Raw genomic sequence first — 56398 nt, 5'->3', positions numbered from 1 at the left:
CCGCGCCGGGACCGATGACGGTGGTCATTCCGAGGAGCAGCGCTACGGCGGTTGGCGTCGAGAAGCGCGCCGTTTTCATGAAAGTCCCCCACACCACCTTCACGATCAGGGGGCGCAACCTGGCACGGGGAGATCGGGCACGCCATGCTGCCCCCACCGTGGGCGTGCGCGGGGCCGTCGGGGCAGGTCAGGGCCTTCGGCGCCGGGACCGGGCCGGGTCCGTCCGCGCCACCCGGCGTCGTACGGCCGAGCACACCACGCCCACGAACGCCAGAGAATCCACCCAGGAGTGCCACACGGGACCCACAGAGTCTTACGAAAGCCCCGTTAGCGTGACTAGCCGCTGGAACCCGTGTGCGAACGCGGCCAGGCCGCGGCCGAGGCTGCAGGCGCAGTCGACTCAGGAAGACCGCAAATGGACTACTGCTCCTCGTGCCGTCGGCATCTCAATGGCGCCCTGGTGTGTCCGGGGTGCGGAGCCTATGCCCCGGACATCGCTCCCCCCATGACCACGCGCGCCTACACCCCGACGACGGGCGCGGCGATGACCGGGACCCAGGCGCGTGAGTTCGCCCTGTCCCCCACGTGGCACGACAGCGATCTTCCCGCCGGGGACACCCACCCCTTCGACGGGTCCGACGACGTGGACACCCCGTCCTTCGACCCGTCCGACGAGGTGGACGGCCCTCCCTCCGCCGCGCCGACGGGACGGGCGGCCCGGCGCCGCCAGCTGGCCCGCTGGAAGAAGAACAAGCGGCGCGCCGCGGTCGCGACCGCCGTCGCGATCGTCGGTGGCGGTCTGACCATCTCCGCGCTGAACCGGCAGGCCCCCGACCGGGCTCAGGCGGCCGCGGCGCCGGACAACCGCAGCATGGGCGTCGCGGGCGAACAGACCGGCGCGGACAGCCTGCCGGAGACGGCCTCGCCCGGCACCGACCGGTCCTCGTCGGCACCGCAGCCCTCGCACACCATGTCCGCCGCCGAGTCCTCCGCCATCGGCACGCCCCGCGGGCAGGGCCCGGTCACCACGCCCCGTACGGAGCGGCCGGACACCCGGCCCGACTCCGCGGCCGCTCCGGTGCCCGCCCAGACCATGGCCGCGCAGCAGCAGACGGCCGCGCCCGCCGCCGGCGGCTCGACGAGCACGGGCAGCTCCGGTACGTCCGCGCAGACGCCGACCGCGTCCCCGTCCGCGACCACCGGCACGTCGGACCCGGGCACCCCGCAGACGAACCCGTCGTCGCAACCGACCTCACCGTCACACCTGTGCCTGCTCGTGGTGTGTCTCGGCTGACCGGGCCGTTCCCCGCGTCCCGAAACCCGGTCCGGGGCGGCACCCGCCCCGGGCCCTCGAGCGTCCGCGCGCACAGCACCAGCGCCCCGGCAGGCAACGTTTGCCCGTGAAGGAGCGGCGTTCGGTGCGTGCTCTGGGGGTACCCCCTGCTCGAAGAGCTTGGGGGAGTGCCGGCCGCAAGTCCTCGTACTGGATGTACTCGGGCTTTCGGCCGGTGCGGCGAGAGCACGCACCTGACGCCGCAGAGCCCGCCCTCCGGGCGGACGGCGGGAGTTTGACGACAGGACCTAGCCCGCCAGGCCGGCCCCGAACTCGGTGTATGTGCGGGACGGCAGGCCCAGCCTGGCCGGAGTGAAGGTGGTCGAGGCCGTGGTCGAGTAGAGGGTGGACGAGGCGCCCGGCAGGAACCAGGCCGCGCCCTCCGGGTCGTTCTCCTGGGCGGCGACGGCCGTGAGGTCGGCGTGGCCGTCGTGGTTCACGTCGGAGGCGAGGAGGGTCTGGCCGAAGCGGTCGCCGGTCTCCAGGGTGTCCGGGACGCCGGGGCTGTCCTGCGTCAGGAACACCGGGCGGGTGGTGGAGAGGCCGGAGGCCGAGCCCCGGAGCAGGGTGATCGCCCCCGCGGAGGCGCGGTAGTCGGAGTCGTCCCCGAAGGTCTCGCCCGGCGCGCCGACCGCGAGGTCCCCGTAGCCGTCCTTGTCGAAGTCGCCGATCGCCAGCGCCTGACCGAAGCGGTCGCCGTACTCCGAGGAGTCCGGGACGCCCGCGGTGTTCTGCGAGAGCGAGACACGGCGGGTGGCGCTCGGGCCGGACGAGGTGCCGTAGATGATGTGGATCTTGCCGCCGGTGGAGGCGGAGGGCTCGTCGGCCGGGTCCTCGGGGTTGCCGAGGACGATGTCCCCGAAGCCGTCCTTGTTCAGGTCGCCGATCGCGGCCGTCGCGGCGGAGCGCAGGGTCGCCGCCTTGCTGATGCCGTCGGGGGCGCCCCGGTAGTAGACGGCGGTGGCGAGCTGGTCGTGGTCGGGCCTCAGGCCGGTGACCACGAGGTCGGCCTTGGTGTCGCCGCTGACCCGGCCCGCGGTGAGAACCGGCTTGTCGACTCCCGGGGAGTACGACGACACCTTGCCGGTCGTGCCCGACTTGGCGAACGGGCCCCGGATCAGCCGGATCCGCCACGCGGGGGTGCGCGCGTCGCTCTGTGCCGAGATCGCCAGGTCGGGCTTGCCGTCGCCGGTGAAGTCGGCGGACGCGATGCCCAGCCCGAAGTAACTCCCGTACAGGGTCTGGGGGTTCTTCACCGTCGTACCGCCGGACAGTCCGTTTCTCGATCCCCACACGATGGTGACCGTGCCCGCGTCCTGGGCGCTGCCGACCTTCTCGTGAGGGGTGCCGACGACGAGGTCGCTGTAGCCGTCGCGGTTGAGGTCGGCGGTGGCGATCTGGTCGCCGAACTGGTCGTTCTTCTCCGCGTCGTCGGGGATGCCCGCGGTGTTCTGGCTGATCAACTGGTGCTTGGCGGGGTTCAGTCCGCTCGCGGTGCCGTAGACCACGGCCACCTGTCCGGCCCAGGACTTCCCGTTCACGGTGGCGGCGGGGGCCGCGACGGCCACGTCACGGTAGCCGTCGCCGTTGAAGTCGCCCTGAAGGCCGGAAGGGGCGGCGGAGGCGGGGGTGGACAGGACCACCGGGGTGAGGCCCGCGACGAGCAGGCAGGCGAGCGCGGTGGTGCCGCGCAGGGAGTGCTTCACGTCCGTGTCTCCAGACAAGTGGCAGGTCGGGGAGTGGGGTCAGTCCTCCGGTGCCGCGCCGAAGTACGGGCGGGCACCCAGACCGAGGAATTGGGGGGTGAGCAGGATCGAGCCCGTCCCGGTGGGGCCGGAAGTCGTGCCCGGGAGGAGGTGGAGGCGGCCGATCTCGTCGGCCGCGGCGACCAGTTCGGCCCGGCCGTCGCGGTTGAAGTCGCGCAGCAGGACCGAGGAGCCGAACCAGGCGTCGCCCTCCTCGGCGGGGTCGCCCGCGACACCCGGTGTGCCGACGTCGTACTGGAGGGAGTTCCTGCCGGTGAGGCCGCCCTTGCCGCCGCGCAGGACGGTGACCGCGCCGTCGTGGAAGATACCGCTGCCGACCGTCTCGCCGGGGATGCCCACCGCGAGGTCCGGGTAGCCGTCGCCGTTGGTGTCCGCGGCCGACACGTCGTAGCCGAAGGTGTCGCCGAACTCGGGCGTGCCGGGGACGTCGGCGGTGGCCTGGGCGAACGAGGTGGCCGCGGTCGCCGGGGCGGCCAGCGCCAACGGGGTCAGGCCGGAGGCGAGAAGCGCGGCGGTCAGCAGAAGGGTGCGCTTGCGCAAGGAGTCTCCAACGGTCGTACGGTCGCGGTGGATCCCGGGACCCGGATCCCGGGACCCGGGCGTCGCGATCAGGAGACCTTCGGAAAAACGCAAGGGTTGCACGTGAGTTGGGTGAATTCTTGAGTTTCCTGTGACCACGCCGACGGTGCCTGCCGACGGTGCGCGGCCGGTCCGGGTCAGTCCGCGTGGGCCGGGATCCGCATCCGTACCCGGAATCCGCCGTCCGCCGTCGGGCCGGACTCGAGGGTGCCGTGCAGGATGTCGGCGCGTTCCTTCAGGCCCACCAGACCCTGGTGCGCGCTCGGGAGGGGGAGGGCCGGACGGGACGGCGCGGTGTTGCTGATCGTCACGCCGACCTCGGGGCCGTCGTGCCACAGCTCGACGGTGGCCTTGGCTCCGGGCGCGTGCTTGCGGACGTTCGTCAGGGCCTCCTGCACCGTGCGGTAGAGGGCCCGCTGCGCGGGCGTGCCCACGGTGGGCGAGAGTTCGCCCTTCAGCTCCGCCTCGATACCGCTGGACGCCACCAGTTTGTGCAGGTCGGCCAGGGTGGGCTGCGGGGTCAGTTCGGTGACGTCGCCGCCGGAGGCGCGCAGCAGCGTGACCATGGTGCGCAGTTCGTCGAGCGTGCCGACGCTCAGCGCGCGGATGGAGCGCGCGGCCTCCCGGGTCTCCGGGTCCTTGGCGGCGACCTGGACGGCTCCGGCCTGCACGGCGATCAGGCTGACCTGGTGGGAGACGACGTCGTGCATCTCGCGGGCCAGCTGGGCGCGTTCGCGGGCGAGGACGGCCTGCGCGTGCAGGACGCGTTCGTGTTCCCTCGCCTCCTCGATCTCCGTCAGGCGCTGCGACAGGTCGCGGTGGGCCTGGACGAGCTGGCCGAGCAGGACGGGGGCGGCGGCGGTCGCCAGGGTGTAGACGAAGTCGACCAGGGTCCAGGTCCGGCCGATCCATGTGCTCGGGCCCGGCGGCCAGGGGATCGCGGTGGCGATCGCCGACAGGATCGCGCACACGGCGAGCAGACGGCGGTCCCGGTAGCGCACGGCCAGGGTGAACAGGGCCGCGAGCGGCGCGACGAGGGTGTCCTGTATCAGGGTGGCGGGCAGGGTGAGCAGGAAGACGATCAGCGGAAAACGCCGGCGGACGGCGAGGGCGGCGCAGGCGACGGCGGCGAGGGCCAGTCCGAACGGCGTGTCGTCCGAGAGGTTGAGCCCCGCGTCGAGCGCGGCGAGGGCGACCAGAGCCACATCCACCACGGGCGCCGGTACGCGTTCCCAGAACTGCTTCCCGGGCCGGGCGATCGCCCCGGTGACCCCCGTGGCCCCGGTCGTCCCCACAGTCCCGGTGGCACCGGCCGTACCGGTCATCTCGATCACCGCCCTTCCCGGTCGGTGTCCAGCAGCCCGGCCCGCTGGGCGAGCAGGGCGGCCTGTACCCGGCCGGCCACGCGCAGTTTGGTGAGGATGGCGCTGACGTGGTCCTTGACCGTGCCGGTGCCCAGGTGCAGACGGGCTCCGATCTCGGCGTTGGACAGGCCCTCCGCCAGCAGGACCAGCACGTTCCGCTCCCGGTCGGTCAGCAGCTCGACCCGGGCCGCCTCCTCGTCGACGGCGGAGGCCTCGGCGCCGGGGTGGGTGTGCAGCAGGGTCCGGGAGGCCTGCGGGGACATCACCACGCCCCCGGCGGCCAGCGTGCGCACCAGCTGGGCCAGCTGGTCGGGCTCGGTGTCCTTGAGCAGGAAGCCGGCCGCGCCGGAGTGCAGGGCCGTCAGGACGTACTCGTCGGCGTCGAAGGTCGTGAGCATGGCCACGACAGGCGGATCCGGCAGTGCGCGCAGCTCCCGCAGCACGGTGAGGCCGTCCACGTCCGGCATACGGATGTCCAGCAGGACGACGTCCGGCCGGTGCTCCCGGACCGCGTCCAGGGCGTCCGCGCCGGTCGCGGTCGTGACCACCTCGATGTCGTCCGCCGCGTTGAGGATGAGGCTGAAGCCGGACCGGACCAGCGCCTCGTCGTCCACCACCGCCACCCGGATCACGTGCGCTCCGCCCTCCGGTTAGTCGCCCCCCTCCAAGGATCCGCCTCCCCACCGTCCCAGGCATCCGCCTCTCACGGCCGGAGCCGGCCACCGCCCGCCGCGGGGACCCGCACGTGCGGTCCAGCCGGTCGGGGGGCCCGTTGCCGCCGGTCGGCGGGGGTCGCGCGGACTCCTGCCGGATACCGCGCTGACCAGTACTTTTCCACTCTGGAACGCATGACGTACGACGCAGTCCTCACCGTGCCCCGGCCCCGAGTGCCCGAGAGCGCCACCGGAGTACGGGGGAACGGAACAGAGCAGAGCGGGCGGCCCTCGACGGGCCGTCTGGTCGGCGTGGACCTGGCCCGCGGTCTGGCTGTCTTCGGCATGTTCGCGGCCCATGTCGGACCCGACCCGGCCAAGGGTGGTGTCACCGGCTTCCTGATGGAGCTGGCGCACGGCAGGTCCTCCGCCCTGTTCGCCCTCCTGGCCGGCTTCGCGGTCGTTCTCATCACCGGGCGCCGTGCGCCCAAGACCGGGCAGGCCGGCCGGCAGGCCGTCGCCAAGGTGATCATCCGCGCGGTCATCCTGCTGGCCGTGGGCAGCGCCCTGACCATGTGGGGCGCCCCGGTCGATGTGATCCTCGCCTTCTACGGGCTGTACTTCCTGCTGGTGCTGCCGCTGTACCGGCTCAGCGCGGGGCCGCTCGCGGCACTGGCCGTCGGTACGGCCCTGGTGTTCCCGCAGCTGGACTACGTGCTGACGCCGCTGGTCAGTACCGGCCCCAGCGCGGCCGGCCGGCCCGACGGCCTGGTCTCCCTGCTGGTGACGGGCAGCTACCCGGCCCTGACCTGGCTCCCGTTCGTCCTGGCCGGTATGGCCGTGGCCCGCCTCGACCTGACGTCGGCGGTCGTCCGTAGCCGGATCGCCCTGACCGGTGCCGGTCTCGCGGTCGTCGGCTACGGCGGCTCGTGGCTGGCGCTGCACCTCGTCCCCGGTGCCCTCGAGGCGATCGGGGCCTCCGGGGCGGGCGACGCGGCGGGGTCGGCCTGGTGGTCCGACGTCGCGGGCTACCCGGCCGGCACCACCCCGGCCTGGCTGCTGGCCGCCTCCCCGCACAGCGAGACGACCCTGTCGATCCTCGCCAACGCGGGCGTGGCGATCGCCGTCCTGGCGCTGTGCCTCTCCGCGGTGGACGCCTTCCCCCGGCTGCGCCGTCTGGCCCGGCCCGTCATCGCGGTCGGCACCATGTCGATGACGGCGTACGTGGCCCACATCATCGCCATCCAGGCCCTGGGCATCGACGAGCTGCCGGGCCCGGCGCTGCACGTGCTGCTCGGCTTCATCGTGGCCGTCGCCGCCTTCGCCACCCTGTGGTCGCGCTCCTTCCAGCGCGGGCCGCTGGAGTGGGTGATGGGCAGGGCGACCGGGATCGCCCGCCACATCCCCTGACACCGGGCGGGGTGACCGTCGAGTCGCCCCGTGACCGTACAGGCACCGTCCGCAACCGCTCGGCACCCGGCATCACGCCGGGTGCCGAGCCGGTTCCGGGCTCCTTCTGTGCCGGGTGCCAGGGACCTGTGCCGAGTGCGACGGACGGCGCCGCCAACCGGGCGGGCTCGCGGGCGGTCCGGCCCGGTCCCGGGACGGGGTGCGATCGGTGCCCACACACTGGTGCCCTCGTGACCAGGCGGGAGACACGGTGGACGACCTCGGCCTTCGAAGAGCCCGGAAAGACGTCGGCACGGGCGCCCCCGGCGCCGCGCCCCAGCCGGGAGTCATCGGCATCGCGCTGGCCGCCGTGCTGACGGCCGCACTCGCCCAGGGTTCCTGGCAGTGGTTCGCGACCTACCTCGGCGTGACGCTCCTCGCGCTGGTCCTCTGCTTCTACCGCCTGCCTTCGTGGGCGCCCGGCCTGCGCTCCGCGTACGCCGTGAACCTGATGACCTACGCGGTGGTCGTGGGCCTGTGCATCGCGATCACGCTGGCGCCGATGATGCAGCGCTGGTCATGGCTGTTCCCCATGCCGGGCACCCGCGCCCAGTGCCGTGAGCTGGGCAGATACGAGCGCCTCCGGGTGGAGGCGACGCTGGCCGGCCTCGCCGGACGCGACCCCGTGGCGCTGGCCCACGCACAGCAGAGCCAGAGTCATACCGTCATGGCCGACTGTCTGGCGTCCACCACGACCCTGTGGCTGCCGGTGTACGGGCTCGGAGCAGCCGTGCTGGTGGCTCTGGGCGCCTGGTCCCTCGGCCGGTCCCGGACGCGCGGCGGAGCCGGGAGCACGGGGAACGAGGCGCCGGGGCGCTCGTCGCGTCCCCTGTCGTAGCCCGCCCGTGCCGTGAGGCGCGGCCGCGCCTCGGTGGCCGGGCCTCAACGCGGTGCCGGTCCGGCGCCCGGCCCCTGGGCCGTCCGAGGAACGGCGTTCATCGGATCGGGTGACTTGCTGCGGTGCCTTCCTCCCGTCCGCGTACGACCCGCATGAACTGGGCGGCGGACCACGACGAGGCCGCCCGTCATCCCCGCCTGTCATCCCTCTTCGCGACCGGCTGTCCTCGCCCGCATGCAGGCGCCTGCGAGGCGCCAGGGACCGAAGGGACACCGGATGCGCCTCCTGCCCGTTCTCGTGCGGAGCACCCTCGCGTCGCTCCTCCTCCTGCTCGGCATCGCCCCGGTCACGGCCCACGCCGTCGAACCCCTGGCCGGGCCGAGCGCTCGCTGCCGGTGCCGTCCGGCCGGTCGTGGGCTGGGGCGACGCCGGGTCGGGGTTCGTCGTCACCGCCACCGCCCTGCTCGTGCTGAGCGTGCTGATGTCGATCGCCCTGCTGGTCCCGATCAATCCGACGTGGCGGTGGGCAGGCGTGGCGGTCGGCAGGTGGACAACCCGCGCGACGGTCAGGCCCGGCGGTTGCGGGCGAGAAGGCCGAAAGTGGTGGCGGGGCCGAAGCGGTCCCCCAGCGACTGGAGCACATCCGACTGCGTCGACCAGTAGCGTTGCAGCTCGACCTGGTGGAACGCGGGTCGCAGCAGCCCCTGGAGGGCCACCTCGTCCACCCCTTGCCGTACCACGTGGTACTCCGCCATGTCGGCCTCGTTCGTCTCGTCGTAGTGACCGCGCAGCCGGCGCGCCTGGGTGGCCAGTCCGCGCCGCAGGTTTCCCTGGCCGAGCCGCCACAGCAGATACGCGCCCCGGTCCAGCCGCATCGAGACGCCCGACCGGCGCGGGTACCACAAGGGGTCCTGGACGCTGAAGAAGGCACCGCCCGCAGCGATACGGCCGACGAGGTGCTCGACGGCACCCAGATAGTCGGGGATGTGGTGCAGCACGGAGATGCACACCACGGCGTCGAGCGGCTCCGCCCGCAGGACCGCCTCTCCCTCCGGGTCGTGCGTGACGGTGACGCGCGGGTTGTTGCGGAAGCGGTGCCGGAGAACCGCCGCGCTGGGGGCGCTCATCTCCGTCACCTCGACCCTCGCCCCGGCCGCCACCAGATGGTCGGTGAAAGTCCCGTGCCCGGCACCGACCTCCAGGACCCGGCACTGCCCGTTCCGGTCGGTGACCTCGCCGACCAGGGCGTGCAGACCCGAGATCACCCGCTCACGGATGCGGTGATGCCGGATGTGCGGGGAGCCCTTGGCGTAGTCGTGCCCCTCGTCGTGGGCGCGTTCCTGAAGCTCCCCGATGGTGGGCCCGCTGAGGATTTCCGTCATGCGGGGACACTATTTCGGCCCCCGCCGCCACGAGCCCGCCCTCCCGCGGCCGGACCGCGTAATTCACGCGTCCGGCCGCAGGCCACCCGGCGGACGCCCTCAGTCCGTCCCGGTGAGCGTGATCGCGGCGGCCGGGCACATGGTCGCCGCCTCCCGTACGGCCGGGTGCTGCCCGGGCGGGGGTTCCGCGTCGCGGAGCTGGACGATCCCGTCCTCCTCCCGCTGATCGAACACGTGCGGCGCCAGCAGCACACACTGACCGGCACCGCAGCACTTCGCCTCGTCAACCGTGATCTTCATGTCCTCCTCACCACCGCACCGGAAGTTCCTGGAGCCTGCCGACGACCAGACCCTCCACCCTGCGCAGTTCGCCGGGCTCTACCGCCAGTTCCAGGTCCGGCAGACGGCGCAGCAGCACGTCGAGCACGGTCTGCAGTTCGGTGCGGGCCAGCGGCTGGCCCAGACAGGAGTGCGCGCCGGCGCCGAACGCGATGTGCGGGTTGGGGCTGCGGCCCAGGTCCAGTTCGTCGGCGCCCTCGAACGCGCTCTCGTCCCGGTTGGCCGCGGCCATGCTGCAGATCACCGTCGTTCCGGAGGGCACCACATCGCCCCCGACCACGGCGTCCTCGGAGAGATAGCGCGGCAGGCCGAAACCGCCGTTGCCGTCGAAGCGGAGCACCTCCTCCACGGCCGTACGCACCAGCGACCGGTCGGCGAGCAGCCGCTCCCAGTGGCGGCGGTCGGCCAGCAGCAGGGCCACCATCTTCGCGATCATCCCGGCCGTGGTCTCGTGCCCGGCGACCAGCAGCGCCTGGGCCGTCGCGACCAGCGCAGCCCCGGACATCGGCCGCCCCTCGGCGTCGGTCGCGTCCATGAGCCGGCTCAGCAGATCGTCGCCGGGGTGTGCGCGCCTGCCCTCGACCAGCTCGCTGAGGTAGGCGGTGAACTCCTCCTGCGCGGTGTCGATCTCGGCCTCGTCGAACCGCGTCAGGCTGAGGCTGACGTCGGACCAGTGCGCGAACGCCTCACGGTCGCTCTCCGGGACGCCGAGCATGTCGCAGATGACCCACACCGGCAGCGGGAAGGCCACATGGGTGACGAGATCGGCCGGCCGGCCGTGCGCCAGCATCTCGTCGACGAGCTCCTCCGTCCGTGCCTCGATCCCGGGCCGCAGCGCGGACATGCGCTTGGCCGTGAACCACTTGCCGACCATCCGGCGCCATCGCTCGTGCCCCTCGGCGGCAAGCGTCCGCGACACCGGGCTGTTGAACAGTCCCCCCGACTCGGTGTCGGTGATCCGGGCCGCTCCGGGCGCACTCAGCTCGCGGGTGAAGCGCGGGTCGGCGAGCACGCTGCGGACGTCCTCGTACCGGGTGAGCAGCGCCGCCTCGTCGCCGCTGGGCAGCGTCACCCGCGCGATCGGGCACGTCTGCCGCAACTCGGACCACTCCGTAGGCACCTGAAGGGCCGTCGGGGCGGCGAAGGGATAGGGCAGCGGCTCGTTCCGCTCGGTATGTCCGTCACTCATGATGGCCTCCTGCTTGCGGGGGGTGGGGTCCTGCTGTCAGGCCATCCCTTCCCAGAAATCAAGTCAATCGACTGACTTACGAACTTGGCCGATGTCGGACCGTCCTCCCCCGGTCAGCGGCATGGGAGCCCCGCGCCGAATGGCCCGTTCCCGACGGGTCGCGCCCGTCGGCGGGCGTCCGGAGGAGCCGGGCGCCGCCGCGCCGGGAGTGCCGGACACGCGGGGATTGTGCGACAGGTTCGTCACCACTCGGTCATCACAGGGGGGAGACCGTGATCAAAAAGGGGAGCGTGCCGTTAGGCTGTGATCCGCTCCGGCCCCCCACCATCACCCGTTCCGCGGAGTCATGGCCGACGGCGGTCGAGCGGTCTCACGGCATTCGTCTCACGGCATGAGGATGTAACAACAGGTGCTGATCGCGGGCCGGTACGAGCTGAACACGACCATCGGACGTGGCGCGATGGGGGAGGTCTGGCGGGCGTACGACCAGATGCTCGGCCGGCCGGTCGCGGTCAAGGTCCTGCTGGCCCAGAACTCCGACCCCACCGCCGACTCCCGCTTCCGGCTGGAGGCCCAGACCGCGGGGCGGCTGCACCACCCCCATGTGGTCGGCGTCCTCGACTTCGGCGAGCACGACGGCCGCCTGTTCCTGGTGATGGAGTTCGTGGACGGCGACAGCCTCTCCCGGGTGCTCGCCGACGACGGTCCGCTGCCCGCGGAGCGCGTCGCCCGCATCGCCGCGCAGGCCGCGGCCGGACTCGCCGTGGCGCACCAACAGGGCATCGTGCACCGGGACATCAAGCCCGGCAATCTGCTGCTCGACGCGGACGGCACCCTCAAGATCGGCGACTTCGGCATCGCCCGCTTCATGGACGACCCCTCGGCCGCGCTCACCGCGACCGGGCAGATCGTCGGCACCAGCCTGTACATCGCGCCGGAGCGCGCCCTCGGCAAGCCCGCGGGACCCCCGAGCGACGTCTACTCGCTGGGCTGTGTGCTCTACCAACTCCTGACCGGCAAGCCGCCGTTCCAGGCCGACACCCCGATCGCGATCCTCCACCAGCATCTCGACAGCGCTCCCGTGCCGCTCCACCAGCTGGGCGTCTCGCTGCCGCCCGCCTTCGAGAGCTATCTGCTGAGCCTGCTCGCCAAGCGTCCCGAGGACCGGCCGACCGCCCAGCAGGCCGCCGACTGGTTCGGCACCGGCGCCTGGCAGGGCCGCCCCGAGCCGCTCCCCGCCGTCGTCCCGCAGCAGCGCCACACCCCGGTGCCCGTCATGGAGCCGCCGGCGCTCCCCCGTACGGACTCCGGCCCGGCGACGACGTACAAGCTCCCCTCCGCCGCTCCGGGCCCGGGCCACCGGGCGGCCCATCGCCAGCGCCCGCAGCCGGGCAGCCAGCGGGAGCGCCCCGCCATCACCGCTCAGCGGGAACGCCCCGCCACGGGAGGCCGCCGCGAGCGTCCGGCCGCGTCGGGGCGCCGCGACCGCCAGTCGTCCGGCGGCCGGCGCGCACAGCCCTCGCTGCGTACGTTCGTCGTGCAGCGGCCGCGCGCCGTGGGCCTGATCGCCGCGGCGGCACTCTTCCTCACGGCGATGTTCGTGAGCATGGCGGTGTTCTCGCCGGACGACAGCTCCGCGGAGACCCCGGACCAGACGCAGTCGAGCCCGGCGTCACCGACCCCCTGACCGTGTTCCGTCGGCTCAACTCCCTTACCTGTTAAACGGGTTGTGTTGACGGAACATTGACCAACCGATGAGAAACGGCGACGGGCCCGGACTGTAGGTTCACCCGCATGCCCCCACAGCCCCCACGCCTGCCCGTACTCCCGTACCGCAAGCCCACCCGAGGCCGTGACTACTGGGTCCTCGACGACGTCCTGCCGAACGTGGACGAGGTACGGGCCCGGTGCCTCGCCAAGGGCGAGGACGACTGGACCAAGGGGTATCCGTACACCCAGGAGAGCTGGCCGGGGCTGCGGACGATGCCCGGACTCGAACCGGCCGAACTCGCCCACGTGGAACGGCTCGTGCGCAAGGAGACCGGCGCGCAGAAGCTGTGGCTGCAGACCGCGCCCGATGGGGGCACCCTCAACCACAACTGCATCCAGGTCGTCGGCAAGGACGAGGGCGAGCCGCGTCCGCACACCGACTCACGGGCGCTGTGCCGCTACGCCGCGGTGCTCTATCTCAGTCCGAACATCCCCAAGGACTGCGGCACGAGCTTCTACCGCCAGCACCTGCCCGGCGGTGTCCTCGGCGGCAACATGGTGCAGGCGCCGCACACCAACCTGGTCGAGGCGCTGGGCACGCGCTATGTCTCACCGGACGCGTTCACCGAGGACGTGCGCGTGCCGCAGCGCTACAACAGGCTGCTCCTCTACAAGGCCAACATCATGCACAGTGCCACCGGTTACTGCGGAAGCGAGCTGGACGACAAGCGCATGACGGCCGTCTTCTTCTGGATGGCCTGAGCGGCCGGAGGGCCGGGGTCAGCCGAGGCCGAGGCTGGAGAGCGCCGTCGTCCAGTCCGTGATGATCGCGTCCTGGGCGTCCGACAGGCTGACCTCCCCCGCGCACACGGCCTTCTTGAGCTTGTTCTCGACGACGTCCTTGTCCCCCGAGGTCTCATCGCCGTAGTGCGGCTCGGGCCACAGGTTCAGCTCGCTCTTGGGCGCGCCGCCGAGTTCGAGCGGCACGAAGTGGTCTTCCTCGTAGTCCGAGGTGCTGGTGTCGGAGTAGCCGTACTCGACGATCTGCTTCTTCTTCAGGGCGTTGGTGTACGAGGTGGACGGCCGTACGGTCGCGGTCCAGCCGGAGACACAGATCGTCGACCCGATGGTGGACTGGGTGACGTCCGGGTTGAGGGCGCCCGGCTGGCAGTACGGGTCGGGGAGGGGGAGGTAGTCCTGGCTGCACGACTGCGCGTGCGCGGTGCCGGCGGTGACCGTGAGGCCCGCCGCGGCGAGGGCCAGGGTGGACAGGGTGGTGACCAGGGGGTGGGGTATTCGGGACATGGGAATCTCCCGGTGTGGTGCCCGGCGGGGTACCGGGCGGTCGTGAGCATGACAGCACCGGATGCTCTATGCGGGTAGACCCCTTTGCGGGACCGGGAGACCCTTGGTTGAACGTTTGTTCACGCCTGACCGGGCGTTGGAGAGTCATGGGCCGGGCTTGGGCGGTGGTTCACCCTCCCGTACGGCTGCGTGCGAGGCGGACGGTCAGCGCGAGGGGAGGAGCGGCAGATCGTCCGTGTACCCGTTCACCGGCCGGGCGATCCGCTCGACGGTACGGACGTCGAGCGCGACGGGCGCGGAACTCGTGCCCAGGGTTCCGCCGGAGTGCCAGGTACCCGTGACGGCCACCCAGGTGTTGGCGGCCAGGGCCGGCATCCCGTACATCCGCACCTTCACGGACTGGGCGTCCGCGGCACAGCACGAGATGATGATCCGGGTCAGGTACCAGTCGCCGCCCTTCTTGTCGGGCGTGACGAAACCGGACATCTGCACGCTGCGCCCCTTGATGGCCTGCCCCCGGTCCTGCTGCACCCGGGTGGTGAAGTCCGTGAGGGTCATCGGCAGCGGTGAGGTCCGGGGCAGCGGATCGAAGTGATCCTGCTCCTTGACCGCCTTGGGCGCCTCCCGGGTGGCGGTGTACGCGCCGAGGGCGGGCGGCGCGAAGAAGAGCAGGCTCAGCGCGGGCAGGAACAGCAGCCAGGCGATCCGGGGGGTGCCGGTGTGGTCGTGACCGTGGCTGTGACCGTGATCGTGGCCTCCGTCGTGGTCGTGGCCGCGCTCGTGGTCGCCGTGAGCGTCCTCCGGATGTCCGGCGGGTTCGCCGTGGCCCGGGCGGGGCCGGATCCGGCCCGACAGGGCGTCCACCACTCCCAGCACCAGCAGCAGCACCCCCGACGCGATCAGCAGCGGCCGCAGCCCCTCCTTCACATACCTGAGGCACAGGTCGGTGAAGAGCGAGGCGTGCAGCAGGCCGAGGCCGCTGAGGACGAGCAGGGTCACCTGGACGGGGCGCTTCACAGCAGGGCCGCTCCGATCAACGAGCTGCAAAGAATCGCGACCACGGTCGTCCCGGTGGAGAAGCGGGCCGCGAAGGCCCGTCCGAACGTGCCCGCCTGAAGGGCGATCAGCTTGAGGTCGACCATCGGCCCGACCACCATGAACGCCAGCCGCGCGACCGGCGAGAACCCGCTCAGCGACGCCGCCACGAACGCGTCGGCCTCGGAGCACACCGCGAGGATGACGGCGAGCCCGGCCAGGAAGAGCACCGACAGCCAGGGGGAGCCGGAGAAGGTGTCGAGCACGGAACGCGGGACGGCCACGTTGAAGGTGGCCGCCGCCATGGCGCCGACCACCAGGAACCCGCCCGCGTGCAGGAAGTCGTGCTGGAAGCCGAGCCGGAACTCCGTCCAACGGCTGTGCCCCGGCTGGTGTCCGGTGTGCCGCGCGGTGGGCCGCAGCCACTCCTCGCGGCCCAGCCAGAGCCAGAGCCAGCCCATCACGGCGGCGGTGGCGAGCGAGGCGAGCAGCCGGGCCAGCACCATGGCGGGGTTGCCGGGGAAGGCCACCGCGGTCGCCGTCAGCACCACGGGGTTGACAGCGGGGGCCGAGAGCAGGAACGCGAAGGCGGCGGCGGGAGTCACCCCACGGCGGATCAGGCTGTTAGCGACCGGCACCGACGCGCACTCACAACCGGGCAGGACGACACCGGCCACACCGGCGACCGGCACCGCGAGCACGGGCCGGCGGGGCAGCACCTTGCTGAACACCCGGGCCGGCACGAACGCGTTGATCGCGCCGGACAGCGCGGTGCCGAGCAGCAGGAAGGGCAGCGCCTGGACGACGACGGCGAGACACACGGTCCGCCATGCCTGCATGGCGGGCACGTTCAGCGAGCGGCTGAGCAGGAGCAGCACGGGGCCGGCGAGGACGGCCGGTCCGAACAGCAGCGGCCAGGGCAGCGGCCGTCGGCCGGGCGCGGGCGCGTCGGCGGTCGCCACGGGGACCGCGCCGGCCGGCTCGGCCTCGGTCTGCGCGGGCAGCGCATCCGCCTTCTGCATGGCAACCCCGAATGTCCGATGTTCAGACTGAACATAGCGGGTGCCGAGCCGGGCACCCCGGCAGCGCCACGCGTCATCTTCCGGCACACGGACCCCAGGGGCGGGGCTCATGACCACGGAACTGCCGTGCGCGCGGCGCGGGTCCGGGCCGGCGCGGGCCCGCCCGGGTGTGACGACCCCCACAGCGTGGTCCGCGGATTTTGCCAGCGGAAAAGGTTCCGGGCCCCGCCACCCGCGTACTTCTGGGCGTCCGAACAACCAGGAGGTGCCATGCGCATTTCGCGGAACGCGGCCGGAACCCTCTTCGTGACGGGCGCCCTGACACTTACGCTCACGGCGCTCGTCTATCCCTCGATGCTGGGAGTGCAGACCGTGTCGAGCGCTCCGTCGCGTGTCATCGCCAACACCTCGTCGGGGCCGCTGACCGAGGCGGACCGCGATTTCGTCGTCAAAGTACGGGCCGCCGGTCTGTGGGAGTTCCCCTCGGGTGAACTGGCCCTGAAGAAGGGCACCACCCCGGCCGTGCGCACCGCCGGCGCGCATCTGGTCAACGGGCACGCCAACCTCGACGAGGCAGACCGGAAGGTCGCCGCGGCGCTGGGCATCACGCTGCCCAACCAGCCGAGCCCGCAGCAGCAGGGGTTCGTGCAGACGCTGACGGCGGACCAGGGCAAGAAGTTCGACGAGGATCTCGCCAACATCCTGCGGGTGACGCACGGCCAGATCTTCCCGGTCATCGCCAACATCCGTGCCACCACCAAGAACACGCTGGTCCGCCAGCTGGCCGACCAGGCGAACGACACGGTCCTCGACCACATCACGGTGATGGAGCAGACGGGCCTGGTGAACTTCGACAACGTCCTGTTCCAGGAGACGACCCCGCCGAAGCTCCCGAAGAGCGACACGACCCCGCCGGCCCCCGCGCCCGGCGAGCCCACGGTGGTCCTCTCCCCGCCCGCCGGCTTCACGCCGCCGCCGTCGACCGCTCCGTCCCCGGTGCCCACGACGGGCTGACCCCCCCCCAGGATCCGCCCGGCCACGGCCGTCGGCGAGCGCGTGCCCCAACAGCACGCCCGCCGACGGCCGTTCGCGTCTCCCGCCTCAGCCGGCGGGGGCCGCGGGGCGAAAGGGTGGGCCCGGCGCTCCTCGGGGGATAGGAGCGCCGGGCCCAGGGAAAATGGTCACAAGGACGCCGGAGGCGTCAGGCGCGGGTGCGCGAGGAGCGGCGTCGGGTGACGACCGCGATGGCCGCGCCGGCCGCGACGAGGACCGCGGCGCCCGCCGTGAGCGGGAGCGCGTTGCTGCCGCCACCCGTCTCCGCGAGGCCGCCGGGCGGGGTGGACGAACCGCCGTTCGGCGTCGGCGCGGGCGGCGTGCTCGACTCCTGGGCGGGCGGGCTGGACGGCGAGGCCGGGGTCGCGGGCGTCGACGCGGGCGGGGTGGTGGCCGGCACGGACGCGGGCGGCGTCGAGGCGGGCGGGGTCGACGCGGGCGGCGTGCTCGGCGGCTGGGCCGTGCAGTCCTTCGTACCGCCGTTCCAGGACGCGATCAGCTTGTCCTTGATGACCGGGCGGTCCGGGCCCTTGGGCAGGTCACCGTGCTCGAAGCCGTCGTTCGCCTTGAAGTCGCCGTCGAACTTCACCTTGCCCCGGTACAGGTCGATCTGCGCGAAGCAGCTCGCGTCCGGGACCGAGATGTCCAGCGAGTCGGTGTCGCCCGGCTTCACCGTCACGGAGTCGAAGTCGTGGAAGACCTGGAGTCCGGAGGTGCCGAAGGTGGCGCCGTGCGCCCGGTAGGCGGCGAGCGAGGCGGTGCAGGTCGTGGCGTCGCCCGCGGCCCGCACCTTGATGTGGACCTTGCCGTCCTCGGTCGGCTTCAGGTTCTGGTCGTCGACCCGCACCGAGTCGGTGAAGGAGGTCCCGTCCAGCGAGAACTGGCACCGGTCGTTCTCGGTCACCGTGCCCGGGCCCTTGCCGGACGTGTAGCCGTGACCGGCCTTGTCCCAGCCGTCACCGCCAGGCGTGTCCGAGGCCCAGGCGGCGCCGCCCGTGACGGCGGTGAGAGTGAGCGCCACAGCGCCCGTCCCGAGCAGGCGGCGTACGGTGACACGGCGCGCAGCGGACATGCGTTCCCCCAACTTCCTGGGCTGTGCCCCGGACCAGGGCAGCGGGCAGCACAAGGCCGCCGGGACCGTGGCCGGGAAAGAGTGGTCGAAGAGAAACACTGGGCTCACTGGTCACATGAGCCACAGTTCGAGCACATAGTCGATCACAACCGATCAACTGTCAACCTCGTTGAAGCCGACACGAGTTCGGGATTCCATCACGTTTCAGCCACATCAGGAATGAGACCCTCCGGCCCTCTGGTCGGAACCCGGCAGTGGGGAGACGCACGCGTGCCCGAGGGTCGCGCGATGGGCCGCCGGGGGGCCGGGGACTGTACTCAGCGCCCTGCACGGCGTCCTACTCGGCGCCCTGCTCCGCCGGCTGCGCGAGACCGGCCGTCCACTTCTCCTCGATGCGGCCGACCTTCCACACCACCAGCGCGACCGCCCAGGTGGCGAAGAACAGGCCCACGATCACGAAGCCGACGGTGTTGAGGTCCACGCCGGCGACCCAGTCCCAGAACGCCCCGTGCAGCCCGAGCTTCTCGGAGAACAGGCCGAGCAGCTCGACCGTGCCGATGATCAGGGCGACGGCGACCGACAGACCCGTGATGGTGAGGTTGTAGTAGACCTTCCTGACCGGCTTGGAGAACGCCCACTCGTACGCGAAGTTCATGAACGATCCGTCGATCGTGTCGAGCAGCGACATTCCGGCCGCGAACAGGACGGGCAGACAGAGGATCGCGTACCAGGGCAGTCCGGACGCCGCGCCCGAACCGGCCAGGACGAGGAGCGCGACCTCCGTCGCGGTGTCGAAGCCGAGCCCGAAGAGCAGGCCCAGCGGATACATCTGCCACGGCTTGCTGATCGACCTCGTCACGCGGCCGAGGAGGCGGTTCATGAAGCCGCGCTTGTCGAGCTGCTCCTCCAGGGCCGCCTCGTCGAACCCGCCCGACCGCATCTGCCGGAAGACCTTCCAGATGCCGGCCAGGATGACGAAGTTGATCGCGGCGATGAGGTAGAGGAAGGTCCCGGAGACCGTCGTGCCGACGATTCCCGTGACGTTGTGCAGTTCCGAGCCGTCGTCGCGGACCGGACCGGCGACCGCCTTCACGCCGAGCGAGAGCAGCAGGGCCAGCACGAAGACGACGCTGGAGTGGCCGAGCGAGAACCAGAAGCCCACCGACAGCGGGCGCTTCCCCTCGCCCATCAGCTTCCGGGTGGTGTTGTCGATCGCTGCGATGTGGTCCGCGTCGAAGGCGTGCCGCATCCCCAGCGTGTACGCGGTCACGCCGATGCCGACGCCGAAGTAGTCGGCGCCGACCTTGTAGTGCTCGGGCGCGACGACGCCGACGAGCGTGCCCCAGCCGATGACGTGCAGCGCCAGGACGAACGCGGCCATCCCGCCGAGCCGGCCCCACTCCTGCCGTGTGATGGGCATCCGCATCCGGGAGGAGGACGGGGGCATGGAGTGGGGCCTTTCTTCGCGGGTGCTGCAGTCCCCTGCTTCTCCGGGTACTGCAATATCTACCTTGCTGCTTGATTCTGCTACTTGCAAGAAAGTCGCAGTAAAGGCTGGGCGCCGCCGACGGAGCCGCACGCGGCCCAGGTGATCCGCAACTCATCCTCCATACGAGTGACTTCCGGGATCCTTCCGAGCGCTTGGGAACTTCTTTACCTTTTCGGTCGGTTCAACGGGCAGCGGGTCGGCGCACGTCACGAGCGGGCGCCGGCCGGCGGGACGGACAACGAAGGCGATCAGTAAGGAGCGACACCGGCATGGTGTTCAAACGGCTGCTCGGGGCGATCGGCGTGGGAGGCCCCTCGGTGGACACGGTCCTGGACGGCGGCGCGGCGCTGCCCGGCGCGTCGCTGTCCGGGCAGGTGCATCTGCGCGGCGGCGGTTCGGTCGTGGAGATCGAGCACATCGGGCTCGAGTTGGTCGCGCGCGTGGAGGCGGAGCACGGGGAGGGCGAGAGCGAGGGAGCGGTCGCCTTCGCCCGGTTCACGGTGGGCGGCGGCTTCCGCCTCGACGAGGAGGAGCAGCGCAGCGTCCCGTTCAGCGTGCCCCTGCCCTTGGAGACGCCGATCACCGAGTTGTACGGGCAGCAGCTGGGCATCGTCCTCGGCGTGCGCACGGAGCTGGCGGTGGCCGGCGCCAAGGACAAGGGCGACCTGGACCAGTTGGCCGTGCGCCCGCTGCCGGTCCAGGAGGCGATTCTGGAGGCCCTCGGACAGCTCGGCTTCGGCTTCCGCTCCGCCGATCTGGAGTACGGCCGCATCGGCGGCACCGGCCAGCAGCTGCCCTTCTACCAGGAGATCGAGCTCACCCCCGCCCCGCGGTACGCGCACGCGGTGAACGAGATCGAGCTGACCTTCCTGGCCTCCCCCGAGAGCGTGGAGATCGTCCTTGAGGCCGACAAGCGCGGCGGCCCCTTCTCCTCGGGCCATGACACACTCACCCGCTTCACGGCCGGCCACCACGAGGTCCACACCCGCGACTGGTACACGGAGGTCGACGGCTGGATCGCACAACTGATCGAACACCGGGCCGCGTACGGGCCGGGGGCGATGTACGGGGCCCCTGCCTCCGCTCCGTACACCGGCCACCACGGCGGGCACTACGGCGACCAGCACGGAGGCCACTACACCGACCATCACGGAAGCCACCACGACGGCCATCGCGGCGGGCACCGGTCCGGACCCGGCGTCGGCACGGCGGTCGCCGCGGGTGCGGCGGGGCTGGCCGTCGGGGTCGTCGGCGGACTGGTCGCGGCCGAAGTGGTGGACGAGATCGGGGACTTCTTCGAGGGAGAGGAGGAGGAGAGCGGGGACGACAGGGCCTAGTACTGCAACCGCACTCATGGAATCAGCGCAGGTCAGTTTAGGCGTCTGGACACTTCGAAGCTGACGGGCCATCAGATATAGAGAGCCGTTGACCTGCCAGTTCGCGATCGGCCCGGCGCGGCGACTATCACCGTGCGCCGTCGGATCGCCACCGCCCAAAAACCGCCGCGCTGCGCCTGACCTGCGGTGACGCGACAGGTGCGGTTGCAGTACTAGGGCATGTTGCGCCCTAACCCATTCGCTCCACGGCCTCCTTGGCCTCCTTCAGGCCGGCCCCGGTGACCTCGCGGTACAGCTTGATCGCCTGTATCGGCTTGCCCTCGCGCACCAGGGCGGTGACCCCGTCCAGGGCGGCGTCGGCCGCGTCCAGACCCATCCGGTCGAGGATCAGGTCGAGTTTCTGCTCGAGCCGGGCGACACGACGGTCGGCGCCCCGGATTCTGCCCTCGGCACCGATGACGGTCGTGAGGAGGAGTACGCCGAGCACGTAGAGACCCACTGTTTCCATGGCCCGCGATCCTAGGAGCGGCCTGCGTCCGGGTCCCGTCGGCCACACCGGGCGGGGCACGTGGTGTCGATCACTCGTCGAGAAAGGCGTCGATCGCGGCGAACGTGGCCTCCGGCCGCTCGATATGAGGCAGATGGCCCGCCTCGGGGACGACCACGAGGCGGCCGTCGCCGAACGCGGCGGCATAGGCCGCCCCGTAGGCGGGCGTGACGATGCGGTCGCTCTCGCCCCACAGCGCTAGGACGGGGATCCGGACGCGTCCCAGGCGGCGCAGCAGCTTCGGGTCGTGCATGGACGGGCCGCCCGCGAAGGTGTGCAGAGCCGCCATGTTGCCCTGGCGGAGGGCGAGTTGCGCGGCGGGGACCTCGGCCGGGTCGACGTAGAAGCGCTCGGAGTCGTGATAGGCGTACTCGGCGACGCCGCGGGCGTCGAGGGCGAAGAAGTCCCTGATCGGTTCGCCCTCGACCGCGACGCCCACGGCATCCACCAGCACCAGTCCGGTGAGGATCCCCGCCTGGTCGCGGACGGCCATCTCGGCGGCGATCCAGCCGCCGAGCGACGAGCCGACGACCAGCACATCGCGGAGCCCCCGGTCGTGCAGGAGGTGGAGATAGGCCAGGGCGAGATCGTCGATGCCGGTGAACCAGTCGGGACGGGGTGTGCCGTTCCATCCGGGATGGGTGGGGGTGATGACATGCGCGGTCCGCGCCAGATGGTCCGCGAGCCCGGTGACGGTGGCCGGGCCTCCGCCACCGTGCAGGACCAGCACGGGACGTCCGGCCCCGGATTCGGCGAGGGTGAGGCTCACTTCGGGCTGCACGGCGTACGAGTGGGATGTGGTCATGCCTGGAGACTAACTAAACATGCTTATATAAGCAACCTTAGTCGCGGTGTTAGCCTGGCCCCATGGCCCCTGAACCGCAGATCCTCGGCAGAGCCGTCAAGCAGGCCCAGTACCGTCAGCACCGGGCCCTCGACAGCCGGCTCGCCGGCATCGGGACGACCCTCGCGCAGTGGGACGCCCTGCGGGCGATCAGCCGTACCCCGGGCGCGACCGCCCGGTCGCTGGCGGCGGCGACGTTCCAGAGCGAGCAGGCCTTCGGCACGCTCGCCGGTCGGCTGACGGCCCAGGGCCTGATCGACCGGCGGCCGGGACACGGCCGGCGTATCGAGCACCACCTCACACCGGCCGGGGAGGAGACCCTGAGGGCGGGACACCGGGTCGCCGACGAGGTCCTGGCCGAGTGCTTCGCGCCGCTGTCCGAGGACGAACGGACGACCCTGCTCGGCCTGCTGAACCGGCTCACGGAGGAGGAGCGGGCGAACGGCTGAGGCGCCGCACGCCTCTGGGCCCTGTCGGACCCAGCGCAACCGGAAAGGCCGCAGCACTATCCGGAGCCGCCCGTTCCCGACTCCGGGGACGGCACGACCCGTGCGCCCGTCCCCTCGGTCACGCGGGCGGTCGGCTCGGGCGGCCGGCCGGTCGCGGAGGTCAACGTCGGCTCGGGCGGCCGGCCGGTCGCGGAGGTCAACGTCGGCTCCGGCGTGCTCCCGCCGTCCTCGACGAGGACCACGTCCCCCACGCGCAACCGGGTGTACAGCCACTTGGCGTCCGAGAGTCCGAGGCCGATCCAGCCGCCCGTCGTGTCGTAGTTGCCGGGCGCCTTGAAGTCGTAGGTCAGAGCGCCGATGAAGGTGCTCGTGCCGTCGTCCGCGCGCAGCTCGACCACCCAGGGGATCTTGACGTCGGCTTCGCCGCCGGCACCGCCCTTGATGCGGAGGTCCTCGGCGGACAGCGTCGTGATGTCCTGCCGGGCGGTGACCGTCATCCGTCCCGTCGGCGTACGCGTGTCGAACGCGCCCGCGGAGACGGGCAGCGCACGGTCGCCGACCAGGAGGACCCGCTTGGCCAGATACACCGTGGCGGAGGGCTCCGCACGGGCGCTCGGGGTACTCGGGGTGCTGGTCGGGGGCGCGGCCGGGGAAGGCCGCTCCTGCCGGTCGGTGCCGGTGAGGCTGAACAGCAGCGAGACACCGAGAGCCGTCACGACGGACACACCCGCGGCGGCGGTGGCCGCACGACGGCGGCGTCGGAGTACGCCCGCCCGGCGGCGGACCTCGGCACCGGAGACCCGGGGCGGCATCTGCCCGGACTCGGCCAGTGCACGCAGGCCGGTGGTGAGGTCATCGGACACGGTCGTCCTCCCTCTCCCCCTCGCCGGTGGCCAGTTCCCGTGCCAGCGCCGCCCGTCCACGGGACAGCCGGGCCTTGACCGTCCCCACCGGAGCACCGGTTTCGGAGGCTACCTGCTCCACACTCAGGTCGCACAGATGGTGCAGAACCAGGGCCATCCGCTGTGCCTCGGGCAGTTTGCGCAGAGCGACCACGAGCAGGGCCCGTTCGGGGTCGGGGCCCGGCGTGTGCTCCGGGGGCGGAGTGCGGCGCACCAGTTCCAGCCACCGTCGCGCCCGCCGCCAGCGGCTGACCGCCAGTCGCATCGCGACGGTCCGTATCCAGGCCTCGGGCGCACCCTCGGCGAGAAACTCGCGCCGCCGGTCCCAGGCGCGGACGAACGCCTCCTGCACGACGTCCTGCGCCTCGCCGTGGTCCCCGGTGAACGCGTAGAGCTGGCCGGTCAGCCGGGGAAAGGCGGCGGCGTAGAAAGCGTCGAACTCTTCTTCGGTCATGCCCCCGCCACGTCCTCGGTCATGCACCCGCCCCGTGCTCGTTCATGGCCCCGCCCCCCGTGCCCGCTCATGGCCTTCCCCCGCGAAGGCGCCTGGCCCGTGAGGGGTAGCCGAATTCCCGGATGCCCCGTGCAACCCGTCTGTCTCCCCCGTGCGTACAGGTCTCGTACGCCGCACATCGAAACACACCGCAGGGAGGAACAGGTGACCACCAGAGCCGGCAACCCGCGCCGTGCGTCCGCCCGGACGGCCGTACCCATGGCGGCCGTCGGGTCCTCCCCGGCCGTACGGCCGAGCGTGTCGCCCGGGCCCTCCGCGGCGCCGGGAGCAGCGTCGCCGAGGAATTCCGACGGCATGTCATCCCGCACGAGAGCGACGGGAGTTTGCAGGGACGGAGAGAGGAGCTCTCCGACCGCAGGCACCCGTCCGGACCGCACAAGGCCCGTAGCAGACAAGGAGTTTCCCGTTCATGACACGGATACCGAAGTATCTGGCCGTCGTGGCCGTCACGGCCGCCGTGGCCGGAACGCCCGCGCTGTCGTACGCCGCCGCGCAGGGGACGGCGGCGCACGGCCCGGTCACGAGGACCGTTCCGCTGAAGACCGTGGTGAAGACGACGAAGAGGGCAGGAGCGAGGAAGACCGCGCCGACGCCCCGTGCCGTCGCCCCCGGCGAGCACGTCGTCGCCGCCCCCGGTTTCGAGGTCTGGCTCACCCCTGAGGGCAAGTACTGGAAGTCGCCCTTCATGGACGAGCCCGGGTTCCGCAGCGTCGTCGACGGCAACATCGACCTGAACACGCCCGGCGTGAGCATGCAGGCCGAGGTCGGTGACGGCCACGCCTGTCTCTCCGGCATCTACGCCGGGGGCAGGACCACCGCGTCCCGTGTCGTGGTCGAGACCAAGGCGGGGATTGTGCGCGGCCGGCTGGTGCAGCTCGCCGGAGAGCACCGGTGGGGCGCCTGGTACGCCACCTCCGACGCCTCGACGTCCGACCCCGACTTCGTCACTCAGGTCACCGTCTACGACACCAAGGGCAAGGTCTACGCCCGGCTGAAGCCGTGATCAGCGGGCGGGGGACCCAGGGCGTGGCGCCCCAGCCGGTCCCCCGCCCACCGGCCCTCCTCGGCCCCCACGTATCCCCGATCCAGAGGAATCGCGCCCGTGCCGCAGTACGAGACATCCGCAGCCTCCGCCGGAAGCCCCGACTTCGCCGGTGGCACGCACTTCGCCGGACGGACCGAGGTCGCCGGAAGAACCGAGGCCGTCGGGGGCCGCGACTTCGCGTCGTACGCGGCCGCGTCCTGGGCCCGCCTGGTGCGCACCGCGTCCCTGCTCACCGGCGACTTCCACGAGGCCGAGGAGCTGGTGCAGACGACCCTGGCCAAGGTGTACGCGCGCTGGGGGCGCATTCCGCTCCACGACGTGGACTTCTATGTGCGGCGCTCCCTCGTCGACAACAACCTCGGCCGGATCCGCAGAAGGCGGGTCGCCCATCTGCTGATGCCGTTCCTGCCCGAGCGGGTGCACCAGCCGCAGGCCGGACCCGACGAGTCGGTCGAGCGCCGGGCCGCGGTCATGGCGGCGCTGGCCGCACTCTCCGCCCGGCAGCGGACCGTCCTGGTGCTGCGCTACTGGGAGGACCTCGGCGAGGCCGAGATCGCCGAGGTCCTCGGCTGCTCCCTCGGCACGGTCAAGACCCATGTCCGGCGCGGCCTCGCGGCCCTGCGCGCACACCCTGCCTTCGAACCCTCCGATCGTCCCCGCCCCGTATCCGGAGCCCGCCGATGAACCACTCCAGGACCGAGACCCCGCCTCGCGCGGCGGCCGCCGACGCCGGGCTGCTGCGCGAGACGCTGACCGAGAGCGCGTACGCGATCACGCCGTCCCGGCCGCCGCTGGCGGCCGTCGAGCGCGCGGGCCGGCGGATCCGGCGCAGGCGCCGGGCGGTCGTGGCCGGTGCGGGATGCGGGCTGCTGCTGGTGCCGCTGACCGTCCTGGCGCTGCGCGGCACGGACTCCGACACCGACCGGGCCATGCCCCCGGCGACGAGCGCGGCCGCGTCGCCGTCCGTGGCCGCCGGGAAGGTGCGGGTGGTGACCCCCGGCGAGCGGGTCGCGGTGGGGACGGGCACCAAACTCTGGCTGGCCCCGGACGGGCTGTACTGGAAGCGGCCGGACCTCCCGGTCCAGTCCCAGAACATCACCGACGGCAACATCGCGGTGAACCAGCCGGGGGTCGAGATGCGGACGTACGGCGAGAAGACCGGTGCGCTGCTGTTCGGCACCTTCCACGGCAAGGGCGAGGCGGCACGCGTGCGGATCGAGACGGCCGACGGCGACATCGAGGGCACGGCCCTCACCCTCGCGGGCAGCCGCGGGTGGGGCGCCTGGTACACCGCGCTGAAGTCGTCCTCCACCTCCCAGGGCCCGTTCGACGGCGGCGCGCGCAGAGTCACGGTGTACGACGCGACGGGCGGGGTGATCGCACAGACGGACTTCCCCCGATGACGGCGGTCCGGCGCGCGGCGACGCGCCTGCGATCCCTGGCCGCCCGCGCGAAGTCGGGAACGGGAGCCGGCCGGATCTCCGCCCGGCACCGGCGGCGGCTCGACCGGGCGACGCGGGCCCGCCGTGGCCGGGGCCGCCGGCTGCGGCGGGCGGGGGCCGCCCTTCTCGCGCTGCTGCTTCTGCTCGCCGGTGCGCTCGTGGTGGCGTACGAGAGGACGGTCATCCCCGAGCCGCACCCGGAGACCGCGATGCAGTCGACGGTCTTCGTCGACGAGCACGGCGGCTATCTGGGCCGGCGCGGACCGGTGGACCGCCAGGAGGTGCCGCTCTCCCGGGTGCCGCGTTTCGTGCAGGACGCGGTCATCGCCGCGGAGAACCGTTCCTTCCGTACGGACTCGGGGGTCTCGCCGCGCGCCGTCCTGCGCGCCGCGGTGTCCACGCTGAGCGGCGGCGAACGGCAGGGGGGCTCCACCATCACCCAGCAGTATGTGAAGAACGCGCTGCTCAGCCCGGAACAGTCGCTGTCCCGCAAGGTCCGGGAGGCGCTGATCTCCGTCAAGCTGGACCGCACCCGCTCCAAGGACCAGATCCTGGAGGGCTATCTGAACACCGTGTACTTCGGCCGCGGCGCGGCCGGCATCCAGGCCGCCGCGCGCAACTACTTCGGTGTGGACTCCCAGGCCCTGACGGTCAGCCAGGGCGCGGCGCTGGCGTCCGTCATCAACATCCCCTCCTACTACGAGCGCGCGGGCTCCGATCCGAAGGTGACCCAAACGCTGGTCCGCCGCTGGGAGTGGGTGCTGGACGCGATGGCGGACAGCGGTGCCCTCACGGCGCGCCAGCGTGCCGAGGCCCGCTTCCCCGCGTTCCGCTTCTATCCGCCGGGCGACACGGACGGACAGCGCCAGTACCTGATCGACGTGGCGCAGCGGGAGGCCGCCGACCGGCTGGGCATCACCGTGGACCAACTGGCCCGCGGCGGCTACACCGTGCACACCACCTTCGACTCGGCCGCGCAGGACGCGGTGGCGCAGCGGGCGGGCGAAGGCGTCCCCGGGCCTGCGAAGGGAGCCCGGCTGCACGCCGCGGTGCTCGGGATCGTGCCCGGCGACGGGGCGGTCCGGGTGCTGTACGGCGGCGCGGACTACGCGCACCAGCCGTTCAACGACGCGCTCTCGGGGGCGGTGGAGGCGGGCACCGCTCTTCTGCCGTTCACGGGAGTCAAGCTGGACGGTCCGCTGGCCTCCCTGCCGAGGACGGCGGCCCCGAGCCCGCTGCGGCTGGCCTCGGCGTACGCGGCGATGGCGGCGCGGGGCACCTACGCGGCCCCGTACACGGTCGCGCGGATCAGCCGCGCCGGGCGCACGGTGTACACGGCGCACCCGGACACCCGGCCGGTCATGCCGGCCTACGCGGCCCGGCTGATGGGCAAGTACGCGGCGGCGGTCCCTCCGGCGCCGGGCGTGATCGAGCCGACGCCCGCCGGCTTCTCCGGCGGCTTCTCCGGCGGCGCGGGCACCGGCCCCGGCACCCGCACCCTGTGGACGACGCTCTCCACCCCCGCGCTGAGCACGACGGCGGCCCTGTTCGCCGAGCGGCCCGCCCGGGACGGGCACCCGGCGTCCCCGGCCCATCTGCCGTCGGGCGCGGAGGCCCTCGGGAAGGCGCTGGTCGGGCAGACTCTCACGGGGGCGGACAGGTGACGCGCGCTCGCCCCGAACGGTCCCCCACCGCTGGCCCCCGGCATCCGGCGCGCCGAAGCTGGCCCCATGGACGCCGCGCCCCGTGACGGTCTGCCGCCCTTCGAGGACCGGACCGATTTCGAGAACGCCGACCGCGGCTTCGTCGCCGCCCTGGCGCCCGGGGCCGTCACGGACGAGGACGGGCGGGTGGTGTGGGACGGGGACGCGTACGGCTTCCTCGACGGGGACTGCCCCGACACCGCGCATCCCGGCCTGTGGCGGCAGTCGCAGCTGTGCGCGCGTCAGGGGCTGTACGAGGTCACCGAGGGCGTGTACCAGGTGCGCGGCCTCGACCTGGCCAACATGACCCTGGTCGAGGGCCGGGACGGCGTGCTCGTCGTCGATCCGCTGATCTCCGTCGAGTGCGCGGCGGCCGCCCTCGCCCTGTACCGGCGCCACCGCGGACAGCGGCCCGTCACCGGGCTCGTCTACACCCACTGCCATGTCGACCACTTCGGGGGCGCCCGGGGGGTGCTGCCGCGCGAGGAGGAGGCGGGGGTGCCGGTGCTCGCGCCCGTCGGGTTCCTGGAACACGCGGTCAGCGAGAACGTGTTCGCGGGGCCCGCGATGGCCCGCCGCGCCGCCTTCATGTACGGCACCCGGCTGCCGAAGGCGCCCGACGGGCACATCGGCACGGGCCTCGGCACCACGCTGTCCACCGGCACGGTCACCCTGATCCCGCCGACCCTCGACATCACGCACACCGGGCAGCGGGAGACGGTCGACGGGGTGCCGATCGTGTTCCAGCTGACCCCGGACACCGAGGCACCGGCCGAGATGAACTTCCTCTTCCCGGAGCGGCGCGCGCTGTGCCTGGCCGAGAACGTCACGCACACCCTGCACAACATCCTGACCCCGCGGGGCGCCCCGGTGCGCGACGCCCGCGCGTGGTCCCGCCACCTCGACGAGGCCATCGACCTCTTCGGGGAGGCCTACGACGTCGCCTTCGCCTCGCACCACTGGCCGACCTGGGGACACGAGAACGTGGTCGGGCTGCTGGCCGAGCAGCGGGACCTGTACGCGTATCTGCACGACCAGACGCTGCGGCTGCTCAACAGCGGTCTGACGGCCGCGGAGATCGCGGAGGAGCTACGGCTGCCGCCCGCGCTGGAGGGCGCCTGGCACGCGCGCGGCTACTACGGCTCCCTGAACCACAACGTCAAGGCCGTCAGCCAGCGCTACCTGGGCTGGTACGACGGCAACCCCGCGCATCTGTGGGAGCATCCGCCGACCGACCTCGCCCGGCGGTACGTGGAGGTCGCGGGCGGCCCGGAGGCGATGCGCGCGGCCGCCCGCCGCTACGCCGACTCCGGTGATCTGCGCTTCGCCGCGACCCTGCTCAACCACCTCGTCTTCGCCGACCCGGCCGACGAGGAGGCGAAGGAGCTGCTGGCGGGCGTGTACGTGCGGCTCGGGCACGGGGCCGAGAACGGGCCCTGGCGCAACATGTATCTGACCGGCGCGCTGGAACTGCGCGAGGGAGCGGGCAGTGCGCGCATCGTCGGCGACACGGCCGGCATGACGTCGGCGCTGACGGTGAGCATGCTGCTCGACGCCATCGCGGTCCGTATCGACGGGCCCCGCGCGGCGAATGAGCCACGGCTGGTCATCGATCTGATCGTGATCGACGAGCAGCGCCGGCACCGCCTCAACCTGGAGCACGGCGCCCTCACCCACCGCAGCCTGCCGCTGCACCGCACACCGAAGCCGCACGCAGGCCTGACTCTCACCCTGACCCGCCCCGAACTGCTGGGCCTGCTCACGGGCAGCGGCCTCGCGGGCATCGAGACACAGGGCGACCGGGGACTGCTGAAGCGGCTGTTCTCGTATGTGACGCGGCCCGATCAGGAGTTCGCGATCGTGACGCCGTGAGGCGCCACGCGGTGGGTGCGGTCGGAGCGGGTACGCGGCGGAATCAGAGCGGAGGCTGCGCCGGGGCCGGGCCCAGGGTCGTGGTGCCCGGGGCGGTGCGGTGGCCGAGGCCCGTGCGGTAGGCGTCCAGGGCCGCTTCCACCCGGCCGGTGCGCCGCAGCAGATCGCCCAGCAGCCGGCACAGGTCCGCCAGATCGCCCGCCGCGCCCGCCCGCTCCAGCAGGCTGAGCGCCCGTACGTAGTGCTCCTCCGCGGTCTCCGTGTCGCGGGCGTCCTCCGCGATGATGCCGAGCAGGCGGTGCGCGGCGGCCGAGTGCACGGCACCCCGCTCGGGACCGATGTCGCCGAGGACGCCGTGCAGCAGCTCCGCGGCCTCCTCCGACCTCCCGCGCCGGTGCAGCACGTCCGCCAGCTCCACCGCGACCTGGCTGCTGTAGAGGGCGGCCCGCTGCTGGGCGAGCATGGCGAGCGCCTCGCGCAACTCTGCCTCGGCTCGTCTCAGTTCGCCGTTCTGGGCGTAGAGATAACCGCGCATCCAGTGGCAGTTGGCCAGCTCGGTGCGGATCTGGAGCTGCCGGTACAGCTCGGCCGCCTTGGCGAGGCTGGCGTCCGCCTCGGCGACGCGGCCCTCCGCGAGGAGCGTGCGGGCGACCGACCGGTGCATCCGGGCCACCAGCGCGGGGTCCTGCACCTGCGGCGCGAGCGCCAGCGCGAACTCGGCCGCCTGGGCCGCCCGGGCCTGTGCGCCCATGTCCATGTACGGACCGATGGCGCTCGCGTAGAGCAGCAGCAGGGCGTCCGGGTCGTGCAGTCCGGAGCGGTTCAGCTCGTCGAGGGTGGACTCCAGCAGATAGCAGGCGTAACGGAGTTCACCGGCGAGGTAGTGGGCGACGGCACGTCCGCGCAGCGCCGGGACCCGGTTCGGCAGCGGTGTGCCGGCCAGCGATGCCTCGGCCCGCTCGAAGTACCGCCGGCCCGTCTCGAGATCGCCCCGCTCCAGCGCGCACTCGCCGAGCCCGAGCAGCGCGGCGGCCTGTTCGGCGTCCAGCCCGTGCGCCTCGGCCTCGGCCAGCAGCACGCCGTACTGCTCGGCGGCGACCTCGGCCTCCCCGGTGGCCAGGGTGCGCTGGGCGTCGGTCAGCCGGAGCCGCAGCGAGGTGGCGAGATGGGCCGGGCGGCCGGTCACCAGCTCCTCGTAGGCGACGCCGAGCCGCTCGGCGATGTGCCGCAGCGCCTCGTCCGAGGGGCGGACCCGGCCGGCCTCCAGGGTGGAGATGTAAGCGGGCGTGTAAGCGGGTTCGGCCAACCGTTTCTGGGTCATGCCCTGTTCGCGCCGGAGCCGCTGCACCCTGCGACCGATGGTCTCCGGGTCGTCCCGCTTCACCATGCGATCAATCATGCCATTAAGCACAGTTGAGGCGGCACTTTTTCTGACTTTCCGTCAACTGCCGGGGACTTCCGTCGGCCCGTCCGACCCCCTAGGTTGGGATGCACGTTAAACGTGCTTAATCCGCCGCTGTCATTGCGAGGTCGGTTGCCGTGCCCGGACACTCCTCCGTGTTCCACGGACGCCCTTCCGTACTCCGCGGACGCATACGCGCACGCCATGTCCGAGGATTCGGCGCGGCCGTCGTCGCCGTGGCCGCCCTGGTCACCGCGGCCAACGCGGGCCCGGCACGGGCCGCCCAGCCGGAACCGGCCCAGCACGTCCGGCATGTCGCCCCGCAGCAGGACGGACCCGTCCGGTAGGACAGGTCCGGGCCGCCCGTCGGCGCCCGGCCCGCCCGCCGCATACCCTGAGCCCCGTGACTACTCCCGCCGCACGCACCGCGCTGGACCTCACCGCCGACCTCCCCGTGCCCGAACTGGAAAACTGCTACCGGGATCTGCACCGCCATCCCGAACTGTCCCGGCACGAACACCGGACCGCGGGACTGCTCGCGGAGCGGCTGCGCACGGCCGGGTACGAGACCGCCGAGGGCGTCGGCGGCACCGGGGTCGTCGGGGTGCTGCGCAACGGCGACGGGCCCACCGTGCTGCTGCGCGCCGACATGGACGCGCTGCCGGTCGCCGAGGAGACGGGTCTGTCCTACGCCTCCGAGGCGCCCGGCGTGATGCACGCCTGCGGGCACGATCTGCATGTCACCTGGCTGACCGGCGCGGCCGGGGCGCTGGCCGCCGGGCGGGACGCGTGGTCGGGCACGCTGCTGGTGGTGGGCCAGCCCGCCGAGGAGACCGGCGAGGGCGCGCAGGCGATGCTCGCCGACGGGCTCTACGAGCGCTTCCCGCGCCCCGACGTGCTGCTCGCCCAGCACGCGGCCCCGGGCCCGGCCGGGCTGTACGCGCACCGCCCGGGTCTGATCCTGTCCGCCTCGACGGACGTGGACATCGTCGTGCACGGCCGGGGCGGCCACGGCTCCCGCCCGGAGTCGACCGTGGACCCCGTGGTGACGGCCGCGTATCTCGTCACCCGTCTCCAGACCGTCGTCAGCCGGGAGATCGCGGCACGCGACTCCGCGGTGCTGACGGTGGGCCGGATCGAGGCGGGCACCCTGCACAACATCATTCCGTCCGAGGCGCGCATCGCCCTGAATCTGCGCACGCAGTCGGCCGAGGTGCGTGACCGCATGGTCGCCGCGATCCGGCGCATCGCGGCGGGCGAGTGCCTGGCCGCGGGCTGCCCGCGCGAGCCCGAGGTGACCGTCGGCCCCGACTTCCCCGTCACGGTCAACGACGCCGCCGCCGACGGCCGGGTGGCCGCCGTGCACGGGGAGGTGTTCGGCGCGGCCACGGTCTTCGACCCGGGCCCGGCGATGGGCAGCGAGGACTTTCCGCGTCTGGCGGTGGACGCGATCCCGTACGCGTACTGGTTCGTGACGAGCACCCCGGCGGACGTCTGGGAGGCGGCGGAGGGAGCGGACCTCATGGAGAAGTTCGCGGCGGTCCCGAGCAACCACAGTCCCCGCTTCGCACCCGACCTGTCCACCGTCGTGCCCGGCGTCCGCACGCTGGTGTCGGGAGCCCTGACGTATCTGCCGGTCGCCTGACTCGGCCGGGCCGACGAGCGGCCAGGGCGTGCCCCGCTCTCGTCACGGCTGGGTCTGCAGCCCGGCCCCCAGCCGGCGAAGGCGCCGGTGCACATGGTCCAGGGCGCCTTCGCGGCGGCCCGGCACCTGTTTGCGCAACTCGGCGAGTCCGGGGCCGAGTTCGCGGGCCCGGGCCGTGTCGCGCAGCCGGCCCCACTGGTGGTGGGCGCGGTCGACGGCCGCCTCCACCGCCGGGTCCTCGGGCCTCTGACCGGCCGAGAGGCGGGCGGCGGCGACCGCGAGCCAGGTCTCACAGCTGCGGCCGGGGTCGCCCGCGAGCATCGCGAGGTCGGCGCGGACCTCCGTCCAGTGCAGCACTTCCTCGGAACCGGCCCCGTGCTCCCGCAGAGCGGTCTGCTCCCACCGCTCGGCGAGCGCCTCCGCCTCCGCGTGCCTGCCGTCCTGCACGGCGGCCGCGAGCGCGGTGTGAGGGTCCTGGTCCGGGGCCGCCGGGACGGGGACCGGGAGCGACAGGACGGTGGCGCCGGGCGCATCGGGGCTGCCGGCCTGCGGGGGGACGGTGGGCGCATCGGGGCCGTCGGCCTGCGGGGGGACGGTGGGCGCACCGGCGGCCGTGGGCGGGGCGACGGCCTGGAGCCGTACGGCGGGCGGGGACGTCCGGGGGGCGGGCGGGAGCCCGGCGCCGTAGAGGGCGCCGGCGGGCTGTCCGGGGGGCGGGGACTGCGCGGGGGGCCCGGGCTGCGCGACGGACGGGGACTGCTCGGGGTGCGTGGCGGGCACGGACTGAGCGGAAGGCTCGGGGCGCGCGAAGTGACCAGCGTGCGCCGGGTGTTCGGGGTGCGTGGCGGGCGCGGACTGAGCAGGGGGCTCGGGGCGCGCGGCGGGCGCGGACTGAGCAGGGGGCTCGGGGCGCGCGGCGGGCGCGGACTGAGCAGGGGGCTCGGGATGCGCGAAGTGACCGGCGGGCGCAGGGTGTTCGGCGGGTGTGGCGTGCGCGGGGTGCCCGGAATGCGGGGTGTACCCCGCGGGCGGGGTGTGCCACGAGCCGTACAGCACCGGGGAGTTCACGACCGGTCCCAGGACGACGTCCCGTTCCGGGCCCGCCGGTGCGCCCGTCTCGGCGAGCGACCGGGTGAGGGCCTCGTGGTGCAGGGTCGTCGGATCCGGGCGGTGGCCGCTGCGCAGGATCGTCGCCACGGCCTTCATGTACGCGGGCGCGGCCAGCGCACGGCGCGGGGGCGGCGGGGCGACCCGGCCGTAGAGAAGAACGGACCGGCCGCAGTCCAGGGGCCGGGTGCGCAGATACCGCCAGGTCTCCGCGTCGGCGTGCAGATCCGCGAACACCGTCGTCTGCCCGGGCGGCCGCAGCCGCAGCTCCTCCCGGAGCCAGTGCCAGGGAAAGGCCGTGTAGCGCACGGTCGACGGGGTGGTCCGGGCGAGCGCCAGATGGGGCAGGTGCTCACGGCGGTCGAGCTGGAGCTGACCGACGAGGAACACCGTCAGTGGGCCGGGCACGGCCGCCGCGGCCCGCAGCCGGGTGAGGACCGCCTGCGGCTCCAGCGGGTCGGCGAGTTCGACCACGTTCGCCGTGTCCGTGCCGGACAGCACGGGCGGGGCGACAGCCGCGAGCACCGGAAGCACGGAGGCCGCGTCCACCAGGCACCCCTTGCCCGCGGGTGAGGCCGCCAGCAGCAGCACGGTTCCGGGCATCGTTCCCTCCCCGATCGATCACGTACGTCAGCACGGTAACGGCTGCGCCTGCAAAGCTGCGACGGAGGAACGACAATCGCCCGTCTATGGCCCGGGTTGTGCGGCAGGGGGGTGAGCGGAGACTCACATACCGCCGGGCGTGCGCGGCCGCCGTAGCGCGAAGATCGTCGTGTCGTCTTCGAGGCGGCCCCCGCAGTGCCGCAGCGTGCCGTCGCGGACCAGGCGCACCAGGCGGCCGGGCTCGGCGGCACGCGGGTCCTCGGCCACCGCGCGGGCCACCCGGTCGCGCAGCGGGAAGAAGCATCCGGCGGCGTCACGGGCCTCGGACACCCCGTCCGTGACCAGCAGCAGCGTCTCGCCGGGGGCGAGGGGGACGCGCAGCGGGCAGGACGGCCGGACTTCGTCCAGGTCGCCGAGGCCCAGCGGCAGCCGTCCGCCCGGCGGCAGGGACCGTACCCCGCCGGGCGTGACCACCAGGGCCGGCTCGTGCCCGAAGTTGATGAACTCGACATGCGCGGGGTCGTCCGGGGGGAAGCCGAAGAGCACCGCGGTCGCGAAGCGGTCGTCCTCGTCCCGGCCGACGGCCGCGCCGTAGCGGATGTGCCGCTGCATCCGGGTCTCCAGCCGGTCGGCGACCGTGCCGAGCAGCGGCTCGTGGTAGGCCGCCTCGCGGAAGGTGCCGAGCAGCGCCGCCGCGGCCGCGACCGCGCCGAGGCCCTTGCCCTGGACGTCGCCGAGCAGGACGCGGGTGCCCCGGGGGCCGGGCTGGATGTCGTAGAAGTCGCCGCCGACGCGGGCGAGGCTGTCGGCGGCGAGGTAGACCGCCGCGTGGTCCAGGCCGCCCCAGCCGGGCGGCAGCGGGCGCAGCACCGCGCGCCGGGTGGTCTCCACGATGTCCTGCATGTGCAGCATGCGCCGCTCGGCGCGCAGCCGCACCGCGCAGGCCAGCACGGCCAGCAGCCCGCCGAGGACGACGAGGATGAAGTCGGGCAGTCCGGTGCGGTACTGGTGCGGCCAGGCACGGTCCGCCAGCTCGTAGACGACGACGGCGAGGACCGCGACGGTGATCGTGCCCCGCAGCCCGCAGACCGCGGCCGCGATGCCGGGCACCAGCGCGACCCAGGAGATGGTCCGGAAGGTGCTGCCGGTGGCCCAGTCGAGCCCGGCGATGGCGACGAGCAGGACGAGCGGAGGTATCCAGGTGACACTGCGCCCACGCACGTGCAGCAGCTGCGACGGACCGCGTGCCAGGGGGTCGGCCCCCGAGGGCCGCGGCAGCCGCGCACGGAGGAGTCCGAGGGGGACTGTGCGGGCGGCGGAGCCGGCGGGGAGCGCGCCGTCGGGATGCCCCCGAGGGGACGGCGTACCGTCGTGGGGTGGTCGCCTGGGGGGCACCGGCACCGCCCTTCCGCCCGGTCAGTACGCGACTGAGATACGGGCACGCGGATGCGCGCCCTGCTCCAGTTCGTCGACGAACGCGATCGCGTAGTCCTCGGCGCTGATCCGGCTCACGCCCTGCTCGTCGGTGAGCAGTTGGTCGCCGTCCACGCGGAAACGGCCCGTACGCTCGCCGGGCGCGATCTCGGCGGCGGGCGAGACATACGTCCAGTCCAGGTCGCCGAGGGTACGGAAGTACTCCAGGACCGCGCGGTGGGCGAGCGCCTCGGGCCGGACCGCCTCGGGGAAGTCGGGCTGGTCGCAGAGCTCCTCGCCGGGGGCCACCTCCAGACTGCCCGCGCCGCCGACCACGACCAACCGCCGCACCCCGGCCTCCCGCAGGCCCCGCACCAGGGCGCGGTTCACGGCGAGGAACGGTTCCATGGGATCCGAACCGTCCCGCGGCGGTGCGCACGCGCTGGCCACCGCGTCCGCCGCGCCCACCAGAAACGTCACCTTCGCCGGGTCGGAGGCGTCCGCCGCCGCGGCGGTCACGCCCGGCACGGGCGACCCGCCGGAGCGGCTCACGGCCATGACCCGGTGCCCGCGCTGCGCCGCCTCCCCGGCGATCCGGCGGCCCACCATGCCCGTGGCGCCGAACAGCACGATCCTCATGAGCCCCAGCGAAACACGGCCCGGGGGCCCGCGCATCCCGACTTGCCCGGCGCGCGGGCCAGGTGTGCCCTGGAGTACAGGGGCGAGGGGACACGAGGAGACACCTGGAGGAAGGAGTGCTCCCATGACTCACGCGACACCCGCGTCCGGGGCCTCGCGCACACCTGTCACCGCACCCCGCGGGCCGGTCACGCGCTACCGCCCGCCGGACATCTTCGACCACCGCGTCCACCTGACGGGACGGGTGGCGGTGCCCGTCGTCCTCGGGCTCCTCTACGGCTACTGGGCCGCCGCCAACCGCCGTGCCGCCGGGCCCATCACAGGCTGGAACATCCTGTTCGGCTTCGTGTGCGCGATCGTGTTCGCGGTGCTGTGCGCGGGGCTGTTCACGCTGGCGCGCCGGCTGCCGCGCGAACTGCACGCGGTGCTGTGGGCGGCGTTCGCCGGCATCGCGTTCGGCTTCCTGTACAGCCAGACCGGCCAGAGCGTGCTGCTCGCGACGGGACTCTCGCTCGCGGTCGCCGTGGCCTTCTTCGCCTTCAACTTCTACCGCTACTACACGCACGAGGACGCGGCGGGCCACAAGGTCGGCTGACGGCCACGGCTGCGCTTCCCGCCCGGTGAGCCGGGGGCCGACCGGCCTCCGGCTCACCGGATTCCCGACCGCGCGCGTACGGATGCCGCTCCGGCAAGCGCACGGAACTCCGTCAAGCGCAGGGCACCCCGGTGTGCCGCTCCATCAGGCGCACGAGACCCCGGTGTGTGGTGGCCCCGCCGGGCGCCGGGGCCTCATGCGTCTCCCTCACTCACCCGTCACCCGAGGCGATTGCGCTCCCGGGCGCCGGTCGAGGAGCCCTGCGAACAGGAGAGGACACGGCGGTCCGACGCACAGGCTTCTCCCCTGTCGGTTGCCGTCCGTTCCTCTCCCCACCCACCAGATAACACCCGTTCGGGCGAACCCTCCACCGGAGAGCGCGCGGACCGGGCAGCGCACCACCGTCCGCCGGTCGCCCATCGGATTGTCATATCCACCCATTTGCAGGCATATCACTCGCAAGGAGCGCGCAGACGCGGTTCTCTGGTGACGTGTCTCGACGTGTCCGGAGCCCTCTCTCCGTCGTGCTGGTCAGCCTCGCGTGCCTGCTCGTGCCGCTCGGCGTCCTCGCCATGTGGGCGAAGTACGGCATCGAGGACAGCGCCCGCTACGCCGCCACCACCGCCCCGCTCGCCTCCGACGCCGAGGTGCAGGACGCCATCGCCAGCGCCGTCACCGACGGCATCATGCGCGAGGTGCACGTCGGCGCGCCCCTGCAGGGCTCCGTGCACGCCTTCGTCCACGACGCGGTCCGCTCGTTCACCGGCACCGAGGCCTTCCGCTCCGCCTGGGACACCGCGAACCTGAGCGCCCATGACGCCGTGATGCGCGCCCTGCGCGAGGACGACGACCATCCCGTCACCCTCGACCTGGCCCCCGCCACCGAGCGGATGAAACGGCAACTCGTCGACGAGCACGTCCCGTTCGCGGGCCGCATCCCGGTCTCGCACACGGAGATCACCCTGTTGCAGTCGAAGGACCTGACGAAGTTCCGGAAGGGGTTCCACGTGCTCGAAGTCGCCGGTTTCTGGCTTCCCCTCGCCTCGGCCTGCTTCGCCCTGTCCGGCATCCTCCTCTCCGTCTCGCGCCGCCGCGCCGTGCTCGCGACCGGGCTCGGCACCGCCCTGGGCGCCGGGCTGCTCGCCGTGGCGATCGCGGTGGGCCGCCGGATGACACTGGCGGACCTTCCGCCGGACGTCTCGCACCCGGCGGCCGGCGCGGTCTACGACGCCCTCACCGAGACCCTCCGGCTGGTCTCCTGGGTGCTGATGGGCGTCGGTCTCGCGGTCGCCCTGGGCGCCTGGCTCACGGGCCTGTACGTGCGACGTCGGCGAGGATCCGCAGCGCCCGCGCCAGTTCCGTCGGAGGAGCCGACGCAAGTGAGAGCCTGACGCAGTCCGCCGCGGCGTCCTGCGCCCCGCGCCCGGCGGCCGCGAAGGCGGGCCCAGGCGTCACCGCGATGCCCCGCTCGGCCGCGGCGGCCGTGAACGCCTCCGCACGCCAGGGCCGGGGCAGCCGCCACCACACGAAGTACGCCCGCGGGTCGGCCCGTAGGGCGAAACCGTCGAGATGCTCGGCGACCAGCCGCTGCCGCGCCGCCGCGTCCGCCCGTTTGGCCGCCACCAGCCGCGCCACGACGCCGTCCTCGATCCACCGCACCGAGGCCTCCAGCGCGAACCGCCCCGCCGTCCAGCCGCCCGACCGCAGCGCTCCGGCCGTCCTCTCGCCGCGTCCCTCGGGCACCACGAGGAACCCGACGGTGAGCCCGGGCGCGACCCGCAGGGACAGTCCGTCGACGACATAGGTGCGTTCCGGCGCGTACGCGGCGAGCGGTGCGCCGCCCTCCGGTCCGCACAGGAACGACCAGACGCGGTCCTCGACGACGGGCAGCCGTAACGCGCGGGCGGCGGCGGCCAGTTGGCGCCGTCGCTCCTGTCCCGTGGTCACCGAGGTCGGATGGTGCAGCGTCGGCTGCACATACAGCGCGGACAGGGGAGTGGCGCGGTGCGCGGCGGCCAGGGCGTCCGGGCGCAGCCCCTGCTCGTCCGTGGCGAGGGGGACCAGGACGATACCGAGACGCGCCGCGACCTCCTTGACCAGCGGATGCGTCAGCCACTCCACCCCGATCCGGCCCCCGGGCCGCACCAGGGCGGCGAGGGTGCCCGCGAGGGCCTGCCGGGCACTGCCCGCGAACAGCACCCGGTCCGGGGCGGGCTGCCAGTCGGCGGTGGCCAGGAGCCCCGCGGCGGCCTCCCGGGCGGCGGGGGTCCCCGCGGGGACCGCCGTGCGAGTCGCCTCCGCGAGGATGTCGGGCCGCAGCAGCGGTGCGATCCCGGCCGCGAGCAGCTCCGACTGGCCCGGCACGGCCGGGTGGTCGAGTTCCAGGTCGACGGACGCCCGGGGCGCCGCTCCGGCGGGCGCGCGGCCCGGGGACGCCGGCGAGGCCCGTACGAAAGTGCCCCGCCCGACCTCGCCCACCACGAGGCCGCGCCGCACGAGTTCGCCGTAGACCCGCCCCGCGGTGGACGCCGCGATACCGCGCCGGCGTGCGAACTGCCGCTGCGGCGGCAGCCGTTGTCCCGGTTTCAGCCGTCCCTCGCTGATGTCCGCGGCTATCCGGTCGGCGATGCTCCGGTAGTCCCCCACCATCCCTCCAAGGATTGCACCCTGAGTAACGATCCTATTGCGCCCGGGAGTCGGCGGTCCGGTAATTAATGATCTTGCCCGTGGCCGGTTTCCCCGCCCCCGACGGCCGAGGCGCCGGCGCTGCCGCCCGTCCCGGCCCACGTCCTTCCCTCCCCGGCGCACGAAGAGGCCCCCGCTGCTGGTCCCCGCATTCGGGTTCCCCGTACCCGACGGGCCATCGCCCGGATCGCGCGGCCACCCGTTCGGCCTACATCACCCTGCGCTCCACCGCCGCCCGGGTGACCCTACGGATGAAGGTCCCGAGGCCCCGAGGAGGCGGCCCCCATGGTCCAGCACACCGCACGCACCCCCACCCAGCACGCGAAGCACACGGCCCTGGCCACCGGCGGCATGGCGTTCGCCGGTGTCCTGATGATGGTCAGCGGCATCATCGGCGTGCTGAACGGCGTCGCGGGCATCGCCACGAACGACGTCTACGCCCGCGTCGGCAACTATGTGTACGGGTTCAGCCTGACCACCTGGGGCTGGATCCACGTGGTCATAGGCGCCCTCATCGCGATCACGGGCTGGGGGGTGCTCCAGGGCCGGGACTGGGCGCGCGCGGTCGGCGTGGGCCTGGCGGCCCTGTACATGGTCGAGTACTTCATGTTCCTGCCGTACGCCCCGGTCTGGTCGGTCATCGCCATCGCCATCGGAGCCTTCGTGATCTGGTCCCTGGTCACGGCGGGCCGCGCGGAACGGCCGCCGCAGTCCCCCGGGGGCACCCACGACACCCTGTGACGGCCGCACGAACACCCCTTCCCCTGCGGCGCCCTCTATGAGGAAGCCCCCGGCTGAGGGAGGATTCGGGCATCCAGCCCATCGAGGGGAAGGCAGCCGGCCCATGGAGACTGCGACCCTGGAGCCGACAGGCCCGATCCCCACCCGGCCGCGGTCCCGGAGACGGACCGCGGCCGCCTGGTGCGCCGGAGTGCTGCTCGCCGGGGTCGGTGTCGTCGTCGGCTGCCGCGCCGCCGGCACCGACGCCGTCACCCCGGTGCCCCAGCTCCTCGCCTTCCTGCCCTGGCTGTTCGTCCCCGCCGTGCTCGCCCTGCTGCTCGTCCTGCTCGCCCGGCTGCGCACCGGCCTGGTCGCGGCGGTCCTCGTGCTCGCCGCCCTCGCCTGGTTCACCGAGCCGCACGGCGGGGCCGGGGAGCCCTCCGGCCCCGCGCTCACCACGTTCCGGGTGCTGACCTCCAACGTGGAGTTCGGCCGTGGCACCGCCTCCCTGGTGCCCGCCGTCCGCCGCGAGCACCCCGACGTCGTGTTCGTCGAGGAGTGCGAGTACCACTGCTCCGCGACCCTGGAGCGCGCCTTCGGCGGCACGGGCGGCAGCTACCCCTACCGGCGGGCCGTCGACGGCGCCGGCTCCGACGGATCGGTCATCCTCAGCCGGTTCCCGCTGACGGCCGCTCCCGGCGTGCCCGGAACCATGGGCATGCCCGGCGCCGTCGCCGACGTCCACGGCCGGCCCGTACGCCTCCAGCTCGCCCACCCCATGCCACCGCTCCCGGGGCAGCTGTCCGTCTGGCGCCGTGAACTGGGGGAGCTGCGCGCCTACGCGGCGGCAGGCCACGACGCCCCCACGATCCTCGCCGGGGACTTCAACGCCTCCCAGGACCACGCCGCCTTCCGCCGCCTCCTCGACACCGGTCTGCGCGACGGTGCCCGGCTCTCCGGCGACGCCCGTACACCCTCCTGGCCCACGTGGACCGCCCGGCCGTTCGGCGCCCAGATCGACCATGTCCTGGTCTCCCGGGACTTCTCGGCGCGCTCCGCGCACTTCCTGTCCATCGCGGACACCGACCACCGCGCCCTGGTCGTGGACGTCACCCTCCACGGGCGGACGCAGACACGCTGACCTCGGCCCGGAGGCTCGGCCCGGAAGCTCAGGGCTCCCCTCCCGCCTCGGGAGTCAGTCGAACGAATGGCCATAATAAGGTCATGTCCCGAGAGTTCCCCATCGGCCTCACCCCTCCCGACTGGCTGGTCAGGAACCTCAGACCGCAGCAGGCACCCGTCAACCGGCCCGCCGTCGTCCGCTCCGCGATCGCGATGGCCCTCCCCCTGGCGCTGGGACTCGCGGCGGGCCGCCCCGCCTACGGCGCGCTCGCCTCCATGGGCGCGCTGTCCGGTGTCATCGGGGACACCGCGGACGCGTACCGCATGCGCATCCTCAACATCGCGGTCCCCCAGCTCTTCGGCGCCGCCGGGGTCACCGTGGGCGCACTGGTGTTCGGGCAGGGCTGGCTCGCGGTCACCGCCGTGACCGGGGTCGCGCTGATCTCCGGGATGATCTCCACCATCGGCGCCGTCGCCTCCGTCTCCGGACTGCTGCTGCTCCTCAACACCGTGATCGGCGCGGGAATCCCGCTGCCCGGCGACTGGTGGCTCGGGCCCCTGCTCATGACCGGCGGCGGACTGCTCGTCCTCGCCCTCGCGCTGCTCGCCTGGCCGCTGCGGTCGGGCGTACCGGAGCGGGCCTCGGTCGCGGCCGCCTACCGGGCGGTCGGCGAACTGCTCACCGCCTGCGGGACGGAGGCGTACGACGCCCCCCGGTACGCCGTCACCCAGGCCCTCAACAACGCCTACGACCTCATCCTCGCCCGGCGCGCCCGCCATCACGGCCGCAGCCCCGACCTGGTGCGTCTGCTGGCCCAGCTGAACGCGCTCACCCCCCTCGTGGAGGCCGCCCCGGCCGCCCACCGCTGCGGCAGGCCGCTGCCCGAGAGCGCGTCCGAGGCCGTACGCCACCTCGCCGACGCCATCGACGCCGACCGCCGGGGGCCCTTCCCCCTCGCCCTGCCCGAACCGGTCGGGGAGACGGGGCGCGCCGTCGACCACGCGCTGCGGCACGCCGCCGAGGTCGTCACGGCGTGCCACGTCGACCCGGGCTCCATCGTCGACCGCCTCGGCCGGCCCGCCTCCCTCCGCGTCCGCGTCTACCGCACGACCCGCAACGTCCTGCTGTCCGGCACCTCCTGGCGCTACGGTCTCCGGCTCGCCCTGTGCATCGGCATCGCCCAGACCCTGGTGTCCCTGGTCCCGGTCCCGCGCTCGTACTGGGTCGCGCTCACCGTCACCTTCGTCCTGAAACCCGACTTCGGCTCGGTCTTCTCCCGGGCGCTGCTGCGGGCGCTCGGCACCGTGGTGGGGCTGGTGGTGGCCGCCGCGGTGCTGGCCGCGGTGCCGCTCGGCTGGTGGGACGTGGCGGCCGTGGCGGCCCTCGCCCCGCTCGTCCCGGCGCTGACCCCGCGCGGGTACGGCTATCAGACGGCCGCGATCACCCCGGTGATCCTGGTGCTGTCGGACCTGCTGAACCATCTGGGCACCGCACTGCTGGTGCCCCGGCTGGTGGACTCCCTCATCGGCTGCGCGATCGCGCTCGTCGCCGGCTATCTGCTGTGGCCGGAGAGCTGGCACGCGCGGGTCGGCGCCCGGCTCTCGGACGCGGTCGCCGACACCGCCGAGTACGTGGAGAACGCGTTCGGCGACACCGCGGACCCGCCGGCGCGCGCCCGTATGCGGCGCCGTCTCTACCGCGATCTGTCCACCATCCGTACGGAGTTCCAGCGGGCACTGACCGAGCCGCCGCCGATCGGGCGCCGGGCCGCCGCCTGGTGGCCGCTGGTCGTCGCGGTGGAACGGATCGTGGACGCGACGACCGGGGCGCGGGTGCGGGTGAAGCAGGGTGCGCCGATTCCGTCCCCGGCGGAGGTCGCGCAGGTCGCCCTGCAACTGCGGGAGTTGTCGCAGGGCCTGCGGGAGACGGAGGTCCTGGTCGCGGTCCGCACGGACCTCACCGGCCCGGCGGACAGCGTCCTGGAACCGCTGCGGCAGGAGGTGGCGGCGGCCCGGGCGATCGCGTCGCCGCACTGAGGACCGGGGCGGCGCCGCCCCGGTCCTGACCGAATCCCCTGATCGGGTGCCCGTCAGACGCCGATGTCGCCGCCGGGTCGGGTTCGCGGGGTCGTACCCGCGGAACATGATCACCTCGTCGGTGTACTCGTGGTTGGCGACGAGGAACTGCCGGTGGCGCTCGCCGGGCAGCGGGAGAAGCGCGAGGAAGTCGTTGTTGTACCCGAACTGCCCGGCCTGTGCGGCGGCGGTCTGGTTCTCGGGGTCGAAGGCGGGCGCGCCACGCAGGATGGGGTCGCCCCAGCGGATGACGACGTTCTGGCGGTAGCCGTCGGGGACGGTGACGGTGTCGTCGGTGTTGGGGGCGACCGGCGTGAAGCGCAGGCCGCGGGCGGCGTAGGTGCGGGCGGGGGACGCGGTGGGGGACGCGTTGGGGGTGGCGGCCCGGGCCTCCGGCGCGGCGGCCGAGACGGCGGCCGTACCGGTGGCGGTGGCCGCGGTCACGACGACGGCGGCGCGGAGGGCGGCACGGCGGCTGAGGACACCGGCGACGACATCGCCGGCGTACTCGTTGGAGCTGGTGTTGGGGACCTCGTGGAAGCAGGCGTCGCCACACCGGTAACGGCAGGTCAGGGCGGACCGACCGCCGGGATGCGAACCGGACGGCGTTCCGGTCAGCGGCAGAAGATTGCGCACTTTACTCTCCCCGTACGATCCCTTGGCGTGGACGTGACCCATAGGGGCAGGGGGGTGTGGACGCGGGGCGACCGGGTGAACGGCCGGCGAACCAAGGGAATCCGTACGGCGTTTGGAGCACGGGGAGGGGTACGCGGAGAAGGCGGGGTCCGGCGGGGTCGGTAACGGCGAGATAGCGGTATTGACAACGGCGCTTCCGATGGCCGGACCCTGCCCAAGATCGGCGCCTTCGGCGGCTAACCTTACGTGTCCGTCCTGGCCAGGGTTTGACGGGCATCAACTCACGCGAAGGGTTGCGCACATGGGCATTCTCACTCTCCTGCGGAACGCGTTCGGCCGCTCACGCAAGGGTCGCTCCGCCGAGGGGGAGCCCTCGCGGGAGACGACCACGACCGCGGAAACGGCACCTGCCTCCGCGGTCCTCACCGAGGCTCCGGCATCGGCGGAGGTCCCGGCCCAGTCGACGGGCCCGGACGACGAACACGAGCTGGTGTCGGCGGCGTTCGACAACGTGACGGTACCGAGGCAGGCGACTCCGAAGGAGGCGTCCGCGAACACGACGACCGCGAAACCAGCGGCGGGGCAGAAGCCGGAGCCGACGGCTACGACGAAGCCCGAGCCGGAACCGGAGGCCGAGGAGAAGCCGGAGCCGGAGGCCGCGGCGGACCCCGAGCCGGTCGCGGAAGAGACGCCGGAAGCGGCCGCGGAGGAGACCCCCGAACCGGAAGCCACGGCTGACCCCGAGCCCGTGGCCGAGGCAGAGGCAGAGCCCGTGGCCACGGCGGACCCCGAGCCGGTCGCGGAAGAGACGCCGGAAGCGGCCGCGGAGGAGACGCCCGAACCGGAGGCCGCAGCAGAGCCGGAGCCCGTGGCCGAGGCAGAGGCAGAGCCCGTGGCCGCGGCAGAGCCCGAGCCGGTCGCGGAAGAGACGACCGAACCGGAAGCCACCGAGGCCGAGCCGACGGCGGAGAAGGAGTCCGAGCCGGAGGTCGCGGCGGAGCCCGAGCGCGAGCCTGCCGCCGAGGTGACGGCCGAGACCGCTGAGACCGCCGAGCCGGAAGCTGCCGCGGAACCCGAGCCCGCCGTAGAGGCGGAACCGGAGGCCACCCCGGAGCCGGAGGCTCCGGAGCCCGAGGCCGAAGCGGTCGCCGAGGTCACGCCGGAGGCGGAGCCGACGGTCACGGCCCCCGAGCCCGAGGCCACGCAGGAACCGGAGCCCGAGCCGGCACCGGTCGCCGAAGCGACCCCCGAGCCCGTCGCCGAAGCCACCCCCGAGCCCCAGGCCGAGGCCGAGACCGAGACCGAGCAGCCGGAACCGGCCGCCGAGACCACCCCCGAGGCCGAGCCCGAGGCCAAGGATCCCGAGCCGGTGGCCCCCGCCGAGCCGGTCGCCGCCGCCGAGGAAGCCCCGATCGAGCCGTCCGCCCCGGCCGACACCGAAGCCGAGGCCGAGGCCGAGGCCACCCCGGCCACCGAAACCGACGTCGACACCGACACCGAAGCGGACGCGAAGCCCGCGCTCACCCCCACCGAGGTCAAGTCCCACGCCCCCGGTCTCACCACCGCCTACAAGGCCGCCGCGACCGTTCTCGACAAGCACGGCCTCGCCGGCACCCGGGCCAAGGTCTACCTCGTGCTGGACCGCTCCGCCTCCATGCGCCCGTACTACAAGGACGGCTCCGCCCAGGCCCTGGGCGAGCAGGCCCTCGCGCTCGCCGCGCACCTCGACCCCGAGGCCGCGGTGCACGTCGTCTTCTTCTCCACCGAACTGGACGGCACCGGCGAGCTGACCCTCGCCGAGCACGAGAACAAGGTCGACGACCTCCACGCGGGCCTCGGCCGTATGGGCCGTACGAGCTACCACGCGGCGGTGGAGGCCGTCACCGGCCACCACGACAAGTCCGCGGACCCCGCCCTGCCCGCCCTGGTGATCTTCCAGACGGACGGCGCTCCGGACGCGAAGACCCCCGCCACCCAGGCCCTCACGGACGCCGCCAAGAGCCACCCCGCCCTCTTCTTCTCCTTCATCGCCTTCGGCGACCCGGAGAACAAGGCCTTCGACTACCTCCGCAAGCTGAAATCGGACAACACGGCCCATTTCCTGGCCGGCGAGACCCCGCGCGAGCTGACGGACACCGAGGTCTACGAGGGCATCCTGGCGAACTGGCGCCCGTAGGACCGCAGGGGCCACAGGAGCCCCGAAAGACCGCTCGAAGGACGCCGCCCGCTTCTCACCCCGTAAAACGGGAAGCGGGCGGCGTACCCATGTCGGCTACGATTTCAAGGTTCGTAGACGATGACAGACGGCCCGAAATCCGCCGATCGTCACCCCACGTAGCGACTTGGGAGCAGCCCGCGATGGCTCGACACCTCATCACCAGCGCCCTTCCGTACATCAACGGGATCAAGCACCTGGGCAACATGGTGGGGTCCATGCTCCCGGCTGACGTGTACTCCCGCTACATGCGCCAGCGCGGCCACGACGTGCTCTTCATCTGCGCGACGGACGAGCACGGCACCCCTGCCGAGCTGGCGGCCAAGGAGCTGGGCCTGCCGGTCGACGAGTTCTGCGCCCAGGCGCACGAGGCGCAGAAGGCGGTGTACGACGGCTTCAACCTGGCCTTCGACTACTTCGGCCGCAGCTCGTCCCCGCAGAATCGCGAGATCACGCAGGAGATCGCCCGCGAGCTCAAGGCGAACGGGTTCATCGAGGAGCGGGCCATCCGCCAGGTGTACTCGAACGCCGACGGCCGCTTCCTGCCCGACCGGTACATCATCGGCACCTGCCCGCACTGCGGCTACGACAAGGCCCGCGGCGACCAGTGCGAGAACTGCACCCGCGTCCTCGACCCCACGGACCTGATCGACCCGCGCTCCGCCATCAGCGGCAGCAGCGACCTGGAGGTCCGCGAGACCAAGCACCTCTTCCTCCTCCAGTCGGCGCTGGCCGGCGAGGTCGAGGCCTGGGTCGACCAGCGCGCCGACAACTGGCCGGTGCTGGCCTCCTCGATCGCCCGCAAGTGGCTCACCGAGGGGCTGCACGACCGGGCGATCACCCGTGACCTGGACTGGGGCGTCCCGGTTCCGGCCGACACCTGGCCCGAGCTGGCCGCCGAGGGCAAGGTCTTCTACGTCTGGTTCGACGCCCCGATCGAGTACATCGGCGCGACGAAGGAATGGTCGGACCAGGACCCGGAGAACCGGGACTGGCGTTCGTGGTGGTGGGAGTCGGAGGCCGACGTCCACTACACGCAGTTCATGGGCAAGGACAACGTGCCCTTCCACAGCGTGATGTTCCCGGCCACCCAGCTGGGCACCCGCTCGCCGTGGAAGATGGTCGACGTCATCAAGGCCTTCAACTGGCTCAACTACTACGGCGGCAAGTTCTCCACCTCGCAGAAGCGCGGTGTCTTCACGCACGACGCGCTGGAGATCCTGCCCGCCGACTACTGGCGCTACTTCATGATGGCGAACGCCCCGGAGTCGGACGACACGTCCTTCACCTGGGAGCACTTCACGGCCACGGTGAACAAGGACCTCGCGGACACCCTGGGCAACTTCGTCAACCGGGTGCTCTCCTTCTCCCGCAAGCGCTTCGGTGACGCGGTCCCGGAGGGCGGCGAGCCGGGCGAGGCCGAGGCGCGGCTCGGCGAGGAGATCGCACGTCTCCTCGCGGAGTACGAGGAGCACATGGAGGCCATCCAGTTCCGCAAGGCGGCGGCCTCGCTGCGCGCCCTGTGGTCGGCCGGCAACTCCTACCTGGAGGAGAAGGCCCCCTGGCTGGAGATCAAGACCAACAAGGAGGGCGCGGCCCTCACCCTGCGCACGGCGATGAACCTGATCCACCTCTACGCGGTGGTCTCGGAGCCGTTCATCCCGACGACCTCCGCGACCATGCGCGCGGCCTTCGGCCTGAAGGACGACACGGCCGTGTGGGTGACGCAGGAGGAGGCGAAGGCCCTGGCCGCCGTCCCGGTCGGCACGCCCTTCACGGTTCCCCCGGTGCTGTTCGCGAAGCTGACGGACGAGGACCTGGCCGCGTACAAGGAGCGCTTCGGCGGCGAGACCGATTAGCACCGCCGGTACCCGTCACGGGGCCCGGGAAGCGTTCGGCTTCCCGGGCCCCCGGGCTTTCACCGGGTGACGGAGGCGGGCCGCTACAGATCCTCCAGCACCCCGACGGGAGCGACGGTCGCCCCGCTCCTCGGGCAGGTCCAGACCGCCTCCCCCCGCACCACGCTCGCGGTCAGTGGATGGGTGCCCGGGTGGGCCGGGCAGTGCGGCCAGACCGCCGGGGCGCCCTCACCCCACAGGGCCTCGACCGCCCAGTCCTGCAGCTGGTCCGCGACGCGCGCCAGACGCTCCGCCGGGGTGTCATCGGGCCATCCGACCACCCCTTGCCCGCTGCCGTCCGGCGCGTAGAGCATCAGCCCGTGCTCCGTGTGCTCCCGTACCTCGGGCAGCACGGCCCGATGCGCGCGGAGATCACGCATCACCACGGCCAGCGCCTCGGCGAGTTCCTCGTCCCTCATGCACCCCTCCCTCGTCGTCATCAGGCCCCCTCGGGAAGAGCCCGGAACCGCGCGGGCGGTTCCGGACCCTGGGTGGGGGGGTCGGCGTGGTGCGGGTGTCAGCGGGGCGCCGGCGACCTCAGCTCGCGCTCGCCGACGGCGTCGCGGACGGCCCCGGCCCGCCCGTTCCGTCGTGGGTCTCGTCCGGGGCCACCCCCAGCGTCAGCTGCGCCCGCACGCCCTTCGCGATGTGCCTCCGGTCGTACGAGAGGTACAGCAGGCCGCCCGAATGCCCGTTCTGCGGATAGATCGTGTCCTCGGTCAGGGTCGTGCGCGTCGTCGTGTCGGTGGAGTACGGCGCCACCTCCGCCGACACGAGCACCGACTTCTCGTCGAAGAACAGCTGGCCCGTGTGACAGGCGTGGCCGCCCTCGTAGCCGGCGTCCGTCCAGGTGCCGTCCACATGGACCTTCACATGGATGTGGACGCAGCGGCCCCGGTACCAGCCGGGGAAGACGGTCCTGAAGGTGACGTAGCCGTGTCTGTCCGTCCTCCAGGTGCCCCGCAGATAGCGCGTGCTGTCCGTGGGGTCCTGATGGCCGCCGCCTCCGCCGCCGGGGCCGCCCGAGGGGGCGCGCCCGTGGGGGTCCCGGTCGGCGCGTCCGTGGGGGCGCCGCCACCACCGCCGTTGCCCATCGACTGATAGCCGGAGTAGACGCCCAACGCCGAGCAGTGCCAGATGTCGACGGCCGCGTCACGGAGGGGACGGCAGGTCTCCGCGTCGATCACCTTGAGCTTCAGGAGCAGGGGGATGCCCTCCTGGTCCTCGGTGATGTTCTGGCGGATCTTGTCCGCGTCGATGTAGTACGGGCCTTCGACCAGCTCCGAGGTGAGCGTGTAGCACGTCTCCGGGGTCGCGGTCCCCGTGCTCGACGCGCCCGGTGCCGGGGAGGCGGTGCCGGCTGCGTCCTGAGCCGAGGCGTTCACCATGAGGGCGGCGCCCAGGCCCATCGCAGCCACCGTCGCGCCGCCGGCCATCATCAGCCCACGGCGCGTCAACTTGCTCTGTTCCTGGGGTTGTCGGGCTTCTTCCATGGGTTCGGGGGTCTCAGTCACGAGCGAGGGCGCTATGAACTGGACCTGTCAAATCCATGGGAAAGCTGTGTTTCCCGGGATTCATGCAAAGTGGCTCGGACCGACGATCGGTTCCGAGCCACCTCTGCGGTACGGCGCTCACCGCACCGCCTCGCTCAGCCGCCCCTCGGGGCTGCTCCGCAGGGCTGTTACTTCGGCTGCGGCTTGCGCACCGACAGGTGCAGCTCCCTCAGCCGCGCCTCCTCCAGCTCGGTCGGCGCGCCCATCATCAGGTCCTGGGCGTTGCCGTTGAGCGGGAAGGCGATGGTCTCGCGGATGTTCGGCTCGTCGGCCAGCAGCATCACGATGCGGTCGACGCCGGGGGCGATGCCGCCGTGCGGCGGGGCGCCGAAGCGGAAGGCGCGGAGCATGCCCGCGAACTTCTCCTCGACGGTCTCGCGGTCGTAGCCCGCGATCTCGAACGCCTTGAGCATGATCTCCGGCTCGTGGTTCCGGATCGCGCCGGAGGACAGCTCGACACCGTTGCAGACGATGTCGTACTGCCAGCCCAGGATGTCCAGCGGGTCCTGGGTCTGAAGGGCCTCCAGGCCGCCCTGCGGCATGGAGAAGGGGTTGTGCGAGAAGTCGATCGCGCCGGTCTCCTCGTCCTTCTCGTACATAGGGAAGTCGACGATCCAGCAGAAGCGGAAGACGCCCTCCTCGAAGTGGCCGGCCCGCTTGGCGGCCTCCACCCGCACGGCGCCCATGATCTTCGAGACCTCGTCGAACTCGCCCGCGCCGAAGAAGACCGCGTGACCGGCGGCCAGCTGGAGCCGCTTCGTCAGCTCCGCGACGTTCTCCTCCGTCAGGAACTTCGCGATCGGGCCCGTCAGCGAGCCGTCCTCGCCGACCCGCACCCAGGCCAGGCCCTTCGCGCCCTGCTCCACCGCGTACTCGCCGAGCTGGTCGAAGAACTTGCGGGGCTGCGCCGACACGTCCGGCACCGGCAGCGCGCGCACGTGCTTGCCCGCGAAGGCCTTGAACTCCGAGCCCTCGAAGATGTCGGTGATGTCGACCAGCTCCAGCTTGGCGCGCAGGTCCGGCTTGTCGGAGCCGTACTTCAGCATCGCCTCGCGGAACGGGATCCGCGGGAAGGGGGAGGTGACATGACGGCCACCGCCGAACTCCTCGAAGATCTCCGTCATCAGCTTCTCGATCGGCTGGAAGACGTCCTCCTGCTCGACGAAGCTCATCTCGACGTCGAGCTGGTAGAACTCGCCCGGCGAACGGTCCGCGCGGGCGTCCTCGTCACGGAAACAGGGCGCGATCTGGAAGTACCGGTCGAAGCCGGAGATCATCAGCAGCTGCTTGAACTGCTGCGGGGCCTGCGGCAGGGCGTAGAACTTGCCCGGGTTCAGACGGGAGGGGACGACGAAGTCGCGGGCGCCCTCCGGGGAGGTGGCGCTGAGGATCGGGGTCGCCATCTCGTTGAAGCCCATGGCCGCCATCTTGTGGCGGATGGACGAGATCACCGACGTACGCAGCAGGATGTTGCGGTGCATGCGCTCGCGGCGCAGGTCGAGGAAGCGGTACTCCAGGCGCCGCTCCTCGTTCACCCCGTCCTCGGTGTTGATCGTGAAGGGGAGCGGGGCGGCCGCGCCGAGCAGCTCGACCTCGCCCACCTCGATCTCGATCTCGCCCGTCGGCAGGTCGGGGTTCACGTTCTCCGCGCCGCGGGAGACGACCTTGCCGTCGACGCGGACGGTCGACTCCTTGGAGACCTTGTCCAGCGCCTCGTAGGCGGGCGTGCCGGGGCGGGCGACGAGCTGCGTGATGCCGTAGTGGTCGCGCAGATCGATGAAGAGGATGCCGCCCAGGTCGCGCCGATTGTGCAGCCAGCCGCTCAGCCGGACGTCGCTGTCGACGTCAGAGGCGCGGAGCTCGCCGCAGGTGTGGGACCTGTACCGATGCATCGTCGTTCATCCAGTCTTCGCGGGTCGGGTCTTTCCGGGGTCGCTCGCCCCGGCGCCGCCGGGCGGGCACGGCCCGGACCTACCAAGGGTACCGGCCGCCCCGCCGTCACCTCCCCCTGATTAGGGGGCGACGCTCCGCCGATCGGCCCTCGACGCTCCGCGAGGGTCTCCGCGGGGGGCCTCCGGGGCGCGGGCCGCCACGTTCCGTCAGGCGTCCGGCCCCTTCTCCTGCCCCTCCGGCTCCTCCGGTCCGTACCGCGTCCGCAGCTCATGCCCGACGCCGAACGCCGCCGCGGTGAGCGGTACCGCCAGCAGCATCCCGAGGATCCCGGCGACCGAGGCGCCCGCGGTGAGCGCCAGCAGCACCGCAGCCGGGTGCATCCGCACGGTCCGGCTCTGCACCACCGGCTGGAGCACATGCCCGTCCAGCACCTGTACGGCGACCACGACACCGAGCGCCCACAGCGCGATGACCAGCCCGCGGTCCGCGAGGGCGACCAGGATCGCGACCGCGCCGGAGAGAAAGGCGCCGAGGTAGGGGATATAGGCACCCACGAAGACCAGCGCGCCCAGCCCGATCGCCCCCGGCACGCGCAGGACCAGCAGCCCCACGGTGGTCAGGGTGGCGTCGATGAGCGCGATGACCGTGGTGCCGCGCATGAACCCCTCGACGGACTCGAAGGCGCGCCGCGCGACCGCCTCGACGGTGTCGGCGGAGCCGCGCGGGGCGAGCGAGCGCAGCTGGTCCGCCACGCGGTGGGAGTCGCGCAGCAAGAAGAAGACGAGCAGCAGGGCCAGTACGGCCATGGCGATGTACTCGGCGACCACGCTGACCCCGCTGATCACGTTGGAGGCGGCGGTGCCCCCGAACTTGGAGATCAGCTGCTTGGAGTTGGTCGTCAGGTCGTCCAGCGAGGTGCCTGCCGCCCCGAAGTACGCCGCGACCGACTTCGCGGCCCGTTTGAGCGAGGCCAGGATCTGGTCGCCGGTGTCGACGAGCGCGGCGACGACGATGTACACGGCGCCGCCGACCACCGTCACCACGGCGACACAGGTGATCCCGGCCGCGAGCGAGCGGTGGACGCCGACTCGCACGAGCCATCGGTGCAGCGGCCCGAGGAGCGCGGTGCCCAGCAGCGCGAGCAGCACCGGCACGACGGCCGTACGGAACTGCCCGCACAGCCGGATCACGATCCAGACGACCCCGGCGACCAGCAGGGCGGCGGCGCACCAGGCGGCGAGGCGGCGTACGGGCTCGGGAAGGAGCTGCACCCTCCCAGCCGATCATGCGAAAGGGCGGGCTGTCCTGTGCAGACAGCCCGCCCGGGTGACGCCGTATCAGCCCCCGACCGGCGCCGGGCCGCTGATCAGGCGCCCTGCGGACCGCTCTCGGTCATCCCGTGCACGGCGGGGATGGTGCCGAGGCGCCCCTTCTGGAAGTCCTCGAACGCCTGCTGGAGTTCCTCGCGGGTGTTCATCACGAACGGGCCGTAATGCTGCATGGGCTCACGGATCGGCTGTCCGCCCAGGAGCACGACCTCCAGGTCCGGCGTGTGGGAGTCCTGCTTCTCGTCCGCGCGGACGGTGATCGAGGAGCCCGCGCCGAACACGGCGGTCTGGCCGAGGTGGATCGGACGGCGCTCCGCACCCACGCTGCCGCGGCCGGCCAGGACGTACGCGAGACCGTTGAAGTCCTCGCGCCAGGGCAGGGTGACCTCCGCGCCCGGTGCCACGGTGGCGTGGATCAGGGTGATCGGCGTGTGCGTGACGCCGGGGCCCTGGTGGCCGTCCAGCTCACCGGCGATGACGCGGATCAGCGCGCCGCCGTCGGGGGTGGTCAGCAGCTGGACCTGGCCACCGCGGATGTCCTGGTAGCGCGGGGCCATCATCTTGTCCTTGGCGGGCAGGTTGACCCACAGCTGGATGCCGTGGAACAGGCCGCCGGACACGACGAGCGACTCCGGCGGAGCCTCGATGTGCAGCAGGCCCGAACCCGCGGTCATCCACTGGGTGTCGCCGTTGGTGATGGTGCCGCCCCCACCGTGGGAGTCCTGGTGGTCGAAGATGCCGTCGATGATGTAGGTGACGGTCTCGAAGCCTCGGTGAGGGTGCCAGGGGGTGCCCTTGGGCTCGCCCGGCGCGTACTCCACCTCACCCATCTGGTCCATCATGATGAACGGGTCGAGGTGGCGGTAGTGGATCCCGGCGAACGCCCGGCGGACCGGGAATCCCTCACCCTCGTAGCCGCTCGGCGCGGTCGTGACACCGAGCACGGGACGGGACACCGCGTCGGCCGACGCGGCCACTCGGGGCAGGGTCAGCGGGTTCTCAACGGTCACTGCAGGCATGTCTGGTACCTCCTTGTGCTCCCACTTTAGTTGATGGTTGAACTTTCTGCCAGCCCCCAACGCGAAGAGCCCGGAGGACATTCCCTCCGGGCTCCGTCATCGCGTCAGTCGCCTCAGCCGGCTCAGTTGCTGAAGTACAGGTACTTCCAGGCCCCGTACGTCGTGGAGTTCACGGTGTCGCCGGACGAGCCGTTGACGTACACCGAGCGCATCCGCGCCTTGATCCCGGCCTCGCCGGGCGCCTCGAGACTCACGGCCGACCTGCCGCTCGTGCCGAGCGAGAAGTACTCGGAGTCGGCCGAGTACCACCTGCCGCCGTAGTAGACCTGAAGGTCGAAGCGCTGCCGGCGACCCGGGTAGTAGGTCATGGTCGTGGTGAGCAGCGGGTCGGTGTTCCTGTGGAACCAGTAGTACGAGGTCGAGCCGATCTTGGCCGTCCTGTAGTGCCTGGCGACGGCCGTGGAGATCCGGACGCGGGCGTAGGCGTCGACCTTGACCGTCTTCGGCTGGTACCGGGAGTCGCCCGCGAAGACCGCGGTGACGGCCGTGTCGCGGGTCATGTCCAGGGTCACGGACAGATAGCCGCTGCTGTTGACCGTGCCGGACTTCACCAGCTTCTTCGGCTTGTCCGGGCCGTAGGGGTCCGCGTAGATGTCGACCTTGCGGTTCTTGTAGGTCGTGCCGAGGTGGGCGGTGAACTTCACGTCGGCGCCGTAGTCGTTCAGCTTGCCGTTGTTGTTCAGGCTCAGCGACGTCGCGGCGCGGGAGACCGCGACCTTGTCGGAGGCGGTGGCCGGGGTGTGCTCGGCGTCACCCGCGTAGCCGACCTTGTAGGTCACGGTGCCGCCGGCCGGCGGGGTGTCCGTGAAGGAGTAGCTGCCGTCCGCCTTCACCGTGACGGCCGGGAGCGCCTTGGCGCCGGTGCTGTCCAGGTCGGTTCGGGTGACCGTGAGCCTGGCGCCCGCCGGGAGCGGCACGTTGGCCGTGATCCTGCCCTTGACCGTGAGCTGCTTGGCGCGGGTCGCGGAGGCGGGCGCGTCGACCGTGAGGCTCGGCACACTGAGCGACGGGCCGGTGTACGCCTTCAGGGTGAAGGTACTGCCCGTACCGGCGAGAGCGAACAGCCGCGAGGAGTCGGGGGCCCACGCCACCTCGCCGATGCCGGCCGACGTCCCCGTCTCGAAGCGGCGAACCGGGGTGGTGGCGCCCGGCTTGTAGACGGACACATGACGGTCGTAGGCCTGAGCGATCAGACCGCTCGGCGAGACGTCGCCGGACCAGCCCGTCTCGGTGAGCTCCCCGGCCTCCGTGAAGGTCCCGTCGGCGTACGAGAGCTTCCGGGAGCCGTTCCACAGCACCTGGGAGGTGCCGGGTACGAGGTCGATGTCGCCGAAGTACTGCCCGCCGTCGCTCTTGGCGACCAGCTTCGGGGTGGCCCCTGAGACGTCGAGCACGTTCAGCGCGCCCGGGCTGTCGCCGCTGTCGGCCACGGTCAGCACTCCGGGCACGGACGGGTCGGCGTCGAGGAGCGCCGCGTTGTAGTACGGGGCGACCGTGTCCGGGAGCTGTCCGAGGGCCACCGCGGCGGCCGCGTCGGTGGCGGCGGGGTCGATGGA

General features: G+C 72.5%; 49 protein-coding genes and 2 pseudogenes (2 of these 51 only partly in view). 22 read left to right on the top strand and 29 right to left on the bottom strand.

Going from position 1 to position 56398, the window contains the following annotated elements; genetic code table 11:
* A protein-coding gene (locus ACFYX0_RS12755; protein WP_388969702.1) for a hypothetical protein crosses the window boundary here: on the bottom strand, positions 1 to 28 show its start. The gene continues 641 nt to the left of window position 1, outside the view; 28 of the gene's 669 nt are visible here — the first part of the coding sequence; the start codon lies at positions 26 to 28; its stop codon lies beyond the left edge, outside the window.
* A gap of 477 nt (positions 29 to 505) precedes the next feature.
* Here ACFYX0_RS12755 and ACFYX0_RS12750 point away from each other — a divergent pair, with 477 nt between their 5' ends.
* Positions 506 to 1294, top strand: coding sequence for a hypothetical protein (locus tag ACFYX0_RS12750; protein WP_388969700.1), 789 nt, complete (start codon positions 506 to 508; stop codon positions 1292 to 1294).
* A gap of 287 nt (positions 1295 to 1581) precedes the next feature.
* On the opposite strand, the gene ACFYX0_RS12745 is transcribed toward ACFYX0_RS12750, so the two are convergent.
* The 4 genes from ACFYX0_RS12745 to ACFYX0_RS12730 form a co-directional block, all read right to left on the bottom strand.
* On the bottom strand, positions 1582 to 3039 hold the full coding sequence (locus ACFYX0_RS12745) for a VCBS repeat-containing protein (RefSeq protein ID WP_388969698.1): 1458 nt from the start codon (positions 3037 to 3039) through the stop codon (positions 1582 to 1584).
* A 39-nt stretch (positions 3040 to 3078) separates the two neighbouring features.
* Positions 3079 to 3639 (bottom strand): FG-GAP repeat protein, encoded by a 561-nt coding sequence (locus ACFYX0_RS12740; RefSeq protein ID WP_388969696.1) that lies wholly within the window; start codon positions 3637 to 3639, stop codon positions 3079 to 3081.
* Between the two features lie 176 nt (positions 3640 to 3815).
* Positions 3816 to 5012, bottom strand: a complete 1197-nt coding sequence (locus ACFYX0_RS12735) for a sensor histidine kinase (protein WP_388969694.1) — start codon at positions 5010 to 5012, stop codon at positions 3816 to 3818.
* A complete protein-coding gene (locus ACFYX0_RS12730) occupies positions 5009 to 5674 on the bottom strand; it encodes a response regulator (RefSeq protein ID WP_388969692.1) in 666 nt (221 codons plus the stop codon). The genes ACFYX0_RS12735 and ACFYX0_RS12730 overlap by 4 nt, the downstream gene beginning before the upstream one ends.
* A gap of 216 nt (positions 5675 to 5890) precedes the next feature.
* On the opposite strand from ACFYX0_RS12730, the gene ACFYX0_RS12725 reads away from it, so the two are divergent.
* Together ACFYX0_RS12725 and ACFYX0_RS12720 are read left to right on the top strand one after the other, a co-directional pair.
* On the top strand, positions 5891 to 7105 hold the full coding sequence (locus tag ACFYX0_RS12725) for a DUF418 domain-containing protein (RefSeq protein WP_388969690.1): 1215 nt from the start codon (positions 5891 to 5893) through the stop codon (positions 7103 to 7105).
* 250 nt (positions 7106 to 7355) lie between these two features.
* Complete coding sequence (locus ACFYX0_RS12720) at positions 7356 to 7982, top strand: hypothetical protein (protein WP_388969689.1); 627 nt, start codon at positions 7356 to 7358, stop codon at positions 7980 to 7982.
* Positions 7983 to 8548: 566 nt separating this feature from the next.
* Here the strand turns inward: ACFYX0_RS12720 and ACFYX0_RS12715 are convergent.
* The 3 genes from ACFYX0_RS12715 to ACFYX0_RS12705 form a co-directional block, all read right to left on the bottom strand.
* On the bottom strand, positions 8549 to 9364 hold the full coding sequence (locus ACFYX0_RS12715) for a class I SAM-dependent methyltransferase (RefSeq protein WP_388969686.1): 816 nt from the start codon (positions 9362 to 9364) through the stop codon (positions 8549 to 8551).
* Positions 9365 to 9463: 99 nt separating this feature from the next.
* On the bottom strand, positions 9464 to 9664 hold the full coding sequence (locus ACFYX0_RS12710; RefSeq protein ID WP_388969684.1) for a ferredoxin: 201 nt from the start codon (positions 9662 to 9664) through the stop codon (positions 9464 to 9466).
* A gap of 7 nt (positions 9665 to 9671) precedes the next feature.
* Positions 9672 to 10892 carry a cytochrome P450 gene (locus ACFYX0_RS12705; RefSeq protein WP_388969682.1) on the bottom strand — a complete coding sequence of 407 codons (1221 nt, stop codon included), beginning with the start codon at positions 10890 to 10892 and terminating at the stop codon, positions 9672 to 9674.
* Between the two features lie 409 nt (positions 10893 to 11301).
* Here ACFYX0_RS12705 and ACFYX0_RS12700 point away from each other — a divergent pair, with 409 nt between their 5' ends.
* Entirely contained in the window at positions 11302 to 12579 is a 1278-nt protein-coding gene (locus ACFYX0_RS12700; protein ID WP_388969680.1) for a protein kinase, read from the top strand.
* A 107-nt stretch (positions 12580 to 12686) separates the two neighbouring features.
* The gene (locus tag ACFYX0_RS12695; RefSeq protein ID WP_388969678.1) at positions 12687 to 13364 is read left to right on the top strand and encodes a DUF6445 family protein; all 678 of its coding nucleotides are present in this window, start codon (positions 12687 to 12689) and stop codon (positions 13362 to 13364) included.
* 18 nt (positions 13365 to 13382) lie between these two features.
* On the opposite strand, the gene ACFYX0_RS12690 is transcribed toward ACFYX0_RS12695, so the two are convergent.
* From ACFYX0_RS12690 to ACFYX0_RS12680, 3 genes are all read right to left on the bottom strand, one after another.
* Positions 13383 to 13907: a hypothetical protein gene (locus ACFYX0_RS12690; RefSeq protein ID WP_355914775.1), complete on the bottom strand. Its 525-nt coding sequence runs from the start codon at positions 13905 to 13907 to the stop codon at positions 13383 to 13385.
* 204 nt (positions 13908 to 14111) lie between these two features.
* Entirely contained in the window at positions 14112 to 14924 is an 813-nt protein-coding gene (locus ACFYX0_RS12685) for a TIGR03943 family putative permease subunit (RefSeq protein WP_388969677.1), read from the bottom strand.
* A complete protein-coding gene (locus ACFYX0_RS12680) occupies positions 14921 to 15964 on the bottom strand; it encodes a permease (RefSeq protein ID WP_388969675.1) in 1044 nt (347 codons plus the stop codon). Before ACFYX0_RS12680 ends, ACFYX0_RS12685 begins: the two co-directional genes overlap by 4 nt.
* A 270-nt stretch (positions 15965 to 16234) precedes the next feature.
* Here ACFYX0_RS12680 and ACFYX0_RS12675 point away from each other — a divergent pair, with 270 nt between their 5' ends.
* Positions 16235 to 16978, top strand: a complete 744-nt coding sequence (locus ACFYX0_RS12675) for a DUF4142 domain-containing protein (protein ID WP_355914766.1) — start codon at positions 16235 to 16237, stop codon at positions 16976 to 16978.
* A gap of 187 nt (positions 16979 to 17165) precedes the next feature.
* Here ACFYX0_RS12675 and ACFYX0_RS12670 read toward each other — a convergent pair whose 3' ends face one another.
* Positions 17166 to 18089, bottom strand: a complete 924-nt coding sequence (locus ACFYX0_RS12670) for a hypothetical protein (protein ID WP_388969673.1) — start codon at positions 18087 to 18089, stop codon at positions 17166 to 17168.
* 337 nt (positions 18090 to 18426) lie between these two features.
* The gene (locus ACFYX0_RS12665) at positions 18427 to 19536 is read right to left on the bottom strand and encodes a HoxN/HupN/NixA family nickel/cobalt transporter (protein WP_388969671.1); all 1110 of its coding nucleotides are present in this window, start codon (positions 19534 to 19536) and stop codon (positions 18427 to 18429) included.
* A gap of 311 nt (positions 19537 to 19847) precedes the next feature.
* Here ACFYX0_RS12665 and ACFYX0_RS12660 point away from each other — a divergent pair, with 311 nt between their 5' ends.
* Positions 19848 to 20915, top strand: a complete 1068-nt coding sequence (locus tag ACFYX0_RS12660; RefSeq protein ID WP_388969669.1) for a sporulation protein — start codon at positions 19848 to 19850, stop codon at positions 20913 to 20915.
* A gap of 229 nt (positions 20916 to 21144) precedes the next feature.
* Here ACFYX0_RS12660 and ACFYX0_RS12655 read toward each other — a convergent pair whose 3' ends face one another.
* Positions 21145 to 21423 (bottom strand): ribosomal protein L7/L12, encoded by a 279-nt coding sequence (locus ACFYX0_RS12655; protein WP_388969667.1) that lies wholly within the window; start codon positions 21421 to 21423, stop codon positions 21145 to 21147.
* 70 nt (positions 21424 to 21493) lie between these two features.
* On the bottom strand, positions 21494 to 22267 hold the full coding sequence (locus ACFYX0_RS12650; protein ID WP_388969666.1) for an alpha/beta fold hydrolase: 774 nt from the start codon (positions 22265 to 22267) through the stop codon (positions 21494 to 21496).
* Positions 22268 to 22329: 62 nt separating this feature from the next.
* Between ACFYX0_RS12650 and ACFYX0_RS12645 the strand changes: the two genes are divergently transcribed.
* Complete coding sequence (locus tag ACFYX0_RS12645; protein ID WP_355906355.1) at positions 22330 to 22755, top strand: MarR family winged helix-turn-helix transcriptional regulator; 426 nt, start codon at positions 22330 to 22332, stop codon at positions 22753 to 22755.
* A 56-nt stretch (positions 22756 to 22811) separates the two neighbouring features.
* Here ACFYX0_RS12645 and ACFYX0_RS12640 read toward each other — a convergent pair whose 3' ends face one another.
* A complete protein-coding gene (locus tag ACFYX0_RS12640; RefSeq protein WP_388969664.1) occupies positions 22812 to 23618 on the bottom strand; it encodes a L,D-transpeptidase in 807 nt (268 codons plus the stop codon).
* Entirely contained in the window at positions 23608 to 24111 is a 504-nt protein-coding gene (locus ACFYX0_RS12635) for a SigE family RNA polymerase sigma factor (protein ID WP_355906361.1), read from the bottom strand. Before ACFYX0_RS12635 ends, ACFYX0_RS12640 begins: the two co-directional genes overlap by 11 nt.
* Before the next feature lie 469 nt (positions 24112 to 24580).
* Here ACFYX0_RS12635 and ACFYX0_RS12630 point away from each other — a divergent pair, with 469 nt between their 5' ends.
* The 5 genes from ACFYX0_RS12630 to ACFYX0_RS12610 all read left to right on the top strand — a co-directional run bounded on the left by ACFYX0_RS12630 (position 24581) and on the right by ACFYX0_RS12610 (position 30233).
* Positions 24581 to 25174, top strand: coding sequence for a hypothetical protein (locus ACFYX0_RS12630; RefSeq protein ID WP_388969662.1), 594 nt, complete (start codon positions 24581 to 24583; stop codon positions 25172 to 25174).
* A gap of 99 nt (positions 25175 to 25273) precedes the next feature.
* Entirely contained in the window at positions 25274 to 25900 is a 627-nt protein-coding gene (locus ACFYX0_RS12625) for a SigE family RNA polymerase sigma factor (protein WP_388969660.1), read from the top strand.
* Complete coding sequence (locus tag ACFYX0_RS12620) at positions 25897 to 26619, top strand: hypothetical protein (protein ID WP_388969658.1); 723 nt, start codon at positions 25897 to 25899, stop codon at positions 26617 to 26619. The genes ACFYX0_RS12625 and ACFYX0_RS12620 overlap by 4 nt, the downstream gene beginning before the upstream one ends.
* Positions 26616 to 28322 carry a transglycosylase domain-containing protein gene (locus ACFYX0_RS12615; protein ID WP_388969656.1) on the top strand — a complete coding sequence of 569 codons (1707 nt, stop codon included), beginning with the start codon at positions 26616 to 26618 and terminating at the stop codon, positions 28320 to 28322. The genes ACFYX0_RS12620 and ACFYX0_RS12615 overlap by 4 nt, the downstream gene beginning before the upstream one ends.
* A gap of 66 nt (positions 28323 to 28388) precedes the next feature.
* Positions 28389 to 30233, top strand: a complete 1845-nt coding sequence (locus ACFYX0_RS12610) for an alkyl/aryl-sulfatase (protein WP_388969654.1) — start codon at positions 28389 to 28391, stop codon at positions 30231 to 30233.
* Positions 30234 to 30276: 43 nt separating this feature from the next.
* Here the strand turns inward: ACFYX0_RS12610 and ACFYX0_RS12605 are convergent, their stop codons facing one another.
* Positions 30277 to 31620, bottom strand: coding sequence for a helix-turn-helix domain-containing protein (locus tag ACFYX0_RS12605; RefSeq protein ID WP_355906379.1), 1344 nt, complete (start codon positions 31618 to 31620; stop codon positions 30277 to 30279).
* A gap of 152 nt (positions 31621 to 31772) precedes the next feature.
* Between ACFYX0_RS12605 and ACFYX0_RS12600 the strand changes: the two genes are divergently transcribed.
* Together ACFYX0_RS12600 and ACFYX0_RS12595 are read left to right on the top strand one after the other, a co-directional pair.
* On the top strand, positions 31773 to 31982 hold the full coding sequence (locus tag ACFYX0_RS12600) for a hypothetical protein (RefSeq protein WP_388969836.1): 210 nt from the start codon (positions 31773 to 31775) through the stop codon (positions 31980 to 31982).
* Positions 31983 to 32038: 56 nt separating this feature from the next.
* Entirely contained in the window at positions 32039 to 33280 is a 1242-nt protein-coding gene (locus tag ACFYX0_RS12595; protein ID WP_388969652.1) for an amidohydrolase, read from the top strand.
* 42 nt (positions 33281 to 33322) lie between these two features.
* On the opposite strand, the gene ACFYX0_RS12590 is transcribed toward ACFYX0_RS12595, so the two are convergent.
* The 3 genes from ACFYX0_RS12590 to ACFYX0_RS12580 all read right to left on the bottom strand — a co-directional run bounded on the left by ACFYX0_RS12590 (position 33323) and on the right by ACFYX0_RS12580 (position 37042).
* Positions 33323 to 34990 (bottom strand): hypothetical protein, encoded by a 1668-nt coding sequence (locus tag ACFYX0_RS12590; RefSeq protein WP_388969650.1) that lies wholly within the window; start codon positions 34988 to 34990, stop codon positions 33323 to 33325.
* A 123-nt stretch (positions 34991 to 35113) separates the two neighbouring features.
* Positions 35114 to 36220, bottom strand: coding sequence for a PP2C family protein-serine/threonine phosphatase (locus ACFYX0_RS12585; RefSeq protein ID WP_388969832.1), 1107 nt, complete (start codon positions 36218 to 36220; stop codon positions 35114 to 35116).
* A gap of 186 nt (positions 36221 to 36406) precedes the next feature.
* Positions 36407 to 37042 carry an NAD(P)H-binding protein gene (locus ACFYX0_RS12580; RefSeq protein WP_355906388.1) on the bottom strand — a complete coding sequence of 212 codons (636 nt, stop codon included), beginning with the start codon at positions 37040 to 37042 and terminating at the stop codon, positions 36407 to 36409.
* Between the two features lie 124 nt (positions 37043 to 37166).
* Between ACFYX0_RS12580 and ACFYX0_RS12575 the strand changes: the two genes are divergently transcribed.
* Both ACFYX0_RS12575 and ACFYX0_RS12570 read left to right on the top strand, forming a co-directional pair.
* Positions 37167 to 37637: a hypothetical protein gene (locus tag ACFYX0_RS12575; RefSeq protein WP_355906391.1), complete on the top strand. Its 471-nt coding sequence runs from the start codon at positions 37167 to 37169 to the stop codon at positions 37635 to 37637.
* Between the two features lie 491 nt (positions 37638 to 38128).
* Entirely contained in the window at positions 38129 to 39028 is a 900-nt protein-coding gene (locus tag ACFYX0_RS12570; RefSeq protein ID WP_388969648.1) for a hypothetical protein, read from the top strand.
* Here ACFYX0_RS12570 and ACFYX0_RS12565 read toward each other — a convergent pair.
* Positions 38943 to 40283, bottom strand: a complete 1341-nt coding sequence (locus ACFYX0_RS12565) for a PLP-dependent aminotransferase family protein (protein ID WP_388969830.1) — start codon at positions 40281 to 40283, stop codon at positions 38943 to 38945. The two genes, ACFYX0_RS12570 and ACFYX0_RS12565, sit on opposite strands and share 86 nt — an antisense overlap.
* 324 nt (positions 40284 to 40607) lie before the next feature.
* Here ACFYX0_RS12565 and ACFYX0_RS12560 point away from each other — a divergent pair, with 324 nt between their 5' ends.
* From ACFYX0_RS12560 to ACFYX0_RS12550, 3 genes are all read left to right on the top strand, one after another.
* The gene (locus ACFYX0_RS12560) at positions 40608 to 41063 is read left to right on the top strand and encodes a hypothetical protein (RefSeq protein WP_388969646.1); all 456 of its coding nucleotides are present in this window, start codon (positions 40608 to 40610) and stop codon (positions 41061 to 41063) included.
* 103 nt (positions 41064 to 41166) lie between these two features.
* Positions 41167 to 42183: an endonuclease/exonuclease/phosphatase family protein gene (locus ACFYX0_RS12555; protein WP_388969644.1), complete on the top strand. Its 1017-nt coding sequence runs from the start codon at positions 41167 to 41169 to the stop codon at positions 42181 to 42183.
* Positions 42184 to 42266: 83 nt separating this feature from the next.
* Positions 42267 to 44201: an FUSC family protein gene (locus tag ACFYX0_RS12550; RefSeq protein WP_388969642.1), complete on the top strand. Its 1935-nt coding sequence runs from the start codon at positions 42267 to 42269 to the stop codon at positions 44199 to 44201.
* A 66-nt stretch (positions 44202 to 44267) separates the two neighbouring features.
* On the opposite strand, the pseudogene ACFYX0_RS12545 reads toward ACFYX0_RS12550, so the two are convergent.
* Positions 44268 to 44876, bottom strand: a pseudogene (locus ACFYX0_RS12545) (alkaline phosphatase PhoX); the annotation flags it as partial.
* Between the two features lie 301 nt (positions 44877 to 45177).
* Here ACFYX0_RS12545 and ACFYX0_RS12540 point away from each other — a divergent pair.
* A complete protein-coding gene (locus ACFYX0_RS12540) occupies positions 45178 to 47052 on the top strand; it encodes a VWA domain-containing protein (protein ID WP_388969640.1) in 1875 nt (624 codons plus the stop codon).
* 182 nt (positions 47053 to 47234) lie between these two features.
* Positions 47235 to 48950, top strand: a complete 1716-nt coding sequence (gene metG, locus ACFYX0_RS12535) for a methionine--tRNA ligase (protein ID WP_388969638.1) — start codon at positions 47235 to 47237, stop codon at positions 48948 to 48950.
* Between the two features lie 83 nt (positions 48951 to 49033).
* Here metG and ACFYX0_RS12530 read toward each other — a convergent pair whose 3' ends face one another.
* The 6 genes and pseudogenes from ACFYX0_RS12530 to ACFYX0_RS12505 all read right to left on the bottom strand — a co-directional run.
* Positions 49034 to 49408 carry a hypothetical protein gene (locus tag ACFYX0_RS12530; protein ID WP_388969636.1) on the bottom strand — a complete coding sequence of 125 codons (375 nt, stop codon included), beginning with the start codon at positions 49406 to 49408 and terminating at the stop codon, positions 49034 to 49036.
* Positions 49409 to 49526: 118 nt separating this feature from the next.
* Positions 49527 to 50482 (bottom strand): annotated as a pseudogene (locus ACFYX0_RS12525) (intradiol ring-cleavage dioxygenase).
* 188 nt (positions 50483 to 50670) lie between these two features.
* Entirely contained in the window at positions 50671 to 52434 is a 1764-nt protein-coding gene (gene aspS / locus ACFYX0_RS12520; RefSeq protein ID WP_388969634.1) for an aspartate--tRNA ligase, read from the bottom strand.
* 207 nt (positions 52435 to 52641) lie between these two features.
* Positions 52642 to 53706 (bottom strand): AI-2E family transporter, encoded by a 1065-nt coding sequence (locus ACFYX0_RS12515; RefSeq protein WP_388969632.1) that lies wholly within the window; start codon positions 53704 to 53706, stop codon positions 52642 to 52644.
* A gap of 95 nt (positions 53707 to 53801) precedes the next feature.
* Positions 53802 to 54782 carry a pirin family protein gene (locus tag ACFYX0_RS12510; protein WP_311693645.1) on the bottom strand — a complete coding sequence of 327 codons (981 nt, stop codon included), beginning with the start codon at positions 54780 to 54782 and terminating at the stop codon, positions 53802 to 53804.
* A 122-nt stretch (positions 54783 to 54904) separates the two neighbouring features.
* Positions 54905 to 56398, bottom strand: partial view of a YncE family protein gene (locus ACFYX0_RS12505; protein ID WP_388969630.1) — the 3' portion only. 447 nt of this gene lie beyond the right edge of the window; the window shows 1494 of its 1941 coding nt (coding positions 448–1941); its start codon lies off the right edge, out of view; its stop codon occupies positions 54905 to 54907.

Source organism: Streptomyces sp. NPDC002573 (assembly GCF_042889625.1).
GTDB lineage: Bacteria > Actinomycetota > Actinomycetes > Streptomycetales > Streptomycetaceae > Streptomyces > Streptomyces gibsoniae.
This window is presented reverse-complemented; position numbering and strand designations above follow the sequence as displayed.

Bases quoted from the DNA above. Each gene is read 5' to 3' on its own strand.
- ACFYX0_RS12630 (WP_388969662.1), top strand. From the start codon at position 24,581: ATGACACGGATACCGAAGTATCTGGCCGTCGTGGCCGTCACGGCCGCC.
- ACFYX0_RS12655 (WP_388969667.1), bottom strand. From the start codon at position 21,423: ATGGAAACAGTGGGTCTCTACGTGCTCGGCGTACTCCTCCTCACGACC.
- ACFYX0_RS12605 (WP_355906379.1), bottom strand. From the start codon at position 31,620: ATGGTGAAGCGGGACGACCCGGAGACCATCGGTCGCAGGGTGCAGCGG.
- ACFYX0_RS12530 (WP_388969636.1), bottom strand. From the start codon at position 49,408: ATGAGGGACGAGGAACTCGCCGAGGCGCTGGCCGTGGTGATGCGTGAT.
- metG (WP_388969638.1), top strand. From the start codon at position 47,235: ATGGCTCGACACCTCATCACCAGCGCCCTTCCGTACATCAACGGGATC.
- ACFYX0_RS12650 (WP_388969666.1), bottom strand. From the start codon at position 22,267: ATGACCACATCCCACTCGTACGCCGTGCAGCCCGAAGTGAGCCTCACC.
- ACFYX0_RS12540 (WP_388969640.1), top strand. From the start codon at position 45,178: ATGGGCATTCTCACTCTCCTGCGGAACGCGTTCGGCCGCTCACGCAAG.
- ACFYX0_RS12715 (WP_388969686.1), bottom strand. From the start codon at position 9,364: ATGACGGAAATCCTCAGCGGGCCCACCATCGGGGAGCTTCAGGAACGC.
- ACFYX0_RS12705 (WP_388969682.1), bottom strand. From the start codon at position 10,892: ATGAGTGACGGACATACCGAGCGGAACGAGCCGCTGCCCTATCCCTTC.
- ACFYX0_RS12510 (WP_311693645.1), bottom strand. From the start codon at position 54,782: ATGCCTGCAGTGACCGTTGAGAACCCGCTGACCCTGCCCCGAGTGGCC.
- ACFYX0_RS12560 (WP_388969646.1), top strand. From the start codon at position 40,608: ATGGTCCAGCACACCGCACGCACCCCCACCCAGCACGCGAAGCACACG.
- ACFYX0_RS12590 (WP_388969650.1), bottom strand. From the start codon at position 34,990: ATGCCCGGAACCGTGCTGCTGCTGGCGGCCTCACCCGCGGGCAAGGGG.
- ACFYX0_RS12725 (WP_388969690.1), top strand. From the start codon at position 5,891: ATGACGTACGACGCAGTCCTCACCGTGCCCCGGCCCCGAGTGCCCGAG.
- ACFYX0_RS12750 (WP_388969700.1), top strand. From the start codon at position 506: ATGACCACGCGCGCCTACACCCCGACGACGGGCGCGGCGATGACCGGG.
- ACFYX0_RS12675 (WP_355914766.1), top strand. From the start codon at position 16,235: ATGCGCATTTCGCGGAACGCGGCCGGAACCCTCTTCGTGACGGGCGCC.
- ACFYX0_RS12690 (WP_355914775.1), bottom strand. From the start codon at position 13,907: ATGTCCCGAATACCCCACCCCCTGGTCACCACCCTGTCCACCCTGGCC.
- ACFYX0_RS12610 (WP_388969654.1), top strand. From the start codon at position 28,389: ATGGACGCCGCGCCCCGTGACGGTCTGCCGCCCTTCGAGGACCGGACC.
- aspS (WP_388969634.1), bottom strand. From the start codon at position 52,434: ATGCATCGGTACAGGTCCCACACCTGCGGCGAGCTCCGCGCCTCTGAC.
- ACFYX0_RS12620 (WP_388969658.1), top strand. From the start codon at position 25,897: ATGAACCACTCCAGGACCGAGACCCCGCCTCGCGCGGCGGCCGCCGAC.
- ACFYX0_RS12615 (WP_388969656.1), top strand. From the start codon at position 26,616: ATGACGGCGGTCCGGCGCGCGGCGACGCGCCTGCGATCCCTGGCCGCC.
- ACFYX0_RS12555 (WP_388969644.1), top strand. From the start codon at position 41,167: ATGGAGACTGCGACCCTGGAGCCGACAGGCCCGATCCCCACCCGGCCG.
- ACFYX0_RS12710 (WP_388969684.1), bottom strand. From the start codon at position 9,664: ATGAAGATCACGGTTGACGAGGCGAAGTGCTGCGGTGCCGGTCAGTGT.
- ACFYX0_RS12635 (WP_355906361.1), bottom strand. From the start codon at position 24,111: ATGACCGAAGAAGAGTTCGACGCTTTCTACGCCGCCGCCTTTCCCCGG.
- ACFYX0_RS12670 (WP_388969673.1), bottom strand. From the start codon at position 18,089: ATGTCCGCTGCGCGCCGTGTCACCGTACGCCGCCTGCTCGGGACGGGC.
- ACFYX0_RS12660 (WP_388969669.1), top strand. From the start codon at position 19,848: ATGGTGTTCAAACGGCTGCTCGGGGCGATCGGCGTGGGAGGCCCCTCG.
- ACFYX0_RS12645 (WP_355906355.1), top strand. From the start codon at position 22,330: ATGGCCCCTGAACCGCAGATCCTCGGCAGAGCCGTCAAGCAGGCCCAG.
- ACFYX0_RS12580 (WP_355906388.1), bottom strand. From the start codon at position 37,042: ATGAGGATCGTGCTGTTCGGCGCCACGGGCATGGTGGGCCGCCGGATC.
- ACFYX0_RS12575 (WP_355906391.1), top strand. From the start codon at position 37,167: ATGACTCACGCGACACCCGCGTCCGGGGCCTCGCGCACACCTGTCACC.
- ACFYX0_RS12665 (WP_388969671.1), bottom strand. From the start codon at position 19,536: ATGCCCCCGTCCTCCTCCCGGATGCGGATGCCCATCACACGGCAGGAG.
- ACFYX0_RS12680 (WP_388969675.1), bottom strand. From the start codon at position 15,964: ATGCAGAAGGCGGATGCGCTGCCCGCGCAGACCGAGGCCGAGCCGGCC.
- ACFYX0_RS12695 (WP_388969678.1), top strand. From the start codon at position 12,687: ATGCCCCCACAGCCCCCACGCCTGCCCGTACTCCCGTACCGCAAGCCC.
- ACFYX0_RS12550 (WP_388969642.1), top strand. From the start codon at position 42,267: ATGTCCCGAGAGTTCCCCATCGGCCTCACCCCTCCCGACTGGCTGGTC.